This is a genomic window from Silvimonas sp. JCM 19000 (assembly GCF_054652575.1).
Genome location: NZ_BAAIHC010000034.1, coordinates 1 through 42,837, shown reverse-complemented (window position 1 = coordinate 42,837; position 42,837 = coordinate 1). Strand labels below are relative to the sequence as shown.

Here is a 42,837-nt window from a genome sequence, read left to right as displayed (position 1 = left end):
CTGACATCGGCTCGGTGCCGCTGTCTCTGCGTTTCGCTGTGTTTGCTGCAGCAGGGAGGCGAAATATACGGCTCGGCCGCAGGAGCGTCAACACCTGGTTGCAAACAAATTTCAGCCAAAACAGTAAGCCACTAAAAATAAAGAGAATTTTCCTACAATTATTTTCGCTTCGTCCTACATGCCCTGCCTTTGCCGGGTGTTTTCTAAGTAGCAGTTCGGCGCAAATTGCCAAAAGCAGCCAGTTCCCACCCCCGCATTGCCAACAAAAGACCGGTGCCCTGCCTTCTAGCCAGCGGTGTTTCCAGACTTTCCTGGTGCAACTCGGCAAAGCGCTGGCGCAGTTTGCGGATTTCGGCGTGCATACGCGTCAGCGCATCTGCCGACAACATGCCATGCGAGAACGCCAGCACTTCATCGGCCCCGGCAAAATCGCCACGCAGAAAATCGGGCAATCCTTTCTGGCGGAAGAAACTGCGGATCGGACCATCTGGCAGCCAGTCGAAGTTGCGCGTCACATTCAAGCGGATCCGGTTGCCCGGCAGAAAATGAATCAGGCGCAGCCGGTCCAGTCGCACCAGCAGGCGTATGCATTCGTGCTCGCTCATTTGATACACATGGACGATGTCGGCCATTTCCCAATGATTGAGCGCACACACCGCCACCAGCAGCAGCGGAATCTCGGAAACCAGCTCGCGTTCTTGCGCTTCGCTTAACAGTTGTAACTGGTTTTCCCCCACCACCGCTTCTTGCGCCAACTCGGCCAAAGTAAAACCGAGCAGGTTACTTATCTCGATTAACCGGTCCACGCCCATACGGCGCGATGCGAACATGCGTTTGACGCTGGGCTCAGACAGCTTGAGCACCTCGCCCAGGCGGCGATAGGTATAGCCCTGGCTTTTAAGATGGCGCTTGAGCGTAGACACCAGTTGATCGAGTTCAGCCATGGTCAATTGCTTTCTTATATATATGTGTGGGATCAGGCCAGGGCGATTTCGTAGCGCACATGATCAGTCCGGGTGGCCAGTTTGTCGTAAACGGCGCGCGCTGCGGCATTGTCGGTATCGGTGATCCAGTAAATGCGGCGCCAGCCTTGAGCCTGCGCCAGTGACTTGAGATGCTCGATCAAAGCCGTGGCCACGCCCAGCCTTCGTCCGGACGGCGCCACAAACAGGTCTTCCAGATAGGCGATAGTGCGTTCGCTCCACGTATGCGGATGGCAGACGTAATGACAGAAGCCAAGCAACTCGCCCAAGTCATTAAAGGCGCCGATGCCATGAATGGTGGAATCAGGCTGCATGATGCGATGCCAGGTAGCGCTGCGCGCCTCGGGCGCCAACGCCGCAGAATAGAAATCGCAGTAGCTTTGCCACTGCGTGAGCCACGCCGCGTGGTCATGCGCTTGCAAAGGTCGGATCAGCATCTGATGAGTGCTTCCTGCTCAAGATTGCGCTGCGGTAATAGGGAACCGCCAATGCGACAGCATTCTAGACGCCCGGCGCCCCGCCATGCCAACCCCTGCTCATGGTTGTTTCATGCCCGTGACAGTGGCCCACCTCTGCCAGCGCGCAATTATTGCTGCTTGCGTCCCTTCGGTCCGCCGCAAGCGCGGTGCCAGTAATTAGTCACGTCTTGCGCAGCGCCGCCTCAGCTTTTATAAAGGCATACCCCGGTGCCGGGGAACCGATCCGCGCTGGATGGACTCGATAGCCAGGCACCGTCGCATTGTGTGATTACAGCCGGGCTCGGCATGCGCAATGCATCTAATAAATAACAATTGAGGTCAGGCATGAATTGGCTCCTGGTAGGCATCGTTGCGCTAATTGCGGCACCGATCCTGGTGGTAAGCGGAAATCGTCAGCCGCGTGAAGGCAGCGAAGCACCGCAACTGGTGCAATACGGCTATCTGGCCGGCATCATTGGTCTGTTTATATTGCTGGTGCAGTGGATGTCGATCAGCGCCGCCATGCTGATCTTTCTGTTGGGCACCGGCGTGATCTGGGCGGTGGATAAATGGGTCATCAGCAAACGCCCGGCCCACCCGCGCCCGGATTGGGCGGAATATGGCCGCGGTTTTTTTCCGGTGTTGCTGGTGGTATTTGTGTTACGGGCGTTTGTGGTGGAGCCGTATCAAATTCCCTCTTCTTCGATGCGGCCGGGGCTGGTGGTCGGCGATTTTATTCTGGTGAATAAATTTACCTACGGTTTGCGCGTGCCGGTGCTGAACAAGGTGTTCCTGCATATGGGCAGTCCACAGCATGGCGATGTGATGGTGTTCAACCATCCGGACAAGCCCGAAATCAATCTGATCAAACGTGTGATCGGGGTACCGGGCGATACCGTCGAATACCGCAACAAGCAGCTCTATATTAATGGCGCGCCGTTGCCGACCCAGCCCGCCGGAGAGCACGACTATCTGGAAGGCGACAATATGTCGGTGCGTAATATGCAATTCGCCGAGAAACACGGCGAGCATTTATATAACACGCTGCAGGCCATCGATAATCCGCCTGCAGTTAACCTGGCCGCCGTGGAAGACTTTCCCTATCGCGAAAATTGTCAGTACGACACCAATGCATTTACCTGCAAGGTGCCCGAGGGCAATTACTTCATGATGGGCGATAACCGCGACCATTCGGGCGACGGCCGTTACTTCGGTTTTGTGCCTGACAAGTATGTGGTTGGCAAAGCCTTTCTGGTCTGGTTCAACCTCGGCCATTTAAAGCGCATCGGCACGTTTATCCAGTGATATTCCGGCCGCCGTCCGGGTCGCCGATCACCGCCAGCGGCAACACCCTGGCGTGTGACACCTGCAGCAGCGTGGTCATGGCCGCGCCCGCTGCGGGCACTGCGCGCGCAGCAATGGCTTCTTGCACCGCGGCGTAATACATCAGATCTTCGCCGGGATTGGAGCCGTGCCGGTGCAGCATGCCGGATGACACGCGCAGTGCCGCCTTGATGGCCCCGCCTATGGTAATAAACATGCCATTGCGCGAGGCATTGATGATGGCCAGATGAAAATCCAGATCTGCCTGTGCTGCCATGCGCACATCGCTGCCTGCGTTAGCCAGCTCGGCATAGCGGCGGCCTATCTGGCGCAAATCCTCATCGGTGCCGTGCAGGGCCGCCAGTTGGCTGGCGCGCGGCTCAAAGCACAGGCGCATCTCGAAAATATCCTCGACGATGGCGCGATCAAATTGCGCTTCCAGCCGCCACGCCAGCACATCCCGGTCCAGCAGATTCCAGTCGGTAAACGGCAACACCCGCGTGCCGATCTTGGGCGAGACTTCCAGCAGGCGCTTGCCTGCCAGATGCTTGATCGCCTCGCGGATGGTGGTGCGGCTTACACCGTAGGCCGCACACAGTTCCGGTTCGATCGGCAGCAGATCTCCCGGCCGGAATTCGCCGCTGACCACGCGCATACCGAGGATGCGCGCGACCTGTGCGCTCATGGTCCCTACCAGTGGTTCGCGTTCAAACACCTGGCTGGCCTCCCCGCTCATCACGCCACCGCGGCGCTGAACTAACGGGTTTCACTATTGCCTTGGCCGCGGCGGTCGCTGGCTTGGGTCACGATGACATTCCATGAGCCCGGTTTCAGCCTGGCGATGATGGTTTCACCATCCGCGCGCACCTGGTCGTTATGGCCGGGGGCCACGGTGTCCGGCGCTTCGCGCGTATTGGTCGCCTTCATATTGGTGTGATGCAATTCCAGCGCCTGGACAATCTGGCGTTCGCGTCCAAGGCCGCGCAATTCAATGCGCAATTCCATTTCATCCGTCAGATGGCGATTCAGCGCAAAGATCACGCTCTGACCCGTGCTTTCGTCGTCCACTACGCTGGCGCAGAGATAGGGAATCTCGGCAAATGATTTGGCGCTATACGACGGCGAATCGATAACCGGGCGCAGCACCCGGCCATGAGCAAATTGCGAGGCCTGGGCAAATGGATAAAAGATGGTCTGGCGCCACGCTGCGCCGCCCGGTTCGGTCATGATCGGGCCTATCACATTGACCAGTTGCGCCAGGCAGGCGGTTTTTACCCGATCGCAATTATTCATCATCACGATAAGCGCACCGCCATTCACCAGCGCGTCTTCAAAGTTATAAACCTCTTCAATCAAACGCGGCGCCTGCGGCCAACCCGGCTTGCGCAAATCATCGATGCTGCGCGCCTTGTACCAGACATTCCATTCATCAAACGACAGCATGATGCGTTTGCGCGAGTGTTTGCGCGCCGCCACACCATCGGCCACGGCCACGATTTCTTTGATGAATTGATCGGTCTGCTCGATATTGCCAAAAAATTCTTCGGTCGAATCGTAGCGATTGGTGAAATAGGTATGCAAAGAGATGAAGTCGACCTCATCAAAACAATGGTCGAGCACCGTGTGTTCCCACTCGCCATAAGTCGGCATATCCCATTGCGAAGAACCGCACGCCGCCAGGGTAATGGTCGGATCGACCTGGCGCATGACTTTGGCCGTCTCCAGCGCGATGCGCCCATATTCCTGCGGCGTTTTGCGGCAGATTTGCCAAGGGCCATCCATTTCATTGCCGAGGCACCAGAACTTGATGTCGTGCGGTTTTTCCACGCCGTGCTCGCGGCGTAAATCGCTGAGCGCGGTGCCGCCCGGGTGATTGCAATATTCGACAAAATGGCGCGCTTCATCCGGGCCGCGCGTGCCCAGGTTAACGCCAAACATGGGCTCGACGCCCGCCTTGTTGGCCCAGCGCATAAATTCATTGGTGCCAAACTGATTGGTCTCGGTGGAATACCACGCCAGATCCAGCCGTACCGGGCGCTGATCTTTTGGGCCAACGCCGTCTTCCCAGTTGTAGCCCGACATGAAATTGCCGCCCGGATAACGCACGATGGTCGGGCCGAGTTCACGCGTCAGATCCAGCACGTCCTGGCGAAAGCCGTCTTCGTCGGCGCTGGGATGGCCGGGTTCATAAATGCCGGTGTAGACGCACCGGCCCATATGTTCGACAAAAGTGCCAAACAAGCGGCGGTCGAGGTCGGCAATGGCGAAATCGCGGTCGACGATGAGGCGCGAACTGATCATGGCGAACGTTCCTGCAAAAAGTCCAGAAAGGGGTGGCGGTGGCCCCGCGAGGCCACGCCCGGGTAAGGTAGGATGCGGCTTAATGCACGCCGGCGAGCAAGGTATTAACGCGACTTTCGATTGCGTCCTCGACTGCCGGAATCGCTTTGCCTGACAGCATCATGCTGGAGATTTCTTCACCGATAATGGCTTCGATGGCACGCTGGCGCGGCACATTGTTTGGCGTGGTCATGCCGATCTGCGTGATCTCAAGAATGTTTTTGCGGAACGGCAGCGCCTGGTATTGCGCGCTTTGCACCACCTTGTTATTGGCGGGCAAATGGCCGGTGCGTGACCAGTCGTAATCGTGGTCCCACAAGAATTTGAGGAAGCTCAGCGCGGCCTTTTTCTCGGCCTCGTTGTGCGTGCCCCCCTTGATCAGTACCCAGCTATGCCCATCGGCAAAGATGGCCTTCTTGCCATACAGATTGGCAAACGGAACCACGTCGTAACCGCCATGCAACGGCGAATCCGGCTTGGCCGCGGCGGTCATGAAGTCATCGATGGTCCAGTTGCCGACCACGTCGACTGCCACATCGCCCCCGGTGAAAGCCTGCTGCGTGGCGCCGTAATCGAGGCCTTTCTTGATATAGCCTTCGGTCCACAGTTTGTTCATCAACGTGAGCGCGTTGGTGGCGGCAGGCGTGTGTACGCTGATCTTGCGACCGTCCGCGCTAAACACTTGCGCATTCTGCTGATACATCAGCGTCAAGAAGGTCCGCGTGGGCGCGGCGGTTTCGTTGGTGGTGGTCCAGGAGAAATACGGCTTGCCGGTGGCGTCCTTGATCTTTTTGGCCTGCGCCAGCAATTCGTCGGGCGACCGGGGCAGGATGGGCTGGCCATCCGGCGTGGTCAGGCCCGCTTTCTTGAAGTAATTAACATTGATATGCCACAGCCACGACCAGGTATCGAACGGCAGCGCGTAAGTCTTGCCACCGATGATCACGCCGCGTTTGGCGTGCGGCGTAAAGTCCGCGGTGTTGATGCCCACGCTCTTGAAACCATCGTCCAGCGGCTCGACCAGTTTGCGACTGACAAAATCGCCCAGCACCGACTGATGCATGACCGCAATGGTGGGTACGTTATGCGCCACGATGCGGGAAGTCAGTTGATCGTAATACGGGCCCCACTCCGCCACTTCGGCCTTGACCACCACGCCGTCTTTATTGGTTGCGTTGTACTGATTAACCAGACTGGTAATCGTGCCGCATTCGCCCGTGGCTTTGCTGACATCGGCCACTTTGCCGTAGTCCGCTTCGCAGGCGCCAAAAAAGCGGGCGAGCGTGATTTCGGTGGCGGCATGGCCGGTGCCGAGCGCAGCGCCCAGACACAAAGCCAACACAGATCGAGTCGTCATACCGGCTTGCATTGTTGTTGTCTCCTGATGATATGAACGCAGCGCGGCCCAGCCGCACCACGGCTAGCGCACGGTGGTACCCGCCACCGCAGAAACGATGTGCTTCTGGAAAAACAGGTAGATGACAAAAATCGGCAAACCGGCAAACACGGCCTGCGCCATCAGATAGCCTATGCCTTCGGACTGGGCGAAGTTACTTTGCGTGGCGGCCAGTCCCAGCGTGAGCGTGTACATATCGGGTTTGGAGGCCGAAATCAGCGGCCACAGATAATCGTTCCACGCGGTCAGAAAGGTGAAGATGCCCAGCGTGGCCTGCGCCGGTACCGACAGCGGCAACACGATGCGCAAAAAGATCTTCCAGCGCGGGGTGCTGTCCAGCAGCGCGGCTTCTTCGATGTCTTTGGGGATGGCTTTGAAATACTGCGTCATCAAAAACACCCCGAATGGCGCAGCCAGGCGCGGCAGGATCAGCCCGCTGTAGGTGTTGTGCAAATCGAGGTCGGCAAACAAACGATGCAAGGGGATAACCACCGCTTGTTCCGGTACCGCTAAACCGGCCAGCACAAACACGTACAAGGCTTTCTGTCCCGGGAATGCCGTGCGGGCAAAGCCATAACCGGCCAGCGAGCACAACACCAGCGTCAGCACGGTCTGCGTGATCGAGACAATGCAACTGTTGGCAATCCAGCGGAACACCGACGAGGTGCCCAGAATGTCGGTGTAGTTTTTGAGCGTGTACGGCGCCCCGAGGATGACGTCTGTGTGTTGCGCCAGAAAAGCGTTGGGCTTGAACGACAGCGCAAATACCCAGGCCAGCGGCGCAATCCACACCAACGCCAGAATAATGACCGCAGCCAGGATCATGCGGTCGCCCAGACGGCGGCCAGCGTGTTGATGAATGCTCATGACGGGTCTCCGGAGCGGGCCTGGCCGCGTTTGCTGATCCACATCTGGATGGCCACGCCGATCAACATCAGGCCAAACAACACTTGTGCCGCCGCCGCGCTGTAGCCCAGCGCCCACTGCTGGAAGCCCGCCTCATAAATAAATTGCACCAGCGGACGCGAGCTATTGTTGGGGCCGCCATTGGTCATCAATTGCGCCTGGCCAAACAACTGGAATTGCAGGATGACTTCGATGATCGCGACCAGCGCCACGGTCTTGCGCAGTGACGGCAAGGTGATGGACCAGAACGTACGCCAGCGCCCGGCGTTGTCCATGGCGGCGGCTTCGTAGATTTCTTCGGGGATCTGCTGCAACGCGGCCAGAAACAACATCATCGGCAAGCCAATAATCCACCACACCGTGACCAAAGCTATGGCCGGCAAGGCCAGCGCGCTGCTGGTCAGCGGATTGATGCTGGCCAGGCCCAGCCCGTGCATCACATTGGCCAGCAGACCTTTATCGGTCATAAAGACCAGACGCCAGACCAGGGTGACGATGGTTACCGACAGCACCGACGAGCCGAAGAAAATCGTGCGCAGCGCCGTACCGATGCGATCCTGCCGATTGAGTGCCAGCGCCAGCGCCAGCCCCAACGCCACAAAGGCGGGCGTGGTCATCAGCACAAACAGAAAGGTGTTGCGGATGGCACCGCGGAAAATATCGTCGTGCCACAGCCGGGCAAAATTGGCGAGCCCGATAAAATTACGGTCGCCAGACAGCACATCCACATCGTTCAGGCTCAGCCACAAACCAGTCACCACCGGCACCACCAGCAGCGCCACATAAACCAGGACAAAGGGCAGCACAAACAAGGCGTTACTCCAGTGCTGCACGCCTCTTACCTGGGGCAGACTGGATTTACGCGTGGCGGCGGGAAGCGCGGACAAGGTTGTGGTCATCGCGGTGGCCTCAGGCGGCATGCCAGGCGCGCCCGGCTTCATCAAATAAATGGACATGCTCAGGCTCAAAGCGCAGACCGACCAGATCACCACTGGCTACCGGTGATTCGCGATGCGCTTGCGCCACCACGCTGTGGCCGTTATTGAGCGTCACATAGACCAGGGTGCGTTCACCCAGTCGCTCAATGACATCAGCACGGCCGCGCACAGGCGATGCATCATCCAGTAGCAACGATTCGGCCCGCACCCCGGCCACCAGTCTGGCATCGCGCCGCGCGGCCTGCAGCGGCACGCTGGTCTGGACTTCGGTGCCGTCAGCAAGGCGCACCCGGATGCAATCGGCGTCGGCAGCCACGGGCACCGCATCGATGAAATTCATGGCGGGCGAGCCGATAAAACCCGCCACAAATCGCGTGGCCGGTTTGCGATAGATTTCAATCGGCGTACCCATTTGCTCGATGCGACCGCGGTTCATCACCACGATACGGCTGGCCAGCGTCATGGCTTCGACCTGGTCGTGCGTCACAAACACCATGGTGGTTTTGAGCCGCTGATGCAGCCGCGCCAGTTCCACCCGGGTACGGTTGCGTAATGCAGCATCGAGATTGGACAAAGGCTCATCAAACAAAAAAGCGCCCGGCTCTTTGACCACGGCGCGGCCAATCGCCACGCGTTGCCGCTGGCCACCAGACAGCTGTATCGGTTTGCGCGTCAGCATGCCGTCCAGTTCCAGCATGCGTGCCGCTTCGCTAATGCGGCGATCAATCTCCGCCGCGGGCACATTGACGTTGCGCAGACCGAAGGCCATGTTTTCGCGCACCGTCATATGTGGATACAGCGCGTAATGCTGAAACACCATGGCGAGATCGCGCTCACCAGGCGCACTGGCGGTCACATCCTGGCCGCCGATCTTGATCTGGCCCGCGCTGACGGGTTCCAGTCCGGCAATCATGCGCAACAAGGTCGACTTGCCACAGCCCGACGGACCAAGAAAAACCAGGAACTCGCCGGACTCAATATCGAGATTGAATTCCGGAATGATTTCGGTGTTGCCATAGCGTTTGTTGACGCCCACCAACTGGATACCTGCCATGGTTAACCTCCGCCGCGTTTTGGTGCTTTCGTATGATGAATCGCATCATAGAGGTGGCCTGGCGCGCTTCAACATGGCCGGATTTGCTGGTTTTGTGGACGATCTGGCTGGATTGTAGTCAGGCAAGCCCAACTACAAATTCGGCCTGGGCGCACGGCAAGGCCGGGTTTGGGCGCTTTGATTTCCGGCCGTTTCGGGTGCGCGATTAAGCAGCGCAATTTGAGTTACGTACTAATTAAGCAATAACAATTATTCATTGCGGAATTTGATAATAGCGATAGCGATTTGATTCATCTCAAACAATTGCGATTTGAGACCATCAAAAATTTTGTCGCCAAGACAAAAATCATTCCGCTGTATTTTTTGAAGCCCGTACTTATACTCCCAGCAGAAATTTCAATTCAATCGTTTTCTATTTCTGTTCAAGGGTGTCGTCAATGGCTACTACCGCTTTTATTGCTGAACCGTTTGCTTTGCCTTTTGATAAAAAGACAACAGCATTGTTGATGATCGATATGCAACGCGATTTTGTTGAACCCGCCGGTTTTGGCGAAGCGCTGGGCAACGATGTCTCGTTGGTGCGCGCCGCCATCGAGCCCTGCAAAAAAGTGCTCGAGGCTGCACGCAAGGCTAATCTGCTGGTTATCCACACCCGGGAAGGCCATCGCCCTGATCTCAGCGATTGCCCGCCCGCCAAACTTACTCGCGGCGGCAAGACGTTTATCGGTACGACTGGCCCCATGGGCCGTATCCTGGTGCGCGGCGAAGCGGGCCACGATCTGATCCCCGAGCTTTATCCGCGTGCGGGCGAACCCGTTATCGACAAGCCTGGCAAAGGCGCGTTTTATCAGACCGACCTGCATGTCATTCTGCAAAATCATGGCATCAAAACGCTGATCGTCTGCGGCGTCACCACCGAAGTCTGCGTCACCACTACCGTGCGCGAGGCCAATGACCGCGGCTTTGAATGCCTGGTGCCGGCGGATTGCGTCGGCTCTTACTTTCCCGAGTTCCAGAAGTCGTCGCTGGAAATGATCAAAGCACAAGGCGCCATCTTTGGATGGGTAAGCAATGCCGGCAATGTCATCACTGCCCTCGCAGCCTGACGCGGCCTTGCTGCCACTCACCACCCGGCTGCCTGTGCTGTCAGTGGGCTATTTGCTGCGTCGGCGCTGGCATGACGACCAGGCGCTACGCGTGCACAGCTGCTTTGCCCATGCGCTTAACCTGGTCTGGCACGATGGCAATCTGTGCTCGGTGCTGTCGGCGCCCGCCACCGCGCAGCCGATGGCCGTGGTGGTGCAAGTGGGCGAGAACTGGGACTGGCGCGAGCATTGCGCCGCCGGGCAGTGGCTGTTGTATCGGCACGGCAGTCTGACCACGTCGCAACACTGGCATATCGAACTGAGCAGCGCCGCCGTGTGGGAAGCACCGCGCCCGCGCGCCCTGCTTGATGCTTTGCCTGCCCACGCCTTGCGCCAGGTTCATGCCTTGCTGCTCGACCACCTGCGCGGCTACATCAGCCAACGTCCGCGGACGAGTGCGCTCAGCCTGTTCCCCGGCGATGCATGGGGGATAGCGGTGACGCAGTGGAATGCCGACACACCGCCGCCGGAATTGCAGCGCAATGTGAGTGCCCTACTCGGCCTTGGCCATGGCTTAACCCCCGACGGCGACGATTATTTATTGGGCTATCTGGCCGCATTGCACCACTGCCACAGGCTGGTGGCCCATTTTCGCGTAATGGCCAATGCGGTTTCGATTGGATTAGCGCGAACCACCGGAATTAGCCAGCATTATCTGCAATTGGCCAGCCAGGGTCATTTCTCACAATCAATTTTAATTCTGATTAATTCGATTGCGACTAATCCACAAGCCGACGTTTTAATAAACGCGGCTGACCGCGTCATGCAATACGGTGCTTCTTCCGGTATCGATACCCTGGCTGGCTTTCTGCATGGTTTGAGAACCGTGGTTGAAGCCGTCGAACAATGGGATAGCGCCCGTCTGGATCGCAATACCCAGCTACATGACAGCGCAGTTGGCGGTGGCATGCGCAGCAATATTTATTGAATAAAGGGCTTGATCATGCAGATCAAACATCAGATTTTTCGTAACCGGTATCAGGACTCCGTATCGCTGATGCAGCTATCGGCCCGTATCTGCGCGCTGGCCGGGATCAGCCAGGCCTCGGTGGTCATGGGCACACCTGCCAACCAGAGCCAGTTGGCCGACGCCGGTCTGGCCTGCAGCGAAGCCGTCGGCCCGAATGACCTGATCATCGCGCTGCGCGGCAGTGCCGAGGCCTGCGAACAAGCCATGGCGCTGGCCACCGGCGCACTCGAAAGCAAATCTTCCGGCAACTCGGCCACCAGCGCCGTCGAAGCGCCCCCAGCCAGTCTGGCGCAAGCGCACGAGAGCAATCGCGATATCAACCTGGCGCTGGTTTCAGTCCCCGGGGACTATGCCGCCGCCGAGGCCATCAAGGCGCTGCGCCTGGGCATGCACGTGATGCTGTTCAGCGACAACATCAGCCTGGCACTGGAAAAGCAGATCAAAACGTTGGCGCATTCGCAGCAACGGCTGGTCATGGGGCCTGATTGCGGCACCGCCATCATCAATGGCATGCCGCTGGGGTTCGCCAATGTCGTGCGGCGCGGGGCGATCGGTGTGGTCGGGGCCTCGGGCACCGGCATGCAGGAAATCACCTGCCGCATCGATCAACTGGGCTCCGGTATTTCGCAAGCACTGGGTACCGGCGGCCACGATCTGCACGAAGAAATCGGTGGCCTGTCCATGTTGGCCGGATTACAGGCACTGGCGGACGATCCCGCGACCAGGGTTATTGTGCTGGTGTCCAAACCGCCCGCACCCGCAGTGGCCGATCGCATCCTGGCGCAGGCCAGCATCGCGGGCAAACCGGTGGTCGTGCACTTCCTCGGCGCCGACCCGGCCAGCATCCAGGGCACGGGCATCACCGCAGCGCACACGCTGGCGCATGCCGCCGAGGTGGCCGTCGCACTGGAACACAACCGCAGGCCTCCCGCCGCCGCTCACACCCTGAGCGCAGAAGACACGCACATGCTCGATGCCGCTGCCTTTGCATTGGCGCCATCCCGGCGCGACATCCGGGCGGTCTTTTCTGGCGGCACTTTCTGCTACGAAGCGCAATTGCTGTGCCAGCGGGCGGGCCTCGTCGCCGCGTCCAATACGCCGGTCAAGGGCAACCTGCTGATCGCGGATCGCTGGAAAAGCGAAGGCCACACGCTGGTTGATATGGGCGACGACGAATACACCCGCGGTCGCCCGCATCCGATGATCGATCCCACCTTGCGCAACCAACGCATTCTGGCCGAACTGCGCGACCCCGCCACGGCCGTTGTGCTGTTCGACGTGGTGCTGGGTTACGGCGCTGCGGCCGAGCCGGTGGCTGATTTACTCGACGTATTCGCCCAGGCGCGGCAACAGGCGGGGGGCGCGGCGCTACCGCTGCTGCTCGCCCATGTCTGCGGCACCAGCGCCGATCCGCAAGATCGGGCACGCCAGAGCGCCAGTCTGCGCCGGGCCGGCGTACTGATTGCCGATTGCAATGCCCGCGCCGGGCAATGGGCCGCCTATATCGCCCGTCAACAAGCTAGCCGCATCCACGCAGACCTGGCAGGAGCCGCGCAATGAATATCCGTACTTCGCTGTTTGAACAGCAACTCCGAGTGGTCAACCTGGGGCTTGCAGCGTTTGCCGAGAATCTGACCCTGGCAGGCGGATCCGTAACCCAACTGGAATGGCAGCCACCGGCATCGGGCGATATCCAGGCGGGGCTGGACCTTGCCTTCCTGCTGAATCATCCGCGTGTGGAAGCGGCCAATCAGATCGCGTTCGAGCGCTATCTTGCTGCGCAGCCCGCGCTGATCGACGTACAAAGCGCCGCTGCAGTCCTGCCCGCCATGGCACAACGCAAGCTGATCCTGCATGCGGGCCCTCCCATCGCCTGGGCGGACATGTGTGGACCGATGCAGGGCGCCATCGTCGGCGCGCTGATCTACGAAGGCTGGGCCGCAAGCGCCGATGCCGCCACCCGGATGATTCTCGACGGCAAGGTCGAGCTGGAACCTTGCCACCAGCACGGCGTAGTTGGCCCCATGGCGGGCATAGTCAGCCCGTCCATGCCCCTGTGGGTTGTGCAAAACACGGCCAATGGGCGCTATGCCTACTGCAATTTTAATGAGGGGCTGGGCAAGGTTTTGCGCTTTGGAGCCAACAGCGCCGAGGTGCTGGAGCGTCTGCACTGGATGGCACAAGAGCTGGCGCCGGTAATGCGGGCCGCGCTCAGCGTGCTGGGGCCGGTCGAACTTGTGCCCATCATGGCGCAAGCCCTGCACATGGGGGACGAAGTGCATAACCGTAACGCTGCGGCCACGGGTTTGCTGCTTAAACGGCTGGTGCCCGCGCTATTGCGCAGTGGCCAGGCGGCCGCGCCGATCCAGCGCGCGATCGAGTTTATCTACAGCAATGACCACTTCTTTCTGAACCTGTCGATGGCCGCCTGCAAAGCGATGACCGATGCCGCCAGCGAGGTGCCCTTCAGCTCCATGGTCACCGTGATGGCGCGCAATGGCGTTAACTTCGGCATCCAGGTTTCGGGCACCGGCAAACGCTGGTACCAGGCGCCAGCTAATCCGGTCAACGGCTTGTATTTTCCCGGCTATGGCGCAGCCGATGCCACGGCCGACCTGGGCGACAGCGCGATCACTGAAACGGCGGGCGTGGGCGGCTTCGCCATGGCTTCCTCGCCCGCCATCGTCAAATTTGTGGGCGGTACGCCCGCTGATGCCACGCAAAACAGTCGGCGCATGCAGCGCATTACCCTCGGTGCCAACCCCACCTTTACTTTGCCCCCGCTCGACTTCGCGCCCACCGCCGCCGGCATTGATATCCGCAAGGTGGCTGACACCGGCATTTTGCCAATTATCAACACCGGCATCGCACACAAACTGGCTGGGGTGGGCCAGATAGGCGCGGGGATTACCACCGCGCCGATGCCCGGCTTTGTGGCCGCGATCCGGGCGCTGGCGGACCAGGTACGGCGCGCCGACGGGGGTGCCGCATGAAGCCCCGTCTCGCCGTCGTCGCGGTGGGTGGCAACGCCCTGATCCGCGATGACCAGCACACCAGCATTCCGGATCAGTACGAAGCGGTCATAGACAGTGTCAGCCACATCGCCCCGCTGATTGAAGCAGGCTGGAATGTGGTGCTCACCCACGGTAACGGCCCTCAGGTGGGCTTTATCCTGCGGCGCTCCGAAATGGCCGCCGCCGAGTTGGCCCCGGTTCCGCTCGATTACGCGGTGGGCGATACCCAGGGCGCCATCGGTTATATGTTTCAGAAGGCGCTAAGCAACGCCCTGCAGCGCCGCGGCCTGAGCAAACCCGTGATTACGCTGGTCACGCAAACACGCGTCAGTCTGAGCGACCCTGCTTTCCGCAAACCCGCCAAGCCGGTCGGGGCGTTTCTCGATGAAGCCACTGCCCGTTTGCGCCAGCAAGAACTGGGCTGGAGCGTAATGGAAGACGCCGGGCGCGGTTGGCGTCGCACGGTGGCCTCACCGCAGCCGCAAGAAATTCTGGAAAGCGGGTTGATCGCGCATCTGATCGAACAAGGTTGCGTCGTGATTGCCTGCGGCGGTGGCGGTATTCCGGTGGTGCGTGATGCCGCGCAGCAATTGCAGGGCGTCGAAGCCGTCATCGACAAGGATCTGGCCTCTGCGCTGCTGGCCAGCCAGCTGGGCGCCGATCTGTTGTTGATCCCTACCGGCGTCGAGCAAGTCGCCATCAATTTTGGCAAACCCGAGCAGCAATGGCTGCACCAGCTCAGCGTCGAGCAAGCGCAAGCGCTGATCGCTGCCGGCCAGTTTGGCGCGGGCAGCATGCTGCCTAAAGTCGAAGCCATCCTCGGTTTTGTCGAGCAATCGCGTCAGCAAGGCAAAACGGCCTGCGGCCTGATCACCAGCCCTGCCGCCATCGGCCGCGCGCTCGCGCACGAAACCGGTACCTGGATCCATGCCTGATGCTCACAAACCCAAGGAAAAACCTGCCCATGTCTGAAACCACCCTGCTCGCTGTCAACGGCACGCTGATGCGCGGGCTCAAACTCAATCCCAATATGTTGAACGTCGGCGGGCGCTTTGTGCGCGAAGACCATACCGACGAGCACTACCGCATCTGGAGCGTCAACGACGACCATCCCGGCATGATGCGCGTGACCGAAGGCGGTACCGCAGTTGCGCTGGAAGTGTGGGAATTACCGATGGCCTCGTTCGCCGCGCTGCTGCTCTCCGAACCCGCCGGGCTCTGCATCGGCAAGCTGCAATTGCGCAATGGCCAGGAAATGCTCGGCGTGCTGGCCGAACCATGGCGTATCGAGGGCCAGCTCGAAATCACGCGCTTTGGCGGCTGGCGTGCCTATATGGACCAGCAAGACCGCGCCGGTTCGGCGGCGTTCCGCATCTGATTCTTCAACCATTATTTGCGCAAGGAGATGACCATGCGTTCATCCAGTCCTGATACCGCCCCGGGCTATCGCATTGCCCTGATTTTGCTAGGCATTGCGGTGACACCCGTGCTCCTTTCCTCGTCCAGCATCGGCAGCCAGCTGGCCGATGGTGATCTGCTGCGCGTGGTGGGGCTAGGCGGCCTTATTCTCGCCATCATTTCGGCTGTCACCATCTGCGTGGGTGAAAAAGCCCGGCTGCCCACTTATGGCATCGTCAAATTCTCTTTTGGTGAAAAAGGCGCCGTTGCCATCAATGTGTTGCTGGCAATCAGTCTGTTCGGCTGGATTGCCGTCACCGCCAATATGTTCGGGCACTCGGTGCATGACTTGCTGGCGCAACACGGCGTCGACATTCCCACGCCGCTGCTGGTGGCTATCGGCTGCGTCATCTTCGTCGCTTCGACCGCGTTCGGCTTTGCCATCCTCGGCAAAGTGGCGCAGTTTGCCGTGCCTGTCATCGCGCTGATGCTGTGCTACATCGTGTACCGAGCCACCGAGGCCGAGCTGCCGCCCGCAGTGGTCATCGCGACCATGTCACCGGGGGTTGCTGTGTCTTCGGTGGTCGGCACCATCATCGTACTGGTGGCCACGTTGCCCGACTTCGGTTGCTTTGTGCATGACCGCAAACATGCATTGATTGCCGCCATCAGTGCTTTCCTGATTGCCTACCCGCTGCTGTACTGGGCTGGCGCCACGCCCAGTGCGCTCACCGGGCAAAGCTCTTTGCTTGGCGCAATGTCCTTGATGGGACTGGTTTTGCCCACGGCGCTGCTGCTGATCTTTGCCACTGTCACTGGCAACGCCGGCAATATGTTCCAGGGCACCCTGGTGGTTTCAACCCTGCTGACGCGCTTTCCCAAATGGCAGATTACGGTGGCGCTGGGCGTGCTGGCCTTTGTTGTGGGCAGCATGGACATCATGGCGTGGTTCATCCCGTTCTTGCTCTTCCTCGGCATCGCCACGCCGCCAGTGGCCGGTATCTATATCGCCGATTTTTTCCTGTATCGCCGCCACGGATACGATCAGGACAGTCTGAGCGCGGAACCACCGATCAAGCTGCTGACTTTTGTGGCGTGGCTGATCGCGTCGCTGACCGGATTCATGACGGTGAAGGGCTATTTTGTGCTGACCACCATCCCCTCGGTCGACTCCATCCTGGTGGCTTGCGTCTGCTACGCGCTACTTAGCCGACTGGCACCTCGGCGCAAATTGCAAACGGCGTAATGACCACGGCCGATCAGGAGCCCCGCGTATGTTTATATCGAGTGAGACAATCCGCATCGTGCGCCTGGTCGCCCGTTATCAAAGCATCACGGCCGCGGCAGTACAGATCCACAAAGTGCCTTCAGCGATCAGCTACACGGTCAAAAAGCTGGAAGAACAACTGGGTGTGGATTTGTTTATCCGCAAAGGCTCGTATATCGAGTTAACGCCAGCGGGCGAGTATTTTGTGGGTCATAGCAAAAGCGTGCTGGACGACCTGGAAGCCCTCAAGCGCAATACCGCCCTGGTGCACGAGGGGGTCGAGCGCGAGCTCAAGATTGCGGTGAACAACATCGTGCCGCATACGGTCTTGATCAATCTGATCTGCCAGTTCGAAACCATGTTTCCGTCCACGCAGATCAGCATGGCGCGCGAGGTTTATAACGGGTGCTGGGAAGCGCTATACAGTCGGCGTGCCGATCTGGTCATCGGCGGTCCGCACGTGGTGCCCAGTTCGGAAGGCGTAATCAGCCATAGTCTGGGTGAACTGGAATGGGATTTTGTGGTGGGGGCCGGCCACCCTTTGCGCGGGCAAACCGATCCTTTGCAAGCGCATGACTTGCGCCAGTACGCGGCCATCTGCATCCGTGACACAGCAATCAATTTCCATCCACAACAGGCATGGTTGCTGAATGGGCAAAAGCCGGTCTACGTCCCCGATTTTCATACGGCAACGGCGCTGATCGAACAAAACGCGGGCATCGGCTATGTGCCGCGCCATCTGGTGCTACCGCTGTTAGAGCGCGGCCTGCTGGTAAAAAAAGAATTGCAGGAACACAAACACGCCACGCATCTGTTTCTGGCGCATCGCACTGAAGGAATGGGACGGGTGCGACGTTGGGCAGTGGAATGGTTGTTACGGCCGGAAATCCGACCACTTTTATGTGGCCAGATTCCGGCAGATCAGCTTGCGAACGCCCTACCCAGCTAAGCAAGCAGGGCCCGCAACGCTGTTCCGGCTTATTTGCCCAGCGCCGTGCTCACAGCCACACTCAACGGCGTGGTCGGACGGCCAATCAGGGCACTCAGTTGCTTACCTTCATCAAACAAAGCGCCTTTGCTGGCCGCGTTATCGCTGTTCGCCAACAACTCGGCCACGAACTCGGGCAGGCCCACATCAATCAGCGCTTTCTTGTAGCCCGCTTCGTCCAGATGCACATAGTTAACCGGCTTGCCGGACTGGCGCGCAATTTCGGCGGCCAGCTCTGGACCGGTGTAACCGCTGTCGCCGGCCAACTCATAAACCTTGCCGGCTTGATCGTCGGTTGAGGTCAGCACCACTGCGGCCGCCTCGGCGTAGTCAGCACGCGTAGCTGCAGAAATCTTGCCCTCACCCGCCACGCCCAGCACCGCGCCATGTTGCACGGCGCCTGCTGCGCCGCCCGCCTGGTTTTCCAGGTACCAGCCATTGCGCAGCAACACATAAGGCACACCCGATGCCTTGAGCGCGGTTTCGGTTTGACGGTGTTCTTCGGCCAGGCCAAGGGCTGAGGTATCGGCATGCAATACGCTGGTGTAGGCCAACAGTTTGACGCCAGCGGCCTTGGCCGCGTTGATCACGTTTTGATGTTGCGTAGCGCGTTGGCCCAGTTCATTGGACGAGATCAGTAGCACCCGGTCGACACCCGCAAAGGCTTTTTCCAGACTCGCGGCGTCGGTGTAATCGCCGATACGGGTTTCGACGCCTTGCGCCACGAACGCTGCGGCGGCTTCCGGCTTGCGCACCAGCGCGATGACTTGCGTCGCGGGCACACGTTTGAGCAGTGCAGCCACCACCAGATGGCCGAGTTGGCCAGTGGCACCAGTGACCAGAATGCGTTGTTGAGTAGCGGACATATTGCTTTCCTGTAGGTTTTAAAAAGAGGACAGGTCTATAATAGAGACCGCCTCCGCTGCCCACAAGGAGGCAGTTTTTCCGCTCAAGGTTACCTGGAAGGAACCCTCATGAATTCGCGCAGTAATATCGTCGATCAATTTGGCGCCATGCGTGAAGCCGCATTCGATGCCTCACAATGCCCGGTGCGCAATGTGCTCGACCGTATCGGTGACAAATGGACCTCGCTGCTGGTGATGGCACTCGCCGCGCGACCGCATCGCTTTAGCGAATTGCAACGCACCACGCCGGATATCTCCAAGCGCATGCTCACTCAGACCTTGCGCAATCTGGAACGCGATGGCCTGATTATTCGTGAGGTATTTCCGACCAAACCCCCGTCGGTGCAATATCAATTGTCACCGCTGGGGGTATCGGTGTTAGCACCACTCGGCCATCTGATCGATTGGGCGGATCGCAGCTACGCGCAGATTCTGGCCGCCCGCGCCGCCTTCGATGCCGCCAATCCGCAGCCCTGAGCCGCCCTGCCGCTCATTCTCTTGTCATTGCAGCGTCATGATTAATTTCTATAACAAACGCACCAAGCCAGCGGCAGCGGCGGTGTGCATAGGGCAACGTCTGACATGCGCATGCGCCGTACACGAATAGGCGCGACCAGGCACGCGGGGCATGATGGGCAACCCGTCGCGCGCGTCGCAGCGCCGCGCTGGCAAGACCTTGCAAGGAGACGCCATGAGTTTTGCCCCATCGAGCGACGCTGCTGCGCAAGCGTTGCATGAGCGCTATCGGCAAGTTCGCGCGCATACCCTGGCGCTGGCCGCGCCGCTGTCGCCCGAAGACCAGTGCATCCAGTCGATGCCGGACGCCAGCCCGACCAAATGGCATCTGGCGCATACCACCTGGTTTTTTGAAACCGTGTTGCTGCAAAGACACGCGCACGATTACGCCTTGTTCGATCCGCGTTTGCACTATCTATTCAACTCCTATTACGAGGCACTGGGCCCACGGCATCCGCGCCCTTTGCGCGGCCTGATTACCCGGCCGAGCCTGGACGAAGTGATGGCGTTTCGTCGCCATGTCGATCAGGCGGTAGAGCATTTGCTGCAGCAGGCCGATGACGAAATGCTGGTTCAGGTTGCGCCGATTATTGAATTGGGCCTTAACCATGAGCAGCAACATCAAGAGCTGCTGCTCACCGATATCCTGCATGCGTTTTCGTGTAACCCCTTGCTCCCGGCCTATCGCAACGCCACGGCCCCGGTCCGACCCGCGCCTTTGCAGTGGCTGGACCAGCCCGGTGGCGTTGTCGATATCGGCATGCCCGCATCCGCAGACCGCTTCTGCTTTGATAACGAAACGCCGCGACATCAAACGCTGCTGCAGCCCTATTCCATCGCTAACCGCCTGGTCACCTGTGGCGAGTTCGCCGCATTTATCGCCGATGGCGGCTATCAACGCGCCGACCTCTGGCTGTCCGATGGCTGGGCCGCGGTGCGCGCACAAGACTGGCAACATCCAGCCTATTGGCTGGCGCCAGATGACCCGCGCCGCCGCTTTCAGCAACGCGACGATTTACCGGCCAATGACTGGTGGGTGTTTGGGTTGGACGGCGTACACGCTTTGCAGCCCGACGCGCCCGTAGCGCAGCTCAGTTTTTATGAAGCGGCCGCCTATGCCGCGTGGGCCGGGGCGCGCTTGCCGACAGAATTTGAATGGGAAGCGGCCAGCACCGCAGTGGGCATGACGCAAGTGGACGATCAAGTGTGGCAGTGGACCCGCTCGTCGTATGACCCTTATCCACGTTTTGTGCCGCTCGCTGGCATCGCTGCCGAATACAACGGCAAGTTTATGGTCAGCCAGGTGGTGTTGCGCGGCGGCAGCGTCGCCACCCCGCCCGGCCATACCCGTCACACCTACCGCAATTTCTTTCCGCCCGCCGCACGGTGGCAATTTTCTGGCGTGCGCCTCGCACGCGATCTTTGAACCGAACCCGGAAAAACAAACATGCGCTCCTATATTCCCGCCCAGGCTGATGCCGCCTCTTTATTTGATGCCAATGAAATCGAAGCACACACGGCGCAGGCCGCCTTTGGCCAGGATTTGCTCGCAGGTCTCAAACGCAGTCCACGCAGCGTGCCAGCCAAATACTTTTATGATGCGGCTGGCTCGGCCCTGTTTGACCTGATCTGTGATTTGCCCGAGTACTATCCCACCCGGACCGAATTGAAAATCCTGACCGATAACGCGGCCGAGATGGCAGCGCAGATAGGGCCGGATGCTGAGTTGATTGAATTTGGCGCGGGCTCGCTAACCAAAGTGCGCTTGCTGCTGGATGCTTTCGAGCCCATCAATGCGCCGACACGTTATCTGCCGATCGATATTTCCGGTGAACATCTGGAAAATGCCGCGCAACGTTTGCGCACGCTATACCCGCGTCTGAGCGTCAGCCCGGTGGTGGCCGACTATATGCAGCCGATGGCGCTCCCCGCCACGGCATCGCCGCACGGCCGCCGCGTTGGTTTTTTTCCGGGTTCGACCATAGGCAATATGGAGCCCGACGAAGCGTTGAGCTTTTTGCATTCGACGGCCGAATTGCTGCGCGGGGGTGGTTTATTGATTGGTGTAGATCTGGTCAAGGAGCCGGCACGACTGCATGCGGCGTACAACGACGCGCAAGGCGTGACGGCGGCGTTTAACCTGAATATGCTGCGGCGAGCCAATCTGGAACTGGGCGCGACATTTAATCCTGCCGGTTTCAGCCACTACGCCTTCTACAATCCGGTGTTGCAACGCATTGAAATGCATCTGATCAGCAAGCGCGATCAGACGGTGACGGTGCTGGGACAACGCTTCAGCTTTCGCGAAGGCGAAACCATTCATACCGAAAACTCGCACAAATACACCATCGATAGCTTCCGCAATCTGGCGGTGCAAGCAGGCTTCCGCGCCGGACCTACGTGGACGGACGCAGAAAATCTGTTCAGCGTGCACTGGCTCCATGCGCCGACGGCATAAGCCTGGCTGCGATTGGGTAGAACACGTTTGATTTGCTGTGGAACTTGAAGGGATTTAAAGCAGGAGGGTGGTTGCCGGGCGGGCACATCAAACAGGCTGCTGTTTGATGGCGTCCCCACGGGGATTCGAACCCCGGTTATCGCCGTGAAAGGGCGGTGTCCTAGGCCTCTAGACGATGGGGACCTGGCAACGGTACTGCTGGGATATGCATAAAGAAGAAGTGGTGCGCCCGGAGCGATTCGAACGCCCGACCCTCTGGTTCGTAGCCAGATACTCTATCCAACTGAGCTACGGGCGCACTGCTAACTTCACTACACATTTACTGCTCTTGATGCCACAAGGATAGTGGCGTCCCCACGGGGATTCGAACCCCGGTTATCGCCGTGAAAGGGCGGTGTCCTAGGCCTCTAGACGATGGGGACCTGTAAACTGAAACGGCTACTCAAGGTGTGTTGCAAGCTTGAGTAGCCGCATCTGTTCTGGTGGAGCTAAGCGGGATCGAACCGCTGACCTCTTGCATGCCATGCAAGCGCTCTCCCAGCTGAGCTATAGCCCCGATATTCTGGTCTGGGTTACTGCTGTTTTTCTGCTTTCCGGTGGCTCGCCACCGAAAGAGAGACGCATTCTAGGAGAGAACTTAAAGCCTGTAAACCCCTGTTTGCGATGTTTTGCAAAAAAACTTTAAAACGTCTTTTGGTGGAGCTAAGCGGGATCGAACCGCTGACCTCTTGCATGCCATGCAAGCGCTCTCCCAGCTGAGCTATAGCCCCCCAAAGAGGAGCGCATTAAACGGGATTTACGGCTTGCTGTAAAGCCCCTTCAACGCGATCCGCTTTATTTTTTTGCAATCAACCGTGGCTTACCACAGCGACCACCAGCGCTCGGTGTTCCAGTAACTGTCTTCCAGCACCTTGGTGTTGGGGTAGTTCTGCAACAGCACGCGCTTGGCATCATCCCGCAATTGCACCAGTTGCAGCTTGTCGTACGAGCGCACCATGATGCCCAGCGCCGGCTCAACCTGCTTGGTGTTGCTATAGGTCTGCAGCAACGATTTGCCGCGGTTGGCCGCCGCCAGATAGGCACCGCGCTTGTAGTAATACTTGGCGACGTGCAGCTCATGGTTGGCCAGCGCACCGATCAGATAACCCATACGCGTACGCGCGTCTTCCGAGTACTTGCTGTCAGGGAAACGCGTAACCAGTTCTTTAAAGGCATCGTAGGAATCGAGCGCAGACTTGGGGTCACGCTCCGACATATCCTGCTTGGCCAGCACCGACAGAAAACCCTGGCTGTCGTTGAAGTTCACCAGACCCTTGAGGTACAGCGCGTAATCCATGGAAGGATGCGCCGGGTAGGTCTTGATAAACCGGTCGATCGAGGCCAGTGCCAAGGCCGGATCGCTGTTCTTGTACTGGTTGAACGCGGTTTCCAGCACGGCCTGTTGTGCATAGCGGCCATATGGATAGCGGGCTTCCAGCTTCTCGAACAGCTTGGTCGAAGCATCCCAGTTGTGGTCGTTCTGATCAGTCTTGGCTTCGGAATAAATCTTTTCCGCGGACCAGCCTTTGGTCTCGTCCTCACCTTCCGGGGTGGACGCACAACCAGCCAGTAAAATACCGGCCACAGTAAACGCGAGGATTCGCGGTAAAATCTTGTTCATGATGAATCCCGAATTAGAACCCGACGATTATAGCGATTTCGCTGAGCCCCGTGTCTTGATCGTGCCGGCCGATTGTGCCGGCATGCGTCTGGACGCCGCTTTGGCTAAATTGCTGCCCGATTACTCGCGCAACCGCCTCGCTACCTGGGTCAAAGATGGCCTGGTCACAGTCGACGGCGCCGCCGCCAGCCCCAAGACCAAACTGTGGGGCGGCGAGAGCATGAGTGTAACCATACAACCCGATCCGCACGAGGTGGCTTTCACCGCCGAAGACCTGCCGCTGGATGTGATCTACGAGGATGACGCCATCCTGGTCATCGACAAGCCAGCAGGTCTGGTGGTGCACCCGGGCAGCGGCAACTGGAGCGGCACCTTGCTCAACGGCTTGCTGTTTGCCTATCCCGAGCTCAAACAGATACCGCGCGCCGGCATCGTACACCGGCTGGACAAAGATACGAGCGGGCTGATGGTAGTCGCGCGCACACTGGCCGCGCAAAACCATCTGGTACGGCAGTTACAAAGCCATACCGTGGCCCGGCATTATCTGGCGATTGCGCAAGGCATGGTCGAGCGCGATGGCACTGTCGATGCGCCCATCGGCCGGCACCCGCGTGAGCGCATCAAGATGGCCGTGGTCGGCACCGGCAAACACGCCGTTACGCACTACCGCGTGCTGGAGAAATTTTCGCAACACACCCTGGTGGAATGCCGCCTGGAAACCGGCCGCACTCATCAGATCCGGGTGCATATGGCGCACATCGGCCATCCGCTGGCGGCCGACCCGGTCTATAGCGGACGCGCCAAACGGCTGGAACCTGAATTGCTGATGGCGCTGGAAGACTTTGATCGCCAGGCCCTGCATGCCCGCAAACTCAGTCTGACGCATCCGGTGACCGGCAAAACCATGATGTGGCGCTCGCCCATTCCGGTTGATTTTGAATCGCTGCTGGCCGCCATGCGTGCGCAGGCGGGCATTGATGATGTATGGGATGACGATGAAGAAGACTGGGGCGACGATGATGACGACGTCGAGGTGATCTATGTCCGCGAGTGATCAGGCCCCTGCCCGGCCCGTTGCAGCGACCGTGATCACCCCTGACTGGCCTGCCCCCGGCAATGTGCGCGCCTTGATGACCACGCGCCAGGGCGGCGTCAGCGTGGCGCCGTTTGGCAGCCTTAACCTGGGTGACCACGTGGGCGATAACCCTACCGCGGTCGCACACAACCGCGCGCTGGTGCGCAGCTGGCTGCCCGCCGAGCCCAAGTGGCTGACGCAGGTACATGGTACGGTGGTCGCCGAAACGGGCGGTTGCGCGGCCGATGCCAGTGTCAGCCGTGGGCCGGGCGAGGTCTCAGTGATCATGACGGCTGATTGCTTGCCCGCGCTGTTCTGCGACCGTGCCGGAACCGTGGTCGCCGCGGCACATGCCGGTTGGCGCGGATTGTGCGATGGCGTGCTGGAGGCCACGGTCGCCAGCATGGGCGTTGCGCCGGATCAGATACTGGTGTGGCTGGGCGCCGCGATCGGGCCACAGCAGTTTGAAGTCGGAGAAGAAGTTCGCACGGCGTTTATGGCACGCGATGCCCACGCCGCCACCGCATTTGTCCCCGGCGTGCAGCCTGGCAAGTGGTTGGCGGATATCTACCAGCTGGCACGGCTACGGCTGGCAGCGGTGGGTGTCACCGCCGTGTATGGTGGCGATCTGTGCACCGTGAGCGACGCCGAACGCTTCTTCTCGTATCGCCGCGACCAACAAACCGGCCGCATGGCCGCGCTGATCTGGCTGGACTGAGGCATAGGGTGGGTCTAGACCCACCACTCAAAGCCGGGACCAGTATTGCTTGCTTGGCAAACCGCATTGTGTGGTGGGTCTTGACCCACCCTATTGCGGGCCCTTTTGCTTTTCCGCCGCCATTTCCTGGCGCTTGAGCTGACCCCGGCGTTTCAGCCAGAAAATCAGCCACGCCGGCAAGAATCCCAGAAAGAAAAAGAAAATCACGCCCTTGAGCACGCTGCCCATGGTCACCGCGATCATGAAGATCACGTACAGATAGCCGATCAGAACGATATACATCGCAAGTATCCGGTCTGGCGCATACAGGCCAGCGCAAAAACAAAGCGTGAACGGCAGGCGGGCTGCGGTTCACGCTGGGGGTCAACCAAGGCGACGACTCAGGCGCGCTTGTCGGCTTCGATCAGTGCATAGGCCGAATGATTGTGGATCGATTCAAAGTTTTCCGATTCCACTACATAAGCCACCACGCGCGGCTCGGCGATCAACTGGGCGGCCACATCGCGCACCATGTCTTCGACAAACTTGGGATTTTCGTACGCGCGTTCGGTGACGTATTTTTCGTCCGGGCGCTTGAGCAAGCCCCACAGTTCGCACGACGCCTGGGCTTCCACCAGTTCAACCAGTTCTTCAATCCACAAATGCTCGCCCAGCGTGGCGGTCACGGTAACGTGCGAGCGCTGATTGTGCGCGCCATATTGCGAAATCTGCTTGGAGCACGGGCACAGACTGGTAACCGGCACCAGCACTTTCAGCTTCAGCTCGTAATTGCCGTTACGGATTTCGCCGATCAAGGTGACGTCATAATCGAGCAGGCTTTGCACACCCGAAACCGGCGCCGTCTTGTTGATGAAATACGGGAAACGCATTTCAAGATAACCCGCTTCCGCATCCAGCGCCGTGCACATCTCGCGCAGAATGGTCTCAAACGATTCGACCGAGATTTCTTTTTCGTGGCTGTTCAGAATCTGCACAAAGCGCGACATGTGCGTGCCTTTAAAGTGCTGCGGCAGAAACACATACATGTCGAATGTGGCGATGGTGTGCTGGATACCATCGGCGCGGTCGGCTACACGCACCGGATGGCGGATCGATTTGATCCCCACCTTGTTGATGGCGATGTTGCGGGTGTCTTCAGAACTCTGCACGTCCGTCAAAGGCTGGACGTTGTTGTGCGGCGCATTCATGAGCCTGCTCCAGGTGGATCTTAAGCAAAGGCGGCATTATAACGCGGCCGAATACCCGAGTAAACTTCTCGGGTTATTTTGACTATCGCTGAATAGAAAACGATAGATAAGTTATATAAATGTAAGCAGCAACGCTAACGCGCTCCGGGTGGCAAGCCCAGCATCAAGCTGTTGACGAAACGGGTGTAGCCATCGATCAGCAATTGCACCTGGTGCGGCATGGCGGGCAGCGTCAAATACAAAGAACCCATGCCTATCATCAACATGATGGGAAAGCCGATGGCAAAGATATTCAGTTGCGGCGATGCCCGGGTCATTACGCCGACGGCCAGGTTGGTCACCAGCAAAGACCCCACCACCGGCATCGACAATTGCAGGCCAACGGTAAAAATGATGGCGCCCTGATTAACCAGCAGCATCAGCGGACGCGCGCTCAGCGGTTGTGCCGTGGGCGGCATCTGGCTAAAGCTGTCGATCAGGGTACGCAGCACGATCAGATGGCCATTCATGGCCAGGAACAACAGCGTGGTCATCAGGCTAAGAAACTGCGCCAGCACCGGCACGCTGGTGTTGTGTTGCGGATCAAAGAATGAGGCGAAACCCAGACCCATCTGCAAACCGGCTACATGCCCGGCCATTTCCACCGCCGAGAACACCAGGCGCATCGCCATGCCTATCATCAGGCCGATGATCATCTGATTGACCGCGATCATGATGCCCACCGCCGAGAGCACCGGCACATTGGGCATGGGCGGCAGCACCGGCACGATCAGCACGGTAAGCAGCAGCGTAAAGCCCACGCGCACGGTAACCGAGATCGAACCGCTGGAATAAAACGGATCCGCCAGAAACAGCCCGAAGATGCGCATGAACGGCCACAGCAACACCGCCATCCACGCGTTGATCTGGGCATCGGTGATGGTGAACATGCGTCAGCCGATCATCGACGGAATGCTCTGGAACAAGCGCACGGTGTAGTCAGTAATCTGCCCGATCATCCACGGCCCGGCCAGGATAAACACCAGAAAAGCGGCCAGCAACTTGGGAATAAACGACAGCGTGGATTCGTTGATCTGCGTGGCCGCCTGAAAAATACTGACGACCAGGCCCACCAGCAACACGGTGATCAGCACCGGGCCGCCCAGCAGCACCAGCACTTCCATCGCACGTTGCACCAGGGTAATGACGGTTTCTGGCGTCATCTGCGTCTCCTTGCTAACCGGTATAGAAACTCTGCACCAGCGAACCCATCAATAGCGTCCAGCCGTCCACCAGCACAAACAACATCAATTTAAAAGGCAACGCCAGCGTCACCGGCGACACCATCATCATCCCCATGGCCATCAAGATGCTGGCTACCACCAGATCGATAATCAAAAACGGGATAAACACCATAAAGCCGATCTGGAATGCAGTTTTGAGCTCGCTGGTCACGTAGGCCGGCACCAGCACCCGCAGGGTGACGTCTTCCGGGCCATTGGGCTGTTTGGTGCCGGACACTTCAATAAAAAACGCCAGATCGCGTTGCCGGGTCTGCTTGAGCATAAAGTCCTTGAGCGGCACTGCGGCACGGTCAAGGCCCTCGTTGAAGCTGATTTTCTGTTCGTTATACGGCAGATAAGCCTGGGTGTAGATCTTGTCCAGCACCGGCGACATCACAAAAAACGTGAGAAACAACGATAGCCCCACGATCACCTGATTGGGCGGGCTTTGCACCGTGCCCAGCGCCTGGCGCAGCAAAGACAGCACGATCACGATGCGGGTAAACGCCGTCATCATCAGCAGCACCGCAGGCAAGAACGTCAGCGCTGTCAAAAACAGCAGCGTCTGCAGCGGCAAGCTATATGCGGTGCCGCCCGCCCCGCCTGGCGTGGCGGTCATGAACGGGATGCCGGCATCGGCCGCCCACAGTGCGCCGCTCAGGCTCAAACCCGCCACGGCAAACAGCGCCAGCAATGCGCGCTGGCCGGGCAGATGGCGCTTGCACGCACGTGCCAGCACGGCAACAAAAGCCTTCATGGAGCACGTCTCTTTTTCATCAACTCGGCCAGCTTGCCGGCAAACGGCGTGGCCATCGGCTGCACCACCGGCGCGTCTTCGGGGCGCGGGCGCGTGTGTAGCAGGCTTACGTTTTGCGGCGTAACGCCCACCACCAGCCAGGTATCGTCCATCTCGACAATCACCACGCGTTCTTTGGGGCCGACCATCACGCCGGAGACCACGCGCAAGCGATTGTTCAGCCCGCCGGGCACCAGCGAAAACCGCCGCATCACCCAGGCCGCGCCAAAAATCAGCGCCAGCACAAAGGCCAGCGCCAGCACCACCTGCAGCAGTTGCAAGAACGAAGAGGAAGACACCACGGGCGCGGCGGCCGCAGCGCTGGCGCGGGCGCTGGCCGAAGCCGAACCCAGTGCGTGGCCCAGCGGGCTGGCCGTGATAAACACAAAAGCCAGCGCGGTGGCTGGCTGCAGTCGGCGGAGCATGCAGCTTACTTGTGCAGGCGGCGGATGCGTTCCGCCGGAGTAATGATGTCGGTGAGGCGGATACCGAACTTGTCGTTGACCACCACCACTTCGCCTTGCGCGATCAGGCAACCGTTGACCAGCACATCCATCGGCTCGCCGGCCAGGCCGTCGAGTTCCACCACCGAACCTTGTGCCAGTTGCAGCAAGCTGCGGATGGCGATTTTGGTCCGGCCCAATTCCACGGTCAGCGTGACCGGGATATCGAGAATCATGTCGATATTGTTGGGCGCACCGGGCGGCACCGCACCGGTATCAAAGCGCTGGAAAATATCAGCCGCCTGCACATTGGGTGCAGGCGCAGCGGCCGCCTGTTCTTGCGCGGCGGCGCGGGCATCAGCCTCGGCTTGCTCAGCCAGGGCGGCGGCCCAATCGTCCAGACCTTCTTCTTGTGGCTCGTCAGCCATTGGCGTCTCCACGGTTTGCATCTTCCGCCGCAGCGGCGGATTCAGGCCCGTTTAATATCTTGTTGACCTTGAGGGCGTATTGGCCGTTGAGAATACCATAGTTGCATTCCAGCACCGGCACGCCATCCACCTCGGCCATGATCGCTTGCGGAATCTCCAGCGAGATCACATCACCGGCTTTCAGGTTAAGGATTTCGCCCAGTGTCACATCGGTATTGCCGAGCGTTGCCACCAGATCTACCTCCGCGTTCTGCACCTGCTTCTGCATCAGATTAAGCCAGCGGTTGTCGGCTTCGATGCGGTCGGCCTGCATCGAGCTGTACAGCAAATCGCGGATCGGCTCGATCATCGAGTACGGCAGGCACACGTGGAAATCACCGCCGCCTGCGCCCAGTTCGATCTTGAATGTATATGCCACCACCACCTCGGTGGGCGTGGCGATATTGGCAAACTGCGTGTTCATCTCGGAGCGCACATAGGCAAACTCGCATTCGAACACGGGCTTCCATGCTTTCTGGTATTCCTCGAACACCACTTCCAGCAAGCGCTGGATGATGCGCTGTTCGGTCGGAGTAAAGTCCCGCCCTTCCACGCGCACGTGGTAGCGGCCATCCGAGCCAAACAGGTTATCCACCACCAGAAACACAAAGTCGGGGTCAAAAATAAACAGCCCGGTGCCGCGTAACGGCTTCATGTGGATCAGGTTCAGGTTGGTGGGCACCACCAGATTGCGGATGAATTCGGAATATTTCTGCACACGCACCGGGCCCACCGAGATCTCGGCGTTGCGGCGCATGAAGTTGAATAACGCCACGCGCAAATTCCGCGCAAAGCGTTCATTGATGATTTCGAGCGTGGGCATACGCCCGCGCACAATGCGTTCCTGGCGGCCGATGTCGTATGCACGTACGGCGCCGGCGTCGAGGTTTTCCTCAACGCTTTCTTCCTCGCCGGTGACGCCGCGTAGCAGCGCATCGACTTCTTCCTGGGAAAGAATATCGTCTGCCATCGCCTGGAATTACATGTTCTCTAGTGCTGTGGGCTGGATTTTTCTGCGGCTGATGCCGGCAGAAAAAGAGTTGAATCTGACGTCCAGGATACCTGCAAACTGCGCCGGGCTCCAGGTCGTGTAATTCATTGTATTAATTTTGATCGCTTTGCTTTTTATGTACGGCCTGGCCGGATAGCGCAAGGCGACGGCCGGAGCCGACGCCTGCGTTCCACCAATGTTATTGCACGATAAAGGTGGTGAAGTTCACCGACAGCACGCCTTCGTCGTCGCTGGTAATACCCAGAATCTTGTTGATCACAGCACGGATTTCGCGGCCCAGTTTGTCGGTGCCATCCGCTGCGCGCACATCTTCGGGCGTCTTGCTGCGCAACAGTTTGTTTACATCGCCCTGAATCTGCGGCAGATAGCTCTTCAGTTTTTCCTGGGTCTCGGCGTCGGCCACCTGCACCGTAATGTCGGTCTGCAGCATGACGTCGGTATCGCCGGAATTCAGGTTAACCGTAAATTGCGACAGCTTTTCGAAGATGGGCGGCGCGTCTTCTTTCTTCTTCGATTTTTCTTTTTTGGCCTTGGCTTCTTTGACCTGGGTTTCAGTGCCCGCCGCATCGCCACCGTCAGCGCTATCGCTGTTATGCATCATCAAGAATGCCGCAACCCCACCGCCAATCAGCACGATCAGCAAAACCACACCAATGATCACAAACAACATGACCTTGTTTTTGCCCTTGGCGGGCGCTGCATCAGACATAAATTCCTCGCACGAGAATGACAGTGACATGCAAACGCCCCGGCACTAACCGGGGCGAATGGGTCATTACGACCTTTGCGCCAGATTATCTTGCCCACCCCGCTGTAAAGCCAAGCCAGGCGTGCTCCTGGGCGTCGGGGCGCCATCATACCCGAGCTAAGGGTCGGGTGACACGGGCGGCGCAAAATCGGCATGCATTCGCTTGGTTTATATATCACAAACTCAAGCAAAACAAAGGATAAGGATGGTTATTTGAGAATATGCGTGCGGATTTGTCAGCAATTAACCACAGCCGCAAGGCATAGCCCGCCACGCCGTGCAAAGCCTCAGCACGATTGGCCATCGGCTAGCGGCTTTGGCGGGTGGGTTCAAAGGCCCACCCGATGCCGATCACACAAACAGATTCAGCCCGGAGCGCGCCACCGGGATTTTGACATCAGTCAGCCGCGTCACCGTGGTCGTGTCGTCGCTATTGCCAAACACACCGCTATTACGGCGCTGGTTGCCAGATTGCTGTTGCTGCTGCGCCTGTTGTTGCGCCTGCTGATTCAGCGTATCCGAAGCCACCTGCACATTGGTCAGCGTAATACCCTGATCGGCCAGCAAGGCAGTCAGTTTGGGCGTGGCGGCGGCCAATGCTTCGCGCACATTGGCGTGTTGCGAAGTAAAGATCACGCTGGCCTGATCCTGCGCCATCGACAACTTGACCTCCATCGGGCCCAGGTTAGGCGGGTTCAGCTGCATTTCCATATGCTGCTCTTGCTTGCCCACCATGATGGACACCTGCTGCGCCACTGCGGCACCCCATTTATCCGAGCCTACCGGTTCAGCGACAGTACGCGTGGTCGGCGTGGCCTGGGTCTCGGTGGCGTGCGTACTTGTGCGGGTGCCGCTGGTCAGCGCCGCCAGGGCACTGGCATCCGCCTGGCCATCAGTGTCAGCGGCGTCAGAATTTTTATCGCCAGCGCCCAGCGTCAGCGGCAAATCTTTGCCGTCAGCGGCAAGATCCGCCGTCGTTGCCGCCTGTTTGCCGCCGTCGGCTTGCAAGGCCTTGAGCAGATCGCTGGCCTTGTCTTTGGCATCCGCCTTGCCGCTGCCCTCCTTCTGCGCCGCCAGCAAGGCGCTCAGTGTTTTGCTGTTGCTGGCGGTACTGGCTGCGTTGGCCTTGCTGGCATCCAGCACATCGCTGATCTGCTGTGCCGACGCGCTGGCGTCAGTTGGCGTGGTCAGTGGCGCAGCTTGCTGGGCCAGTTGCGCTTGCAGCAAAGCCAGCCACGGCGCCACGGTTTGAGCGGTATCGGTGGCGCCGCCCGCATCTTTGCTGGCGTCGTTGATGGGGCTGGAATTACCGGCCGCCTTGGCGTCATCGCTGCCCGCATCGCTTTGCTTGTTGCTGTTCTGGGCGTTGCTGTCTTGCGCATGTTGCATGTGCACGATCTGCCTGGCGTCGGCCAGCGAAGCACTGAAACTCTGGTCGCTGCCGCTTGATTTGCTGGACGCGGACGCATTACTGGAGCTGCCTGGGCTGGGGGTGGCGGCAAAGCTGTTGATCGCATTGGCGGCGGCCATCGGAATCTTCCTGAAAACATGGTTTTGCCTTAGAGAAGCAAAAGCAATGCCAGGCCACGCCAGCGCGCCCACGCGCCCATCACCTCGGACTGTTCTGAGCGCGCAAACCCGCGTGGTAGACTGCGCAGCATTACGCGGGAAGGAGGCGCCATGGCTGAAGATTCAGATGCAGAAAAAACAGAACCCGCCTCTGGCAAGCGCCTGGAAGAGGCGCGACAGAAAGGCCAGGTTCCGCGTTCACAGGAGCTGGGTTCCTTCGCCATCATGATTACCGGCATGCTGGCCATGGTGGCGCTCGGCCCCAAGCTGGCCATCGCCATCGAACAGATCTGCCGTCGCGAGCTGACGTTTAACCACGCCACGGTGGCTGATCCGCAACAGATGTTTATCCATTTCATGGCCGCCGGTCAGCAAGCGCTGTTTGCGTTTTTGCCGATTGCAGGCGCCTGCGTAGCGGTTGCCTTGATCAGCCCCATGGCCATTGGCGGCTTTTTGTTTACCGGCACCGCTTTTGCCCCCAACTTTGGTCGGCTCAATCCGGCCAGCGGCATCGGCCGCATGTTTTCGGTCCGGGCGTTGGTCGAGGCCGGCAAAGCCATCCTCAAGACCGGCTTGATCGGCGGCGTAGCGGTTACCGTGCTGTGGCGCGAAAAAGATCAGTTTCTGCAATTGATCGTCATGCCGACTGAAGTGAGCATGGCCTATGTGCTGGAGATGGTGCGCTACACGCTGTTGCTGGTGATCGGCTCGATGGGCTTGATTGCCGCGATCGACGTGCCTTATCAGCTGTGGGACTACTACAAAAAGCTGCGCATGACCAAAGAAGAGGCCAAGCAGGAATCCAAAGAATCCGACGGCGATCCGCAAATCAAGGCGCGTATCCGCCAGATGCAACGCCAGGCCGCGCGACGGCGCATGATGCAGCAAATCCCCAAGGCCGATGTCGTGGTCACCAACCCGACCCACTATGCCGTCGCCTTGCAATACAACGAGCGTATGCGGGCACCCAAAGTGGTGGCCAAAGGCTCTTATCTGTTGGCGGAACGCATTATTGATCTGGCCCGCGAAAGCAATGTCACCGTCATCCGCACCCCGCCGTTTGCGCGGGCCTTGTACCACCATACTGATCTGGACGAGGAAATCCCGGCTGCCCTGTATACTGCCGCAGCCGAAGTGCTGGCTTATATCTACCAGCTTAAAAACTGGAAACGCACGGGCGGCACAGAACCCACCCTGAACGACGATTTACCGGTCCCGACTGAACTGGACCCCGAAGCGACGACTGCTTAACGGACTAGCTGAAACATGAAATCCCGGTCTTACCATGTGGCGTAACATCAACCTCACCCGACTGGCTGGCCCTGCGCTGGTCCTGATGGTGCTGGGCATGATGATTTTGCCGCTGCCGCCGTTTGCACTCGATATGTTCTTTACCTTCAATATCGCCATGTCGGTGGTGGTGTTGATGGTGGGCCTGTACACGCGCGAGCCGCTGGAATTCTCGGCCTTCCCCACCGTGCTGTTGTTTACCACGCTGTTGCGGCTGTCGCTCAACGTGGCCTCGACCAAGCTGGTACTGACGCAAGGCCACACCGGCGAAGGCGCAGCCGGACAGGTGATTGATGCATTTGGTCACGTGCTGATTGGCGGCAACCTCACCGTCGGTATCGTCTCGTTTGTCATTCTGACCATCATTAACTTTGTGGTGGTGACCAAGGGTGCGGGCCGGATCGCCGAAGTGAGCGCACGGTTTACCCTGGACGCCATGCCCGGCAAACAGATGGCCATTGACGCCGACTTGAACGCGGGCTTGATCGGCGAAGAAGACGCGCGCCGCCGCCGTTCTGTCATTGCACAGGAAGCCGACTTTTTCGGCTCCATGGACGGTGCCTCCAAGTTCGTTCGCGGTGATGCTGTGGCCGGTATCCTGGTCATGGTGATCAATATTGTGGGCGGCTTGATCGTCGGCATGGTGCAGCACGATATGGCGTTTGCCGACGCGGGCCGTACCTACACGCTGCTGACCATCGGTGACGGCCTGGTCGCACAAATCCCCTCGCTGATCATCTCGGTGGCCGCCGGTATCGTGGTGTCGCGCGTCGGCACCGACGAAGACTTGTCTTCGCAATTGCTGGGCCAGCTGTATGGGCGGCCGCAGGTGATGTATATCACTGCCGGGGTGATGGCCCTGCTGGGGATCATCCCCGGCATGCCGCATGTGGCGTTTTTGAGCATGGCGGCCATGGCGGCTGGCCTGGCCTACAACACCGCGCAACGGCTGGAACGTCAGGGTCTGGCGGTGGCCGGGCCGGGTGGCGCGGTGGTCGCGCCCGGTCAGCCCGGCGCCCCGGCTCAACCCGGCGCACCCGGTGCCGCGCCGGGCCAGCCTGGCGCGGCGGCTCCGGCAGAACAACCGTTGCAGGAAGTCAGCTGGAACGATGTGCAACCGGTTGATCCGATCGGGCTGGAAGTCGGCTACCGCCTGATTCCGCTGGTTGATCGCAATCAGGACGGCGAATTGCTGCGCCGGATTCGCGGCATCCGTAAAAAGATCGCGCAGGATCTGGGCTTTCTGGTGCCTGCCGTGCACATTCGTGACAACCTCGAACTAAAGCCCAACCAGTACCGCATCCAGCTTAAAGGCGTCGATGTCGGCGCGGGTGAGGCCTACGTGGGCCAATGGCTGGCCATCAACCCCGGCAATGCGGCCGGGCAATTATCCGGCACGCCCACCAAAGACCCTACTTTTGGTCTGCCGGCAGTCTGGATCGACGCCAGCCTGCGAGACCCGGCGCAATCCATGGGTTACACCGTGGTAGACGCCTCCACCGTGGTGGGCACACATATCTCCAATGTCTTGCAAAGCCACGCCGCCGAGTTGCTGGGCCGCGAAGAAGTGCAGGCGTTGATTGATCACTTCGGCCGCGAAGCCCCCAAGCTGGTGGAGGATCTGGTGCCCAAGGTCATCCCGGTCGGCATCGTGCAGAAAGTGCTGCAGAACCTGCTGGAAGAAGGCATGCATATCCGCGATCTGCGCACGATCCTGGAAACGCTGGGCGAGCATGTTGGCCGCACCCAGGATGTGGACGATCTGACCGCAGCCGTGCGCGTGGCGCTGGGCCGCGCCATCATTCATCAGTTGTTCCCGGGTGAACAGGAATTGCCGGTGATCACGCTGGAACCGCAACTCGAAAATATTCTGGTCGCCGCCGCCAGCGGCAAATCCCAGGGTGGGCTGGAGCCGGGCCTGGCCGAGCGCCTGCTGAAACAAGCGTCCACCGTTACCGAAGAACTCGAAGCGCAAGGCTTTAATCCGGTGCTGATTACACCGGGGCAGTTGCGGCCCATGCTCAGCCGCTTTTTGCGTCGGTCCATTCCCAATCTGCGCGTGATTGCGCACAACGAGATTCCGGACACCAAGTCCATCCGTATCGTCGGCGTGCTGGGCGCGGCTTGAACACCGACGAACGTCATCCGCGGCGGGCGAAACCACAACGTGCATGCTCGCCGCTTGGCGATAACCCCATGCGCCCGCATAATGGCCCCTTGTTAAAGCATCACATGAAGATCAGCGACTGACTGCGATGGTCGTAAAAAAATTCTACGGCGCCACCACACGCGATGCCCTGCGGCAAGTTCGGGATGAACTCGGCCCCGACGCTCTGATCCTGTCAAACCGGCAGGTAGCAGGCGGCGGCGTAGAGATCATGGCCGTGGCCGATGCGGATGTCGCCGCTCTGACCAGTGTGCAAACGGTCAGCGCCTCGCCACGTGCCAGCGCACGGGCCGCCCAGAATGGCGCGCGCTTGATGCGCTCGGCGCAAGACGAGCCCACGCCCGCCGCGCCCGCCCCCATCAATCGTGCGTTGGCCCGCTCTTATGCCATCCCCGATGAAGACAGCGAACCATCGCTGGACGATTTGCCCAGCGATGTCATTCCGGTGGGGATGCGTAGCAATCGCGGTACGCGCAGCGAACCTTATCTGGATCGTGCCAGCGCGCCCGCACCCGCTCCGGTGGCTGCGCCCACCCCGATTATTCCCGCTGCTGCCGCTGTCCCAGCACCGACCGCAACGCATAGCAACGGCGCGCATCTGCCGGCCGAGCCGCTGGCTTCGGCCAACTGGCAAACGGCGGCAACACCCGCGCCACGCCCCAATCCCAATCCGCTGGCTGCACGGCCCGAACCGGTGGCGCCGCGCCCCACCCCGCGCCGCGATAGCGGCCGTCCTGCCAGCAATTTCCGTTACGAAGAAGAAAACCAGACGCACGCCGCCAATGGCGCGGATAAAGAAGCGATGGAAGACATCGCGCGCGAGATCCGCATGTTGCGGGGTTTGCTGGAAAGCCAGATTGCCGGCATGGCCTGGGGCGAGTTGTCCCGCCATGCGCCAGAAAAACTCGAAGCCTTGCGCCAGTTACTGGCCACCGGTTTCTGCCCGGCGTTGTCACGCCAGCTGGTCGATAAAATGCCCGACCTGACGCTGGACGCCGGCATGCGCTGGATCAAGGCAGCGCTGTCGCACAATCTGCCCACCATCGGCAACGCAGACGATCTGATTGCACGGGGTGGCATTTACGCTTTTATCGGCCCCACCGGTGTCGGCAAAACCACCACCGTGGCCAAGTTGGCGGCACGCTGCGCTTTGCAGCACGGTCCGGAATCGGTGGCGCTGCTCACCACTGATAGCTACCGGATCGGCGCGCAGGATCAGCTGCGCATTTACGGCCGCATTATCGGCGTGCCGGTGCACGACGTTAAAGATGACACCGACCTGGCGCTAACGCTGTCCGATCTGCATGACCGCCACCTGGTCTTGATCGATACCGTGGGTATGGGCCAGCGCGACCAACGCATCAGCGAGCAGCTGGCCATGTTCTCGCACGACCGCGTTGCCACCGTGCTGTTGCTGGCCGCCAATGCCGCACCCGCCACGCTGGATGATGTGGCGCGGCGCTATAAAAACCCGCTGCTGGCGGGCTGCATACTGACCAAGCTGGATGAGGCCATGAGCCTGGGCGGCTGTCTGGATGTGGCCATCCGCCATCGCCTGGCCTTGCAGTTTGTGACTAATGGCCAGCGTGTGCCGGAAGATCTGCACCGCGCCAACGTCGATTATCTGATCGACCGCGCGTTTCGCTCGCAAGGCGACAACCCGGCCTTCCAGCTACGCCAGGACGAATATCCGCTTTATATGGGCGCCCAGCCCGGCGTAACCGAAGCGCCGCTCGACATCCCGCCAGGCCCGCGTCGTGGCTAAGGGCTGGCGCGATCAGGCGGCAGGCTTGCGCGCCCTGATCGGCCCGCGGCCTTGTCGCAGTATCAGCCTGAATGGTGGTCGCGGCGGCAGCGGCGCCACCACGCTCGCCATCAACCTGGCCGCCGCGCTGGCCGAACGCGAACGCGAAGTGCTGTTGCTGGATGAGTTCGACGGCATGAGCAACAGCATGCATCGCTTGCGCGTGGCCGGCGGCTATGATTTTGAATCTGTCTTGCGGCGGGAAGTCTCCCTGGCCGATGCGGTGGTGCTCAGCGCCGCGGGCTTTGGCATTCTGCCCATCAGTGCACGGCCGCAGATGTTGGCTAATCTGAACGAGCGCGAGCTGGCCTGGTTGGCCACCGAGTTTGACATGCTCACCGCCGAGACCGATTTTCTGTTGCTCGATACCCGCCCCACCACCTTGTCCGGCGTGCCGAGTTTGTCGCTGGCAGCGGATGATGTGCTGGTGATCGTGTCGCAGAACGCTGAATCGATTACCGATGCGTATGCCACGCTCAAAATCCTCTATACCGAATACGCACGGCGCGAATTCCGCATTCTGGTTAATCGCGTCGAACGGCTGTCCGATGCCGAGATGATTTTTGAGCGCATCAGCAGCGTGGCGCGCCAGTATCTGGGTGATGGCATCCGCTTGCGCCTGGTCGGTTATGTGCCCGAAGACGATTTGCTCAAACGCGCTACCCGGCTGGGCCGTAGCGTGATCGAAGCGTTTCCGGATGCCGAATCCAGCCACGCCTTCCGCCAGTTGGCCGATGCCATGCTGCGCTGGAAACGCTCTGGCCATCACACCGAAACGCCCGGCCATTTTGTATATCGGCTGGTGGAAAGCAGCCGCATTCTGACAGACCGACTACAACGCTAGTCCAACCTACCGGCCCACAATGCCCGCAGCCTCCGTCGCTTTGCCGCCCATTGCCAGCCTGGACCTGCGCCGCGACGCCAGCGGCACCGTGCTGTATTTATGTGGCCGCCTCGATGCGCCAGGCAGCGCGCAAATCTGGCCGCAGGTGCGGCAACTGGTACAAGGCGAATTACGTGTTGATGCCAGTGCGGTCACTTATTGCGATGGCGCCGGCCTGGCGCTCTTGTACGACATCATCCAGCGCGGCGGCAACGTCGAGCATCTGCCCGATCGCTACGCCACCTTGCTGGCGCAACTGGACCCGACTACCCCGCTTAAAACTGCAGCCACGCCGGCCAGCCCACCGTTTCTGATCGGTCTCGGCCAGCGCGCGGCGGCGGCATGGCAGCAGATTTATCAGGCCATTGCGTTTATCGGCGAACTCAGCGCCGCCATCGTGCTGGTGCTGCGTAATCCGCGCCAGTTGCGCCTGGGCGAAACGCTATTGCATTGCGCCAAAGCCGGTGCTGATGCGCTGCCGATTGTGGGCCTGGTGTCGTTTTTATTGGGCGTAATCCTGGCGTTTCAGTCCGCCATTCCCATGCGGCAATTCGGGGCCGAGTTATTTGTGGCCGATCTGGTCGGCCTGGCGCTGGTGCGCGAGCTGGCGCCCTTGATTACTGCAGTGTTGCTGGCAGGCCGTACCGGCGCGGCATTCGCGGCCGAGATCGGCACCATGAAGGTCAATGAAGAAATCAACGCGCTGGTCACTTTAGGGCTGGAACCGGTGCGCTTTCTGGTCTTGCCGCGCGTGCTGGCGGTAACCCTGATGGCGCCCTTGCTCACCGTGCTGGCCGAAGTCATCGGCATTTTTGGCGCGGCGCTGGTGCTGCTCACCTTCAATATCCCGCTGCTGACCTCGGCCGGCCAGGTGATGGACACGGTGGGCTTCTCCGATTACATCGGCGGTTTGTTCAAGGCCACTTTCTTTGGTTTTGGTGTGGCCGCCATCGGTTGCTTGCGTGGTTTGACTACCGGCGCCGGTGCCAGCGCCGTGGGCAGCAGCACCACGCGTGCGGTAGTCAGCGCCATCGTCATGCTGGTGGTTACCGATGGCTTGTTCGCCGTCGCATTTTTCTATCTGGGCTGGTAACGATGAGCCAGTCTGACGCCCCGGCCACCGCCCTGCCCGACCCTGCCCAGGCGCTGCCCTCTGTGCCACGCACGGCAATCCGCGTCGATCAGGTCACCTGCGCCTATGGCCGCAATGTGGTGCTGCGCGACGTGTCTTTCAGCGTGCAAAGCGGCGAAATCCTCGTCATCCTCGGTGGCTCGGGTTGCGGCAAATCCACTTTGCTTAAACACGTGATTGGTCTGGAAACGCCACGCAGCGGCAAGGTGTATATCGATGGGCAGAATCTTACCGACGCCGAAGGCACAGCCCGCCGCGACATCCTTGCCGGTTTTGGCGTGGCGTATCAATCGGGTGCGCTGTTTGGTTCGATGACCGTGTTGCAGAACGTGATGTTGCCGTTGCAGGAATACACGCCGCTGGACGCAGCGGCCCGCGAGCTGGTGGCGCGGCTTAAATTGCGTCAGGTCGATCTGGAGCAATACGCTGATTACCTGCCGTCCGAATTATCCGGTGGCATGCAAAAGCGGGCAGCAATCGCCCGCGCGCTGGCGCTCGACCCGGGCATTCTGTTTCTGGACGAACCCTCGGCCGGGCTCGATCCCATTACCTCGGGTGAACTGGATGCGCTGATCATCCGGCTGTCCCGCTTGCTGGGGCTGACCTTTGTAGTGGTCACGCATGAACTCGCCAGCATTTATGCGATTGCGGATCGCGCGATCATGCTCGATAAATCGGTCAAGGGCATCCTGGCTGAGGGCAAACCCGCCGACATGCGTGATCATTCGTCAGATCCGCGCGTAAAGCGCTTTTTTAATCGTGGAGCCGTATGACTCACCCGCGAGTTTATTTTCGGCTGGGGCTGTTTGTGCTGGTGGCCGTGCTAACCGCCAGCGTGCTGCTGGTGGCCTTTGGTGCCGGCCGCTGGTTTCGGCCCAGCGTCACGCTGGAAAGCTATTTTGACGAATCGGTGCAAGGCCTCGATCTGGGCAGCAAGGTGCGCTATCGCGGCGTTACGGTGGGCCAGGTCAGCAAGATTTCGTTTACCTACAACAAATACGAGCAGGATTTGCCCCCCATCCAGCGCCAGCAATATGTGTTGGTGGAGATGAAACTACGGCCTGAGCTGTTTGGTGGTAAAGCCATGCAATTTCCCAGCCAGGACAATCTGACCCATGAGATTGTGCGCGGCCTGCGCGTACGCCTGACGCCGCAAGGGCTGACCGGCACCAGCTATATGGAAATCGATTATTTTGATCCGGCCCGCAACCCGCCATTGCCGCTCAACTGGACGCCGCAAGCACTGTATATCCCGTCCGCCCATGGTTCGATCAGCCAGTTGATGGACGCCACCCAGGACGTGGTAACGCGGCTGCAGAAACTGGATCTGGAAACCACGGTACAGCGGCTGAATCATTTGCTGGGCACGCTGGATGATCAGGTTGGCAGCCTGAATGTCGGTCAGATCGGCAAATCGCTGCAGAGCGTGACGGACAAGCTGGATCGCATCCCGACTGAGCGCATTGCCAGCGATAGCCAGACGTTGATCAATGAATTGCGCAATACCAATCAGCAACTCAGCGCCATGCTGAGCGACCCGCGCGTCGCCAGCGCGCCGGCCAATCTGGCCATCAGCGCCGAGCGTCTGCGCCAGTTGCTGGACAAGCCCGAACTCGCCAGTTCGCTGGAGCATCTGGACGCCACCTTGCGCCGGCTGGATCGGCTCAGCGCCGGCAAGGAAGGCGAACTGGCCGATACGCTAAGTAATCTGCACGCCGCCAGCGACGATTTGCGCGATTTGCTGGCGCGCGCCAAAGCCCAGCCTTCCAGCTTGCTGTTCAGCAGCCCGCCCACTCCTTATCCCTTGCCGCGATGATGCCCATGCCCACCTCGCCTACTCTCTCATCGACGCTGCGGGTCAGCGTACTGGCGGCAACATTGGCGCTGGCGGCATGCGCATCCAGCCCGCCAGCTACCGAAACCTATCATCTACAGGCACAGCGCAAAGGCGCGCCGTATCCGGTGCGGTTTAACGACACGGTGCTGGTCAGCATGCCGCGCGCCTTGCCGCTGTATGCGGGCAATGCCTTTGTCTACCAGGAAGGACCGCAGCGCTTTGCGCAGGACCCGTTCCGCTTGTATAGCGCGAGTTTGCCGCAGGCACTGCAGGAACAGATCGTGATCTGGCTGGGCCGGAGCGGGCTGTTTGCGCACGCCGTGCCGGTGACGGCGCTGCAAGCGCGCTATGTGCTGGAAGTGGAAATTCGCGAAGTGCTGGTGGATGTGCGGGCAGATGTGCCGCACACGGCGCAGGTGCAGTGGCATGGGCGGCTGCGGGATAACCAGACCGGGGCTTATTTGCTGGATCAGACTTTTATTGGCCAGAGTGCGGCGGCCAGCCCGCTGGATGGGGCGAGTGTGATTGCGGCGGAGTCGGAGGCGTTGGCGCAGTCGTTGGTGGGGTTGGAGGGGGCGTTGGTGGGGGGTGGGCGTTGATGATTGCGGGGGTGGGTTTGTCCGGCGCTGTCGGATCTGAAACCTTTAACCGCTTAGCCTGCGGCGCATTTTAGATACCCGGGGGGTGCCCGGGAGCACGTCACTTTCTCCTACAGCCGAGAAAGTAAC

The 42,837-nt window shown here is 59.8% G+C and carries 42 protein-coding genes and 5 tRNA genes; 22 read left to right on the top strand and 25 right to left on the bottom strand.

Going from position 1 to position 42,837, the window contains the following annotated elements; genetic code table 11:
* Window positions 1–203: 203 nt before the first annotated feature.
* The gene (locus ACYQ1A_RS20175) at window positions 204–944 is read right to left on the bottom strand and encodes a helix-turn-helix domain-containing protein (protein ID WP_499365254.1); all 741 of its coding nucleotides are present in this window, start codon (window positions 942–944) and stop codon (window positions 204–206) included.
* Between the two features lie 32 nt (window positions 945–976).
* The gene (locus ACYQ1A_RS20170; RefSeq protein WP_499365252.1) at window positions 977–1,420 is read right to left on the bottom strand and encodes a GNAT family N-acetyltransferase; all 444 of its coding nucleotides are present in this window, start codon (window positions 1,418–1,420) and stop codon (window positions 977–979) included.
* A gap of 366 nt (window positions 1,421–1,786) precedes the next feature.
* Here ACYQ1A_RS20170 and lepB point away from each other — a divergent pair, with 366 nt between their 5' ends.
* On the top strand, window positions 1,787–2,746 hold the full coding sequence (gene lepB, locus ACYQ1A_RS20165; RefSeq protein WP_499365250.1) for a signal peptidase I: 960 nt from the start codon (window positions 1,787–1,789) through the stop codon (window positions 2,744–2,746).
* Here lepB and ACYQ1A_RS20160 read toward each other — a convergent pair.
* From ACYQ1A_RS20160 to ACYQ1A_RS20135, 6 genes are all read right to left on the bottom strand, one after another.
* Window positions 2,736–3,449: a FadR/GntR family transcriptional regulator gene (locus ACYQ1A_RS20160; protein ID WP_499365248.1), complete on the bottom strand. Its 714-nt coding sequence runs from the start codon at window positions 3,447–3,449 to the stop codon at window positions 2,736–2,738. The two genes, lepB and ACYQ1A_RS20160, sit on opposite strands and share 11 nt — an antisense overlap.
* A gap of 71 nt (window positions 3,450–3,520) precedes the next feature.
* Window positions 3,521–5,065 carry an arabinosylfuranosidase ArfA gene (arfA, locus tag ACYQ1A_RS20155; RefSeq protein ID WP_499365243.1) on the bottom strand — a complete coding sequence of 515 codons (1,545 nt, stop codon included), beginning with the start codon at window positions 5,063–5,065 and terminating at the stop codon, window positions 3,521–3,523.
* Window positions 5,066–5,144: 79 nt separating this feature from the next.
* Window positions 5,145–6,461, bottom strand: coding sequence for an extracellular solute-binding protein (locus ACYQ1A_RS20150; RefSeq protein ID WP_499365240.1), 1,317 nt, complete (start codon window positions 6,459–6,461; stop codon window positions 5,145–5,147).
* 63 nt (window positions 6,462–6,524) lie between these two features.
* Window positions 6,525–7,367, bottom strand: a complete 843-nt coding sequence (locus ACYQ1A_RS20145; RefSeq protein ID WP_499365236.1) for a carbohydrate ABC transporter permease — start codon at window positions 7,365–7,367, stop codon at window positions 6,525–6,527.
* Window positions 7,364–8,362: a carbohydrate ABC transporter permease gene (locus ACYQ1A_RS20140; protein ID WP_499365234.1), complete on the bottom strand. Its 999-nt coding sequence runs from the start codon at window positions 8,360–8,362 to the stop codon at window positions 7,364–7,366. Before ACYQ1A_RS20140 ends, ACYQ1A_RS20145 begins: the two co-directional genes overlap by 4 nt.
* Window positions 8,316–9,398, bottom strand: coding sequence for an ABC transporter ATP-binding protein (locus ACYQ1A_RS20135; RefSeq protein ID WP_499365230.1), 1,083 nt, complete (start codon window positions 9,396–9,398; stop codon window positions 8,316–8,318). Before ACYQ1A_RS20135 ends, ACYQ1A_RS20140 begins: the two co-directional genes overlap by 47 nt.
* A gap of 437 nt (window positions 9,399–9,835) precedes the next feature.
* Here ACYQ1A_RS20135 and ACYQ1A_RS20130 point away from each other — a divergent pair, with 437 nt between their 5' ends.
* From ACYQ1A_RS20130 to ACYQ1A_RS20095, 8 genes are read left to right on the top strand one after another with little or no spacing between them, the layout of a single operon-like run.
* The gene (locus ACYQ1A_RS20130; protein WP_499365227.1) at window positions 9,836–10,504 is read left to right on the top strand and encodes a cysteine hydrolase family protein; all 669 of its coding nucleotides are present in this window, start codon (window positions 9,836–9,838) and stop codon (window positions 10,502–10,504) included.
* Window positions 10,479–11,471 carry an oxamate carbamoyltransferase subunit AllH family protein gene (locus ACYQ1A_RS20125; protein ID WP_499365224.1) on the top strand — a complete coding sequence of 331 codons (993 nt, stop codon included), beginning with the start codon at window positions 10,479–10,481 and terminating at the stop codon, window positions 11,469–11,471. The genes ACYQ1A_RS20130 and ACYQ1A_RS20125 overlap by 26 nt, the downstream gene beginning before the upstream one ends.
* 15 nt (window positions 11,472–11,486) lie before the next feature.
* Entirely contained in the window at window positions 11,487–13,073 is a 1,587-nt protein-coding gene (gene fdrA / locus ACYQ1A_RS20120; protein WP_499365221.1) for an acyl-CoA synthetase FdrA, read from the top strand.
* The gene (locus ACYQ1A_RS20115) at window positions 13,070–14,506 is read left to right on the top strand and encodes a YlbE family protein (protein ID WP_499365217.1); all 1,437 of its coding nucleotides are present in this window, start codon (window positions 13,070–13,072) and stop codon (window positions 14,504–14,506) included. The genes fdrA and ACYQ1A_RS20115 overlap by 4 nt, the downstream gene beginning before the upstream one ends.
* Entirely contained in the window at window positions 14,503–15,462 is a 960-nt protein-coding gene (locus tag ACYQ1A_RS20110; protein ID WP_499365213.1) for a carbamate kinase, read from the top strand. Before ACYQ1A_RS20115 ends, ACYQ1A_RS20110 begins: the two co-directional genes overlap by 4 nt.
* 29 nt (window positions 15,463–15,491) lie before the next feature.
* On the top strand, window positions 15,492–15,905 hold the full coding sequence (locus ACYQ1A_RS20105; RefSeq protein WP_062223198.1) for an allophanate hydrolase-related protein: 414 nt from the start codon (window positions 15,492–15,494) through the stop codon (window positions 15,903–15,905).
* A 33-nt stretch (window positions 15,906–15,938) separates the two neighbouring features.
* Entirely contained in the window at window positions 15,939–17,171 is a 1,233-nt protein-coding gene (locus ACYQ1A_RS20100) for a cytosine permease (RefSeq protein ID WP_499365210.1), read from the top strand.
* Between the two features lie 28 nt (window positions 17,172–17,199).
* Window positions 17,200–18,141, top strand: coding sequence for a LysR substrate-binding domain-containing protein (locus ACYQ1A_RS20095; protein ID WP_499365207.1), 942 nt, complete (start codon window positions 17,200–17,202; stop codon window positions 18,139–18,141).
* Between the two features lie 29 nt (window positions 18,142–18,170).
* Here the strand turns inward: ACYQ1A_RS20095 and ACYQ1A_RS20090 are convergent, their stop codons facing one another.
* Window positions 18,171–19,046: an SDR family oxidoreductase gene (locus tag ACYQ1A_RS20090; RefSeq protein ID WP_499365203.1), complete on the bottom strand. Its 876-nt coding sequence runs from the start codon at window positions 19,044–19,046 to the stop codon at window positions 18,171–18,173.
* Window positions 19,047–19,154: 108 nt separating this feature from the next.
* Between ACYQ1A_RS20090 and ACYQ1A_RS20085 the strand changes: the two genes are divergently transcribed.
* The 3 genes from ACYQ1A_RS20085 to egtD all read left to right on the top strand — a co-directional run bounded on the left by ACYQ1A_RS20085 (window position 19,155) and on the right by egtD (window position 22,059).
* Window positions 19,155–19,562, top strand: coding sequence for a winged helix-turn-helix transcriptional regulator (locus ACYQ1A_RS20085; RefSeq protein ID WP_062223196.1), 408 nt, complete (start codon window positions 19,155–19,157; stop codon window positions 19,560–19,562).
* Window positions 19,563–19,776: 214 nt separating this feature from the next.
* Window positions 19,777–21,027 (top strand): ergothioneine biosynthesis protein EgtB, encoded by a 1,251-nt coding sequence (egtB, locus tag ACYQ1A_RS20080; RefSeq protein WP_499365198.1) that lies wholly within the window; start codon window positions 19,777–19,779, stop codon window positions 21,025–21,027.
* Window positions 21,028–21,048: 21 nt separating this feature from the next.
* Window positions 21,049–22,059 carry an L-histidine N(alpha)-methyltransferase gene (egtD, locus tag ACYQ1A_RS20075; protein WP_499365195.1) on the top strand — a complete coding sequence of 337 codons (1,011 nt, stop codon included), beginning with the start codon at window positions 21,049–21,051 and terminating at the stop codon, window positions 22,057–22,059.
* A 107-nt stretch (window positions 22,060–22,166) separates the two neighbouring features.
* Here the strand turns inward: egtD and ACYQ1A_RS20070 are convergent.
* The 6 genes from ACYQ1A_RS20070 to ACYQ1A_RS20045 all read right to left on the bottom strand — a co-directional run bounded on the left by ACYQ1A_RS20070 (window position 22,167) and on the right by ACYQ1A_RS20045 (window position 23,719).
* A tRNA-Glu gene (locus tag ACYQ1A_RS20070) sits at window positions 22,167–22,242 on the bottom strand.
* Window positions 22,243–22,280: 38 nt separating this feature from the next.
* Window positions 22,281–22,357, bottom strand: a tRNA-Arg gene (locus ACYQ1A_RS20065).
* 48 nt (window positions 22,358–22,405) lie between these two features.
* Window positions 22,406–22,481 (bottom strand) — tRNA-Glu (locus ACYQ1A_RS20060).
* Between the two features lie 58 nt (window positions 22,482–22,539).
* Window positions 22,540–22,615, bottom strand: a tRNA-Ala gene (locus tag ACYQ1A_RS20055).
* A gap of 138 nt (window positions 22,616–22,753) precedes the next feature.
* Window positions 22,754–22,829: transfer RNA gene (locus tag ACYQ1A_RS20050), tRNA-Ala, on the bottom strand.
* 89 nt (window positions 22,830–22,918) lie between these two features.
* Window positions 22,919–23,719, bottom strand: a complete 801-nt coding sequence (locus ACYQ1A_RS20045) for an outer membrane protein assembly factor BamD (RefSeq protein ID WP_062223194.1) — start codon at window positions 23,717–23,719, stop codon at window positions 22,919–22,921.
* Here ACYQ1A_RS20045 and rluD point away from each other — a divergent pair.
* Together rluD and pgeF are read left to right on the top strand one after the other, a co-directional pair.
* Window positions 23,718–24,773: a 23S rRNA pseudouridine(1911/1915/1917) synthase RluD gene (gene rluD, locus ACYQ1A_RS20040; protein ID WP_062223192.1), complete on the top strand. Its 1,056-nt coding sequence runs from the start codon at window positions 23,718–23,720 to the stop codon at window positions 24,771–24,773. The two genes, ACYQ1A_RS20045 and rluD, sit on opposite strands and share 2 nt — an antisense overlap.
* A complete protein-coding gene (pgeF, locus tag ACYQ1A_RS20035; RefSeq protein WP_499365189.1) occupies window positions 24,760–25,512 on the top strand; it encodes a peptidoglycan editing factor PgeF in 753 nt (250 codons plus the stop codon). Before rluD ends, pgeF begins: the two co-directional genes overlap by 14 nt.
* Before the next feature lie 90 nt (window positions 25,513–25,602).
* On the opposite strand, the gene ACYQ1A_RS20030 is transcribed toward pgeF, so the two are convergent.
* The 10 genes from ACYQ1A_RS20030 to ACYQ1A_RS19985 all read right to left on the bottom strand — a co-directional run bounded on the left by ACYQ1A_RS20030 (window position 25,603) and on the right by ACYQ1A_RS19985 (window position 32,957).
* Entirely contained in the window at window positions 25,603–25,794 is a 192-nt protein-coding gene (locus ACYQ1A_RS20030; protein ID WP_053939159.1) for a hypothetical protein, read from the bottom strand.
* A 98-nt stretch (window positions 25,795–25,892) separates the two neighbouring features.
* Window positions 25,893–26,699, bottom strand: coding sequence for a GTP cyclohydrolase FolE2 (gene folE2 / locus ACYQ1A_RS20025; RefSeq protein WP_499365184.1), 807 nt, complete (start codon window positions 26,697–26,699; stop codon window positions 25,893–25,895).
* 134 nt (window positions 26,700–26,833) lie between these two features.
* The gene (gene fliR / locus ACYQ1A_RS20020) at window positions 26,834–27,628 is read right to left on the bottom strand and encodes a flagellar biosynthetic protein FliR (protein WP_499365181.1); all 795 of its coding nucleotides are present in this window, start codon (window positions 27,626–27,628) and stop codon (window positions 26,834–26,836) included.
* A gap of 3 nt (window positions 27,629–27,631) precedes the next feature.
* Window positions 27,632–27,901, bottom strand: coding sequence for a flagellar biosynthesis protein FliQ (gene fliQ, locus ACYQ1A_RS20015; protein ID WP_053939161.1), 270 nt, complete (start codon window positions 27,899–27,901; stop codon window positions 27,632–27,634).
* A gap of 13 nt (window positions 27,902–27,914) precedes the next feature.
* Entirely contained in the window at window positions 27,915–28,718 is an 804-nt protein-coding gene (gene fliP, locus ACYQ1A_RS20010) for a flagellar type III secretion system pore protein FliP (RefSeq protein ID WP_499365173.1), read from the bottom strand.
* Window positions 28,715–29,182, bottom strand: coding sequence for a flagellar biosynthetic protein FliO (gene fliO, locus ACYQ1A_RS20005; RefSeq protein WP_499365169.1), 468 nt, complete (start codon window positions 29,180–29,182; stop codon window positions 28,715–28,717). The genes fliP and fliO overlap by 4 nt, the downstream gene beginning before the upstream one ends.
* Before the next feature lie 5 nt (window positions 29,183–29,187).
* Window positions 29,188–29,628: a flagellar motor switch protein FliN gene (gene fliN / locus ACYQ1A_RS20000; protein ID WP_499365166.1), complete on the bottom strand. Its 441-nt coding sequence runs from the start codon at window positions 29,626–29,628 to the stop codon at window positions 29,188–29,190.
* The gene (gene fliM, locus ACYQ1A_RS19995; protein ID WP_053939162.1) at window positions 29,621–30,637 is read right to left on the bottom strand and encodes a flagellar motor switch protein FliM; all 1,017 of its coding nucleotides are present in this window, start codon (window positions 30,635–30,637) and stop codon (window positions 29,621–29,623) included. The genes fliN and fliM overlap by 8 nt, the downstream gene beginning before the upstream one ends.
* A gap of 220 nt (window positions 30,638–30,857) precedes the next feature.
* Window positions 30,858–31,418 (bottom strand): flagellar basal body-associated FliL family protein, encoded by a 561-nt coding sequence (locus ACYQ1A_RS19990; protein WP_499365158.1) that lies wholly within the window; start codon window positions 31,416–31,418, stop codon window positions 30,858–30,860.
* A gap of 360 nt (window positions 31,419–31,778) precedes the next feature.
* Window positions 31,779–32,957 (bottom strand): flagellar hook-length control protein FliK, encoded by a 1,179-nt coding sequence (locus ACYQ1A_RS19985; RefSeq protein ID WP_499365155.1) that lies wholly within the window; start codon window positions 32,955–32,957, stop codon window positions 31,779–31,781.
* Between the two features lie 150 nt (window positions 32,958–33,107).
* On the opposite strand from ACYQ1A_RS19985, the gene flhB reads away from it, so the two are divergent.
* The 8 genes from flhB to ACYQ1A_RS19945 all read left to right on the top strand — a co-directional run bounded on the left by flhB (window position 33,108) and on the right by ACYQ1A_RS19945 (window position 42,708).
* Window positions 33,108–34,247, top strand: coding sequence for a flagellar biosynthesis protein FlhB (flhB, locus tag ACYQ1A_RS19980; protein ID WP_499365151.1), 1,140 nt, complete (start codon window positions 33,108–33,110; stop codon window positions 34,245–34,247).
* Window positions 34,248–34,281: 34 nt separating this feature from the next.
* Window positions 34,282–36,414, top strand: coding sequence for a flagellar biosynthesis protein FlhA (gene flhA, locus ACYQ1A_RS19975; RefSeq protein WP_499365148.1), 2,133 nt, complete (start codon window positions 34,282–34,284; stop codon window positions 36,412–36,414).
* A gap of 127 nt (window positions 36,415–36,541) precedes the next feature.
* Window positions 36,542–38,218: a flagellar biosynthesis GTPase FlhF gene (gene flhF / locus ACYQ1A_RS19970; protein WP_499365146.1), complete on the top strand. Its 1,677-nt coding sequence runs from the start codon at window positions 36,542–36,544 to the stop codon at window positions 38,216–38,218.
* Entirely contained in the window at window positions 38,211–39,101 is an 891-nt protein-coding gene (locus tag ACYQ1A_RS19965) for a MinD/ParA family ATP-binding protein (protein ID WP_499365141.1), read from the top strand. The genes flhF and ACYQ1A_RS19965 overlap by 8 nt, the downstream gene beginning before the upstream one ends.
* A 19-nt stretch (window positions 39,102–39,120) precedes the next feature.
* A complete protein-coding gene (locus tag ACYQ1A_RS19960; protein ID WP_499365138.1) occupies window positions 39,121–40,233 on the top strand; it encodes an ABC transporter permease in 1,113 nt (370 codons plus the stop codon).
* A gap of 2 nt (window positions 40,234–40,235) precedes the next feature.
* On the top strand, window positions 40,236–41,045 hold the full coding sequence (locus tag ACYQ1A_RS19955; RefSeq protein ID WP_499365134.1) for an ABC transporter ATP-binding protein: 810 nt from the start codon (window positions 40,236–40,238) through the stop codon (window positions 41,043–41,045).
* Window positions 41,042–42,088 carry an MlaD family protein gene (locus ACYQ1A_RS19950; protein ID WP_499365130.1) on the top strand — a complete coding sequence of 349 codons (1,047 nt, stop codon included), beginning with the start codon at window positions 41,042–41,044 and terminating at the stop codon, window positions 42,086–42,088. Before ACYQ1A_RS19955 ends, ACYQ1A_RS19950 begins: the two co-directional genes overlap by 4 nt.
* 5 nt (window positions 42,089–42,093) lie before the next feature.
* Entirely contained in the window at window positions 42,094–42,708 is a 615-nt protein-coding gene (locus ACYQ1A_RS19945; RefSeq protein ID WP_499365126.1) for an ABC-type transport auxiliary lipoprotein family protein, read from the top strand.
* Window positions 42,709–42,837: the final 129 nt, after the last annotated feature.

Excerpts from the sequence above, each read along its gene's own strand:
- ACYQ1A_RS19955 (WP_499365134.1), top strand. The coding sequence starts at position 40,236 with ATGAGCCAGTCTGACGCCCCGGCCACCGCCCTGCCCGACCCTGCCCAG.
- flhB (WP_499365151.1), top strand. The coding sequence starts at position 33,108 with ATGGCTGAAGATTCAGATGCAGAAAAAACAGAACCCGCCTCTGGCAAG.
- ACYQ1A_RS20170 (WP_499365252.1), bottom strand. The coding sequence starts at position 1,420 with ATGCTGATCCGACCTTTGCAAGCGCATGACCACGCGGCGTGGCTCACG.
- ACYQ1A_RS20175 (WP_499365254.1), bottom strand. The coding sequence starts at position 944 with ATGGCTGAACTCGATCAACTGGTGTCTACGCTCAAGCGCCATCTTAAA.
- ACYQ1A_RS20145 (WP_499365236.1), bottom strand. The coding sequence starts at position 7,367 with ATGAGCATTCATCAACACGCTGGCCGCCGTCTGGGCGACCGCATGATC.
- ACYQ1A_RS20085 (WP_062223196.1), top strand. The coding sequence starts at position 19,155 with ATGAATTCGCGCAGTAATATCGTCGATCAATTTGGCGCCATGCGTGAA.
- fliM (WP_053939162.1), bottom strand. The coding sequence starts at position 30,637 with ATGGCAGACGATATTCTTTCCCAGGAAGAAGTCGATGCGCTGCTACGC.
- ACYQ1A_RS20140 (WP_499365234.1), bottom strand. The coding sequence starts at position 8,362 with ATGTCCATTTATTTGATGAAGCCGGGCGCGCCTGGCATGCCGCCTGAG.
- ACYQ1A_RS19960 (WP_499365138.1), top strand. The coding sequence starts at position 39,121 with ATGCCCGCAGCCTCCGTCGCTTTGCCGCCCATTGCCAGCCTGGACCTG.
- fliR (WP_499365181.1), bottom strand. The coding sequence starts at position 27,628 with ATGTTCACCATCACCGATGCCCAGATCAACGCGTGGATGGCGGTGTTG.
- folE2 (WP_499365184.1), bottom strand. The coding sequence starts at position 26,699 with ATGAATGCGCCGCACAACAACGTCCAGCCTTTGACGGACGTGCAGAGT.
- lepB (WP_499365250.1), top strand. The coding sequence starts at position 1,787 with ATGAATTGGCTCCTGGTAGGCATCGTTGCGCTAATTGCGGCACCGATC.
- ACYQ1A_RS19985 (WP_499365155.1), bottom strand. The coding sequence starts at position 32,957 with ATGGCCGCCGCCAATGCGATCAACAGCTTTGCCGCCACCCCCAGCCCA.
- egtB (WP_499365198.1), top strand. The coding sequence starts at position 19,777 with ATGAGTTTTGCCCCATCGAGCGACGCTGCTGCGCAAGCGTTGCATGAG.
- fdrA (WP_499365221.1), top strand. The coding sequence starts at position 11,487 with ATGCAGATCAAACATCAGATTTTTCGTAACCGGTATCAGGACTCCGTA.
- ACYQ1A_RS20115 (WP_499365217.1), top strand. The coding sequence starts at position 13,070 with ATGAATATCCGTACTTCGCTGTTTGAACAGCAACTCCGAGTGGTCAAC.
- flhF (WP_499365146.1), top strand. The coding sequence starts at position 36,542 with ATGGTCGTAAAAAAATTCTACGGCGCCACCACACGCGATGCCCTGCGG.
- ACYQ1A_RS20100 (WP_499365210.1), top strand. The coding sequence starts at position 15,939 with ATGCGTTCATCCAGTCCTGATACCGCCCCGGGCTATCGCATTGCCCTG.
- ACYQ1A_RS20030 (WP_053939159.1), bottom strand. The coding sequence starts at position 25,794 with ATGTATATCGTTCTGATCGGCTATCTGTACGTGATCTTCATGATCGCG.
- ACYQ1A_RS20160 (WP_499365248.1), bottom strand. The coding sequence starts at position 3,449 with ATGAGCGCACAGGTCGCGCGCATCCTCGGTATGCGCGTGGTCAGCGGC.
- ACYQ1A_RS20045 (WP_062223194.1), bottom strand. The coding sequence starts at position 23,719 with ATGAACAAGATTTTACCGCGAATCCTCGCGTTTACTGTGGCCGGTATT.
- fliO (WP_499365169.1), bottom strand. The coding sequence starts at position 29,182 with ATGCTCCGCCGACTGCAGCCAGCCACCGCGCTGGCTTTTGTGTTTATC.
- ACYQ1A_RS20135 (WP_499365230.1), bottom strand. The coding sequence starts at position 9,398 with ATGGCAGGTATCCAGTTGGTGGGCGTCAACAAACGCTATGGCAACACC.
- fliP (WP_499365173.1), bottom strand. The coding sequence starts at position 28,718 with ATGAAGGCTTTTGTTGCCGTGCTGGCACGTGCGTGCAAGCGCCATCTG.
- ACYQ1A_RS20110 (WP_499365213.1), top strand. The coding sequence starts at position 14,503 with ATGAAGCCCCGTCTCGCCGTCGTCGCGGTGGGTGGCAACGCCCTGATC.
- fliN (WP_499365166.1), bottom strand. The coding sequence starts at position 29,628 with ATGGCTGACGAGCCACAAGAAGAAGGTCTGGACGATTGGGCCGCCGCC.
- arfA (WP_499365243.1), bottom strand. The coding sequence starts at position 5,065 with ATGATCAGTTCGCGCCTCATCGTCGACCGCGATTTCGCCATTGCCGAC.
- ACYQ1A_RS19950 (WP_499365130.1), top strand. The coding sequence starts at position 41,042 with ATGACTCACCCGCGAGTTTATTTTCGGCTGGGGCTGTTTGTGCTGGTG.
- ACYQ1A_RS20125 (WP_499365224.1), top strand. The coding sequence starts at position 10,479 with ATGTCATCACTGCCCTCGCAGCCTGACGCGGCCTTGCTGCCACTCACC.
- ACYQ1A_RS20130 (WP_499365227.1), top strand. The coding sequence starts at position 9,836 with ATGGCTACTACCGCTTTTATTGCTGAACCGTTTGCTTTGCCTTTTGAT.
- ACYQ1A_RS19945 (WP_499365126.1), top strand. The coding sequence starts at position 42,094 with ATGCCCACCTCGCCTACTCTCTCATCGACGCTGCGGGTCAGCGTACTG.
- ACYQ1A_RS20105 (WP_062223198.1), top strand. The coding sequence starts at position 15,492 with ATGTCTGAAACCACCCTGCTCGCTGTCAACGGCACGCTGATGCGCGGG.
- flhA (WP_499365148.1), top strand. The coding sequence starts at position 34,282 with ATGTGGCGTAACATCAACCTCACCCGACTGGCTGGCCCTGCGCTGGTC.
- ACYQ1A_RS20095 (WP_499365207.1), top strand. The coding sequence starts at position 17,200 with ATGTTTATATCGAGTGAGACAATCCGCATCGTGCGCCTGGTCGCCCGT.
- egtD (WP_499365195.1), top strand. The coding sequence starts at position 21,049 with ATGCGCTCCTATATTCCCGCCCAGGCTGATGCCGCCTCTTTATTTGAT.
- ACYQ1A_RS20150 (WP_499365240.1), bottom strand. The coding sequence starts at position 6,461 with ATGACGACTCGATCTGTGTTGGCTTTGTGTCTGGGCGCTGCGCTCGGC.
- ACYQ1A_RS19990 (WP_499365158.1), bottom strand. The coding sequence starts at position 31,418 with ATGTCACTGTCATTCTCGTGCGAGGAATTTATGTCTGATGCAGCGCCC.
- rluD (WP_062223192.1), top strand. The coding sequence starts at position 23,718 with ATGATGAATCCCGAATTAGAACCCGACGATTATAGCGATTTCGCTGAG.
- ACYQ1A_RS20090 (WP_499365203.1), bottom strand. The coding sequence starts at position 19,046 with ATGTCCGCTACTCAACAACGCATTCTGGTCACTGGTGCCACTGGCCAA.
- fliQ (WP_053939161.1), bottom strand. The coding sequence starts at position 27,901 with ATGACGCCAGAAACCGTCATTACCCTGGTGCAACGTGCGATGGAAGTG.
- pgeF (WP_499365189.1), top strand. The coding sequence starts at position 24,760 with ATGTCCGCGAGTGATCAGGCCCCTGCCCGGCCCGTTGCAGCGACCGTG.